The 57,671-nt window shown below is 47.4% G+C and carries 54 protein-coding genes (2 of these 54 cut by a window edge); 19 read left to right on the top strand and 35 right to left on the bottom strand.

The genetic code is table 11. The annotated features are described in order from the left end of the window. The 3 genes from M2387_RS07770 to M2387_RS07760 all read right to left on the bottom strand — a co-directional run. Positions 1 to 356: the 5' portion of an ABC transporter permease gene (locus tag M2387_RS07770; RefSeq protein WP_259048543.1), read on the bottom strand. 604 nt of this gene lie to the left of the window's left edge; 356 of the gene's 960 nt are visible here — the first part of the coding sequence; the start codon lies at positions 354 to 356; its stop codon lies off the left edge, out of view. Positions 357 to 362: 6 nt separating this feature from the next. Then, a complete protein-coding gene (locus M2387_RS07765; protein ID WP_259048541.1) occupies positions 363 to 1,301 on the bottom strand; it encodes a siderophore ABC transporter substrate-binding protein in 939 nt (312 codons plus the stop codon). Between the two features lie 315 nt (positions 1,302 to 1,616). Then, the gene (locus tag M2387_RS07760; RefSeq protein WP_259048539.1) at positions 1,617 to 3,761 is read right to left on the bottom strand and encodes a TonB-dependent receptor domain-containing protein; all 2,145 of its coding nucleotides are present in this window, start codon (positions 3,759 to 3,761) and stop codon (positions 1,617 to 1,619) included. A 405-nt stretch (positions 3,762 to 4,166) separates the two neighbouring features. On the opposite strand from M2387_RS07760, the gene aldA reads away from it, so the two are divergent. Next, positions 4,167 to 5,606, top strand: coding sequence for an aldehyde dehydrogenase (gene aldA, locus M2387_RS07755; protein WP_259048537.1), 1,440 nt, complete (start codon positions 4,167 to 4,169; stop codon positions 5,604 to 5,606). Positions 5,607 to 5,663: 57 nt separating this feature from the next. Here aldA and M2387_RS07750 read toward each other — a convergent pair whose 3' ends face one another. The 9 genes from M2387_RS07750 to rhaB all read right to left on the bottom strand — a co-directional run bounded on the left by M2387_RS07750 (position 5,664) and on the right by rhaB (position 14,795). Beyond that, entirely contained in the window at positions 5,664 to 5,924 is a 261-nt protein-coding gene (locus M2387_RS07750; RefSeq protein WP_259048535.1) for a hypothetical protein, read from the bottom strand. Between the two features lie 250 nt (positions 5,925 to 6,174). Beyond that, on the bottom strand, positions 6,175 to 6,489 hold the full coding sequence (rhaM, locus tag M2387_RS07745; RefSeq protein WP_259048533.1) for an L-rhamnose mutarotase: 315 nt from the start codon (positions 6,487 to 6,489) through the stop codon (positions 6,175 to 6,177). Between the two features lie 65 nt (positions 6,490 to 6,554). Further along, the gene (locus tag M2387_RS07740; protein WP_259048531.1) at positions 6,555 to 7,559 is read right to left on the bottom strand and encodes an ABC transporter permease; all 1,005 of its coding nucleotides are present in this window, start codon (positions 7,557 to 7,559) and stop codon (positions 6,555 to 6,557) included. After that, a complete protein-coding gene (locus M2387_RS07735; protein ID WP_259048529.1) occupies positions 7,556 to 8,560 on the bottom strand; it encodes an ABC transporter permease in 1,005 nt (334 codons plus the stop codon). Before M2387_RS07735 ends, M2387_RS07740 begins: the two co-directional genes overlap by 4 nt. Position 8,561: 1 nt before the next feature. Next, positions 8,562 to 10,073 (bottom strand): sugar ABC transporter ATP-binding protein, encoded by a 1,512-nt coding sequence (locus M2387_RS07730; protein ID WP_259048527.1) that lies wholly within the window; start codon positions 10,071 to 10,073, stop codon positions 8,562 to 8,564. Between the two features lie 47 nt (positions 10,074 to 10,120). Beyond that, positions 10,121 to 11,107: a rhamnose ABC transporter substrate-binding protein gene (gene rhaS, locus M2387_RS07725; RefSeq protein WP_259048525.1), complete on the bottom strand. Its 987-nt coding sequence runs from the start codon at positions 11,105 to 11,107 to the stop codon at positions 10,121 to 10,123. A gap of 81 nt (positions 11,108 to 11,188) precedes the next feature. Beyond that, positions 11,189 to 12,019, bottom strand: coding sequence for a rhamnulose-1-phosphate aldolase (gene rhaD, locus M2387_RS07720; protein WP_259048523.1), 831 nt, complete (start codon positions 12,017 to 12,019; stop codon positions 11,189 to 11,191). 50 nt (positions 12,020 to 12,069) lie between these two features. Then, the gene (locus M2387_RS07715; RefSeq protein ID WP_259048522.1) at positions 12,070 to 13,329 is read right to left on the bottom strand and encodes an L-rhamnose isomerase; all 1,260 of its coding nucleotides are present in this window, start codon (positions 13,327 to 13,329) and stop codon (positions 12,070 to 12,072) included. After that, positions 13,326 to 14,795 carry a rhamnulokinase gene (rhaB, locus tag M2387_RS07710; RefSeq protein WP_259048520.1) on the bottom strand — a complete coding sequence of 490 codons (1,470 nt, stop codon included), beginning with the start codon at positions 14,793 to 14,795 and terminating at the stop codon, positions 13,326 to 13,328. The genes M2387_RS07715 and rhaB overlap by 4 nt, the downstream gene beginning before the upstream one ends. Positions 14,796 to 15,097: 302 nt before the next feature. Between rhaB and rhaS (M2387_RS07705) the strand changes: the two genes are divergently transcribed. The 4 genes from rhaS (M2387_RS07705) (at position 15,098) to M2387_RS07690 (ending at position 18,629) form a co-directional block, all read left to right on the top strand. Beyond that, on the top strand, positions 15,098 to 15,925 hold the full coding sequence (gene rhaS / locus M2387_RS07705) for an HTH-type transcriptional activator RhaS (RefSeq protein WP_259048518.1): 828 nt from the start codon (positions 15,098 to 15,100) through the stop codon (positions 15,923 to 15,925). An 80-nt stretch (positions 15,926 to 16,005) separates the two neighbouring features. After that, entirely contained in the window at positions 16,006 to 16,866 is an 861-nt protein-coding gene (rhaR, locus tag M2387_RS07700; protein ID WP_259048516.1) for an HTH-type transcriptional activator RhaR, read from the top strand. A gap of 196 nt (positions 16,867 to 17,062) precedes the next feature. Beyond that, positions 17,063 to 18,043, top strand: a complete 981-nt coding sequence (locus M2387_RS07695; protein WP_259049020.1) for an Rpn family recombination-promoting nuclease/putative transposase — start codon at positions 17,063 to 17,065, stop codon at positions 18,041 to 18,043. Positions 18,044 to 18,230: 187 nt separating this feature from the next. Continuing rightward, positions 18,231 to 18,629, top strand: a complete 399-nt coding sequence (locus M2387_RS07690; RefSeq protein WP_259048514.1) for a hypothetical protein — start codon at positions 18,231 to 18,233, stop codon at positions 18,627 to 18,629. Position 18,630: 1 nt separating this feature from the next. On the opposite strand, the gene M2387_RS07685 is transcribed toward M2387_RS07690, so the two are convergent. Further along, complete coding sequence (locus M2387_RS07685) at positions 18,631 to 19,059, bottom strand: hypothetical protein (RefSeq protein ID WP_259048512.1); 429 nt, start codon at positions 19,057 to 19,059, stop codon at positions 18,631 to 18,633. Between the two features lie 93 nt (positions 19,060 to 19,152). Further along, the gene (locus tag M2387_RS07680) at positions 19,153 to 19,767 is read right to left on the bottom strand and encodes a LysE family transporter (RefSeq protein WP_259048510.1); all 615 of its coding nucleotides are present in this window, start codon (positions 19,765 to 19,767) and stop codon (positions 19,153 to 19,155) included. Positions 19,768 to 20,523: 756 nt separating this feature from the next. On the opposite strand from M2387_RS07680, the gene M2387_RS07675 reads away from it, so the two are divergent. The 6 genes from M2387_RS07675 (at position 20,524) to M2387_RS07650 (ending at position 27,150) form a co-directional block, all read left to right on the top strand. Beyond that, a complete protein-coding gene (locus tag M2387_RS07675) occupies positions 20,524 to 22,059 on the top strand; it encodes a methyl-accepting chemotaxis protein (protein ID WP_259048508.1) in 1,536 nt (511 codons plus the stop codon). Positions 22,060 to 22,449: 390 nt separating this feature from the next. Next, positions 22,450 to 23,529, top strand: a complete 1,080-nt coding sequence (locus tag M2387_RS07670) for an ABC transporter ATP-binding protein (protein WP_259048506.1) — start codon at positions 22,450 to 22,452, stop codon at positions 23,527 to 23,529. After that, complete coding sequence (locus M2387_RS07665) at positions 23,522 to 24,151, top strand: ABC transporter permease (protein WP_259048503.1); 630 nt, start codon at positions 23,522 to 23,524, stop codon at positions 24,149 to 24,151. Before M2387_RS07670 ends, M2387_RS07665 begins: the two co-directional genes overlap by 8 nt. Next, complete coding sequence (locus M2387_RS07660; protein ID WP_259048501.1) at positions 24,151 to 24,819, top strand: ABC transporter permease; 669 nt, start codon at positions 24,151 to 24,153, stop codon at positions 24,817 to 24,819. The genes M2387_RS07665 and M2387_RS07660 overlap by 1 nt, the downstream gene beginning before the upstream one ends. A 48-nt stretch (positions 24,820 to 24,867) precedes the next feature. Further along, positions 24,868 to 25,767, top strand: coding sequence for an ABC transporter substrate-binding protein (locus tag M2387_RS07655; RefSeq protein WP_409039576.1), 900 nt, complete (start codon positions 24,868 to 24,870; stop codon positions 25,765 to 25,767). 51 nt (positions 25,768 to 25,818) lie between these two features. Further along, positions 25,819 to 27,150, top strand: coding sequence for an LLM class flavin-dependent oxidoreductase (locus M2387_RS07650; protein WP_259048499.1), 1,332 nt, complete (start codon positions 25,819 to 25,821; stop codon positions 27,148 to 27,150). Between the two features lie 23 nt (positions 27,151 to 27,173). Here M2387_RS07650 and M2387_RS07645 read toward each other — a convergent pair whose 3' ends face one another. The 4 genes from M2387_RS07645 to M2387_RS07630 all read right to left on the bottom strand — a co-directional run bounded on the left by M2387_RS07645 (position 27,174) and on the right by M2387_RS07630 (position 30,939). Next, complete coding sequence (locus M2387_RS07645; RefSeq protein WP_259048497.1) at positions 27,174 to 27,971, bottom strand: phosphate/phosphite/phosphonate ABC transporter substrate-binding protein; 798 nt, start codon at positions 27,969 to 27,971, stop codon at positions 27,174 to 27,176. After that, on the bottom strand, positions 27,964 to 28,965 hold the full coding sequence (locus M2387_RS07640; protein WP_259048495.1) for a fatty acid desaturase: 1,002 nt from the start codon (positions 28,963 to 28,965) through the stop codon (positions 27,964 to 27,966). Before M2387_RS07640 ends, M2387_RS07645 begins: the two co-directional genes overlap by 8 nt. Positions 28,966 to 29,098: 133 nt before the next feature. Further along, positions 29,099 to 30,376 carry a beta-ketoacyl-ACP synthase II gene (fabF, locus tag M2387_RS07635; protein ID WP_259049018.1) on the bottom strand — a complete coding sequence of 426 codons (1,278 nt, stop codon included), beginning with the start codon at positions 30,374 to 30,376 and terminating at the stop codon, positions 29,099 to 29,101. Further along, positions 30,376 to 30,939 (bottom strand): winged helix-turn-helix transcriptional regulator, encoded by a 564-nt coding sequence (locus tag M2387_RS07630; protein WP_259049017.1) that lies wholly within the window; start codon positions 30,937 to 30,939, stop codon positions 30,376 to 30,378. The genes fabF and M2387_RS07630 overlap by 1 nt, the downstream gene beginning before the upstream one ends. 262 nt (positions 30,940 to 31,201) lie before the next feature. Between M2387_RS07630 and M2387_RS07625 the strand changes: the two genes are divergently transcribed. Together M2387_RS07625 and M2387_RS07620 are read left to right on the top strand one after the other, a co-directional pair. Beyond that, positions 31,202 to 32,332, top strand: coding sequence for a methyl-accepting chemotaxis protein (locus tag M2387_RS07625; protein WP_259048493.1), 1,131 nt, complete (start codon positions 31,202 to 31,204; stop codon positions 32,330 to 32,332). A gap of 262 nt (positions 32,333 to 32,594) precedes the next feature. Then, complete coding sequence (locus M2387_RS07620) at positions 32,595 to 34,145, top strand: methyl-accepting chemotaxis protein (RefSeq protein ID WP_259048491.1); 1,551 nt, start codon at positions 32,595 to 32,597, stop codon at positions 34,143 to 34,145. A gap of 36 nt (positions 34,146 to 34,181) precedes the next feature. Here M2387_RS07620 and M2387_RS07615 read toward each other — a convergent pair whose 3' ends face one another. Beyond that, positions 34,182 to 35,531, bottom strand: coding sequence for an MFS transporter (locus M2387_RS07615; protein ID WP_259048489.1), 1,350 nt, complete (start codon positions 35,529 to 35,531; stop codon positions 34,182 to 34,184). Between the two features lie 130 nt (positions 35,532 to 35,661). Between M2387_RS07615 and M2387_RS07610 the strand changes: the two genes are divergently transcribed. Then, on the top strand, positions 35,662 to 36,555 hold the full coding sequence (locus M2387_RS07610) for a LysR substrate-binding domain-containing protein (protein ID WP_259048487.1): 894 nt from the start codon (positions 35,662 to 35,664) through the stop codon (positions 36,553 to 36,555). 46 nt (positions 36,556 to 36,601) lie between these two features. Here M2387_RS07610 and M2387_RS07605 read toward each other — a convergent pair whose 3' ends face one another. Beyond that, a complete protein-coding gene (locus M2387_RS07605; protein ID WP_259048485.1) occupies positions 36,602 to 37,054 on the bottom strand; it encodes a DUF1198 domain-containing protein in 453 nt (150 codons plus the stop codon). A 108-nt stretch (positions 37,055 to 37,162) separates the two neighbouring features. Next, positions 37,163 to 38,050: a LysR family transcriptional regulator gene (locus M2387_RS07600; protein WP_259048483.1), complete on the bottom strand. Its 888-nt coding sequence runs from the start codon at positions 38,048 to 38,050 to the stop codon at positions 37,163 to 37,165. Between the two features lie 105 nt (positions 38,051 to 38,155). On the opposite strand from M2387_RS07600, the gene M2387_RS07595 reads away from it, so the two are divergent. Together M2387_RS07595 and M2387_RS07590 are read left to right on the top strand one after the other, a co-directional pair. Next, positions 38,156 to 38,785 (top strand): NADPH-dependent F420 reductase, encoded by a 630-nt coding sequence (locus tag M2387_RS07595; RefSeq protein WP_259048482.1) that lies wholly within the window; start codon positions 38,156 to 38,158, stop codon positions 38,783 to 38,785. A 126-nt stretch (positions 38,786 to 38,911) separates the two neighbouring features. Beyond that, entirely contained in the window at positions 38,912 to 39,244 is a 333-nt protein-coding gene (locus M2387_RS07590) for an EmrE family multidrug efflux SMR transporter (protein ID WP_259048480.1), read from the top strand. Positions 39,245 to 39,336: 92 nt separating this feature from the next. Here the strand turns inward: M2387_RS07590 and M2387_RS07585 are convergent, their stop codons facing one another. The 5 genes from M2387_RS07585 to M2387_RS07565 all read right to left on the bottom strand — a co-directional run bounded on the left by M2387_RS07585 (position 39,337) and on the right by M2387_RS07565 (position 48,342). Further along, the gene (locus M2387_RS07585; RefSeq protein ID WP_259048478.1) at positions 39,337 to 42,132 is read right to left on the bottom strand and encodes a M16 family metallopeptidase; all 2,796 of its coding nucleotides are present in this window, start codon (positions 42,130 to 42,132) and stop codon (positions 39,337 to 39,339) included. Next, positions 42,122 to 43,828 (bottom strand): ABC transporter ATP-binding protein/permease, encoded by a 1,707-nt coding sequence (locus M2387_RS07580; protein WP_259048476.1) that lies wholly within the window; start codon positions 43,826 to 43,828, stop codon positions 42,122 to 42,124. Before M2387_RS07580 ends, M2387_RS07585 begins: the two co-directional genes overlap by 11 nt. A 101-nt stretch (positions 43,829 to 43,929) precedes the next feature. Beyond that, on the bottom strand, positions 43,930 to 46,698 hold the full coding sequence (locus M2387_RS07575) for a TonB-dependent receptor (RefSeq protein WP_259048474.1): 2,769 nt from the start codon (positions 46,696 to 46,698) through the stop codon (positions 43,930 to 43,932). A 121-nt stretch (positions 46,699 to 46,819) separates the two neighbouring features. Next, entirely contained in the window at positions 46,820 to 47,806 is a 987-nt protein-coding gene (locus M2387_RS07570; protein ID WP_259048472.1) for a FecR family protein, read from the bottom strand. After that, a complete protein-coding gene (locus tag M2387_RS07565; protein WP_259048470.1) occupies positions 47,803 to 48,342 on the bottom strand; it encodes an RNA polymerase sigma factor in 540 nt (179 codons plus the stop codon). The genes M2387_RS07570 and M2387_RS07565 overlap by 4 nt, the downstream gene beginning before the upstream one ends. A 240-nt stretch (positions 48,343 to 48,582) precedes the next feature. Between M2387_RS07565 and M2387_RS07560 the strand changes: the two genes are divergently transcribed. Continuing rightward, the gene (locus M2387_RS07560) at positions 48,583 to 49,365 is read left to right on the top strand and encodes an energy transducer TonB (protein WP_259048468.1); all 783 of its coding nucleotides are present in this window, start codon (positions 48,583 to 48,585) and stop codon (positions 49,363 to 49,365) included. 25 nt (positions 49,366 to 49,390) lie between these two features. Here M2387_RS07560 and M2387_RS07555 read toward each other — a convergent pair whose 3' ends face one another. The 8 genes from M2387_RS07555 to M2387_RS07520 form a co-directional block, all read right to left on the bottom strand. Further along, positions 49,391 to 50,074: an HAD family hydrolase gene (locus M2387_RS07555; RefSeq protein ID WP_259048466.1), complete on the bottom strand. Its 684-nt coding sequence runs from the start codon at positions 50,072 to 50,074 to the stop codon at positions 49,391 to 49,393. A gap of 75 nt (positions 50,075 to 50,149) precedes the next feature. Then, positions 50,150 to 51,061 (bottom strand): tagatose-bisphosphate aldolase, encoded by a 912-nt coding sequence (locus M2387_RS07550; RefSeq protein WP_259048464.1) that lies wholly within the window; start codon positions 51,059 to 51,061, stop codon positions 50,150 to 50,152. A 160-nt stretch (positions 51,062 to 51,221) separates the two neighbouring features. Further along, positions 51,222 to 51,761, bottom strand: a complete 540-nt coding sequence (locus tag M2387_RS07545) for a P-loop nucleotide/nucleoside kinase family protein (RefSeq protein WP_259048462.1) — start codon at positions 51,759 to 51,761, stop codon at positions 51,222 to 51,224. After that, positions 51,758 to 52,195: a PTS sugar transporter subunit IIA gene (locus tag M2387_RS07540; protein ID WP_259048461.1), complete on the bottom strand. Its 438-nt coding sequence runs from the start codon at positions 52,193 to 52,195 to the stop codon at positions 51,758 to 51,760. The genes M2387_RS07545 and M2387_RS07540 overlap by 4 nt, the downstream gene beginning before the upstream one ends. A 6-nt stretch (positions 52,196 to 52,201) precedes the next feature. Next, positions 52,202 to 52,474, bottom strand: a complete 273-nt coding sequence (locus tag M2387_RS07535) for a hypothetical protein (protein ID WP_259048459.1) — start codon at positions 52,472 to 52,474, stop codon at positions 52,202 to 52,204. 10 nt (positions 52,475 to 52,484) lie between these two features. Further along, entirely contained in the window at positions 52,485 to 53,822 is a 1,338-nt protein-coding gene (locus M2387_RS07530) for a PTS sugar transporter subunit IIC (RefSeq protein WP_259048457.1), read from the bottom strand. A gap of 15 nt (positions 53,823 to 53,837) precedes the next feature. After that, positions 53,838 to 54,128 carry a PTS sugar transporter subunit IIB gene (locus tag M2387_RS07525; RefSeq protein ID WP_259048455.1) on the bottom strand — a complete coding sequence of 97 codons (291 nt, stop codon included), beginning with the start codon at positions 54,126 to 54,128 and terminating at the stop codon, positions 53,838 to 53,840. A gap of 9 nt (positions 54,129 to 54,137) precedes the next feature. Beyond that, complete coding sequence (locus M2387_RS07520) at positions 54,138 to 55,118, bottom strand: 6-phosphofructokinase (protein ID WP_259048453.1); 981 nt, start codon at positions 55,116 to 55,118, stop codon at positions 54,138 to 54,140. A 431-nt stretch (positions 55,119 to 55,549) separates the two neighbouring features. On the opposite strand from M2387_RS07520, the gene M2387_RS07515 reads away from it, so the two are divergent. Further along, positions 55,550 to 56,083 carry a P-loop nucleotide/nucleoside kinase family protein gene (locus M2387_RS07515; protein ID WP_409039567.1) on the top strand — a complete coding sequence of 178 codons (534 nt, stop codon included), beginning with the start codon at positions 55,550 to 55,552 and terminating at the stop codon, positions 56,081 to 56,083. A gap of 86 nt (positions 56,084 to 56,169) precedes the next feature. Here M2387_RS07515 and fsa read toward each other — a convergent pair whose 3' ends face one another. Next, complete coding sequence (gene fsa, locus M2387_RS07510; protein ID WP_259049015.1) at positions 56,170 to 56,832, bottom strand: fructose-6-phosphate aldolase; 663 nt, start codon at positions 56,830 to 56,832, stop codon at positions 56,170 to 56,172. Between the two features lie 261 nt (positions 56,833 to 57,093). On the opposite strand from fsa, the gene M2387_RS07505 reads away from it, so the two are divergent. Continuing rightward, positions 57,094 to 57,671, top strand: partial view of a Crp/Fnr family transcriptional regulator gene (locus M2387_RS07505; protein ID WP_259048450.1) — the 5' portion only. The gene runs 130 nt beyond the window's last position; 578 of the gene's 708 nt are visible here — the first part of the coding sequence; its start codon is at positions 57,094 to 57,096; its stop codon lies beyond the right edge, outside the window.

Genomic DNA, 57,671 nt, shown 5'->3' with positions numbered 1-57,671 from the left:
GTGCCAAAGAGGGCAAACAGTGAAGCGACCCCCATCTTGACCATAATGGGCGCTGCGGGGCTGATTATCATCACCAGTAATAGCCCAAGACCCGCTGATTGTGTGGTACCTGCCACGGAAGGTTCGACAAATCGGTTCTGGGTTAACATCTGCATGATTTGCCCCGCGACGCTCATCGCACTGCCTGCCAGAATCAGGGCGGCGGTACGTGGGAAGCGGCTGACGAACAAGACTTCACGCATTTCCGGATCGTGCCAGAGCTCGAACAGGGAAATACGACTGACGCCGACAAACAGGCTACAAAAGATAAGGCCCAGTAATAAAACCAGGCCTGCAATATAAGAAGCAGATTTCATTTAAGATTAAGGTTTCGTCTTACTCAGTACTTGATTAACCTGCGTCATCAGGTTGCTATAACTCTGGATACCTCCTGCGATATACAGTGCACCAGAATCAAGGTAGACCACATGCTGGTTTTTCCAGGCATTGGTTCTTTTCACTAATGGGTTATCCAGAACCTGTTGAGCCGAAGCACCTTCTTTTTTACTGCCGATAGCGTTGTCGCGATCCAGCACAAATAACCAGTCAGGATTGGCTTCCATAATAAATTCTGGAGACACGGTATTACCGTGCTGACCGGTTGATGCGAAGACGGTTGCCGGTTTAAATCCAAGAACGTCAAAAATAAAACCAAAGCGAGAGTCAGGAGAGTAAGCGTTAATTTTACCGCCGTTTACCATCAGCATCATTGCTGTTCCTGACTTAGCAGAGGCTTTACGAATTTCTTCAGCCTGAGTATTAAACGCCGCAATAACCTCTTTGGCTTTTTCTTGCTTGCCAAAAATTTCGCCCAGCTGCTCAGTACGCTGAGTCATGCTTGCGAGGAAATCTTTAGGATCGATATCCAGTGACAGAGTAGGGGCTATTTCGCTGAGTTTATCGTAAGCGGTAGCAGCGCGAGCACCGGCAAGGATCAGATCGGGTTTGGCGTTGATGAGCGCTTCATAGTTAGGCTCAAACAGGGTACCCGCATTGAGATAAGCATCGCTGTTATATTTAGCCAGATGAGCAGGATAGTGGGCGCTGGTTTGCGGAACCGCCATTACTTCCACGCCGAGGGCGTCAGCGATGTCCAGGGTTGCAGGGCTCAGAATAACGACGCGCTGTGGATTTTTAGGGACCGATGTGGTGCCCTGGGCATGAACCACTTCTACGGTGGGTACGCTGGCTGCGAAAACGGGATATGAGCAAGTCAGGGCGGCAGCAAACAGGGATGAAACAACTAGCTTGGAAAGGCGCATTTTTCCTCCTGGAAACCTTATTCTTAGGATATCCGTGATACTCCAAATTAGCTGACTATGACTTCTGGCCGTTTCAGCTAGCATCATGAGTAACTTGAATTATTTCGAATATAGTTATAAGAACGATTCGTATTTCATTTTGTCGTTATGATAACGGTAAAATGAAAGCTTGAACAACATTGGCACTAAATATTTACGGTTATATACCCGTCATACCTCAAGTTACCTGGGTGTTGCTGGCGTTCAGCCATAGTGGTAAAAGCTTTTAGAGCGGAACCCGACTCCGAAGAGTCGGGTTCAATGACGGCATTATTCTTAGAATGAAGCGGTCATAGAGGCGTAGTAGGTTTGGCCCGGAACGTAGTAGTTATTACCACTCAGGTTACTGCCTGAAGGCTCTGAAGGCGTTGGGTTTTTATCGAACAGGTTGTCGATTCCAACGTTAAACTTCAGGTTCTTAGTGGCTTTATAGTGTCCAGCAATGCCGTAGATGGTATAGGCATTACGAATACGCGCCGTTGCGGTTGCTCCGCGAGCAGACTGATCTGCTGCGCTATCCAGACCTAACATTTTGCTATAGTACTGGGCGTTAAATTCAACGCTCAGGTCATTCGTTACCTGCCAGTCAAGGGAAGACCAGGTCGTCAGCTTAGGAGTGGTCACCAGCATCACGCCAAGCGCATCTTCTGCTTTGATCATACGGGTGAAGTTGTTGTTGAGAGAAAGCTTCTGCAGCCACTGCCCTTTTGGTTCGCTAATCAGTGGAATATCCAGATTACCTTCAATACCCTGGGTATGTGCGGTATCCAGGTTAACGCGTTCTAACCAGAAACCGTTAGTCGGTCCATAAACGTAACCCACCGGGCTGGTTGCGATTTTATCTTTGAAGCGGCTATCAAAGAAGGTTATTCCGGCATTCCAGCCTGCGTTATCATACAGCGCGCCGAATTCCCAGTTAGTTGATTTCTCAGGCTTCAGGCCGTCATTACCCATGGTGTAACAGCCACCTCCGGTATACTCGGCATAACCATTACAGCCTGCACCACGAGAGGTTTCGATAAAGCCAAGGCTTGCCTGGCGAAGACTTGGTGCTTTAAAGCCTTCAGAGTAGCCGCCTTTGAAGGTCAGCGCGTCGGTTGCGTTCCAGACCAGGTAAGCACGTGGGGTAGTTTTGTTACCGTACTTGGTGTCATCCCGACGCAGGCCCAGAGTCAGGGTCAGGTCATCAATCAAATCTATCTGATCTTCAACAAAAATACCTTTGCTGATAGATGAGGCGTAGCTCTGGCCATAAGTCTGTGGTGAGCTGGCGGTGGTGCCCAGAGAACGTGGGTTATCCAGCTCTTCTTTTTTCCACTGCGCACCGATGGTCAGGTTTTGCGGCAGGATCAGCTCAAACGGCAGGTTAACATCACCTTCAACGATACGTTCCCGGCTCCACAGTTTGGTATCCTGAGTACCGACCGCGACGCCATTGCTGATGACGGGTACATCACTGGCTGCGTTTTTAAATTTATTTTCATAAGCGGTGAGTTTAACTGAACCAAAATCAAACAGACCCTGATAGTCCGCGGTATAGTTTTCACGCTCCAGCGTATCTACGCCACGCAGACCTATCTGATCGCCAGTATTACTGGTACCCGCAATACCTTGCTCTTTCCCTTGCAGGGTTGAGATAGCGACACGCTGGGTTTCATTGATATCCCAGCCCAGTTCAGCCCCATAAGTGTAGGTTTTTTTCCCTTCCAGGCCGCTGCCCCAGCGCAGACTACCTGTATCGCTGACATCTGCATTACGCTTATTTGAAGAGCCGCTCAGGCGTAAATCAAAACCATGTCCTAAAGGACCACCGACCGTGCCGGTCCAGGTATTGGTATCACCCCGGTCAGAATCTTTAGGCTGGCGAGTACCGACAGATAACGCACCGTGCCAGTCTTCTTTATTGTTCTTTTTAGTAATGATATTGACGACACCACCCATGGCGTCAGAACCATACAGGGCAGACATTGGTCCGCGAACAATTTCGATACGTTCAATAGAGTCTACGGGTAACCAGTTGATATCATCGAAATAGTTTTGTTGTGTGGTTTTAACGCCGTTGCTTGAACCCACACGTTTACCATCAATCAATAACAGGGTATAGGCAGCAGGCATACCACGGATTTGAATACCAGAGCTGACATCGGTACCAATCGCTTTGGAGACACCAGCAGCACGACTAAGAATATCTGCGAGGTCGGTCGATGATTTAGATATGTTCTGTTGCAGTTCTTCGGCGGTAATAACCGAGATACTGGCAGGTGCATCCTTGATTCTTTGCTCAATGGCCGACGCTGTAACAACCATCACATCATCACTATTTTCAGTCACGTCATCTGCTGCAAATGCAGGAGAACTTAGCCCAATAATAGGAATCAACAGACCTGTTTTTAGCTTGCTATTCATAGATTTAATACTCACCGTCATCTCCCCCAGAGATATTGATTGTGTGTCCTGGTAAATGCGGGTGGTAATGTAAATCATATTGATAATCATTTCCAATTGTTAAAATGTGATTCATGTCATATCACGCCATGACTTTTGGTAACTGTCTGGCAGGGCTGGAAATTCTTAGCGTGCTAGCTAATGTAAAGAAATGTGAGGTTAATCAGGGGCTGACATTACCCTGCTGATGGGACTGTTGCGAGAGAATAGTCAAAATGCCAGCTGAAATAGTTGTTTCTTGTTATTTTTGCCACTCTCGCTGACTTACTGGCAACCAGGCCAAGGTTATTTTCCGTGAACTGTTGCACCTTCAGTGGCAGGTATATCACTGTCGCATCAACAACAAGCCCTACGATAAAAACATCTCACGGAGAACCTGCAATGAAACCTGTTCAGCACTCAATGTATATAAATGGTCAGTTTGTCGAAAACAGCTCAGACAGCTGGATTGAGGTGATTAATCCGGCGACTGAGGAACTGCTGTCCCGTATCCCCGAAGGGACGGTGGTAGATGCTAAGCGGGCTATTGATGCAGCAGCCGCAGCTCAGCCAGCCTGGGAGGCATTACCTGCCATTGAACGCGGTCGCTGGTTAAAGAAAATTGCCGATGGTATACGGCAGAATGCGGTTGAGTTAACCGCAACTATTGTCGCTGAAGGAGGCAAAACCCAGGAACTGGCAGAAGTGGAGGTGTTTTTTACCGCCGATTATCTCGACTACATGGCCGAGTGGGCCCGTCGCTACGAAGGCGAGATAGTGCAGAGCGATCGCCCCCAGGAGCATATTCTGGTCTTCAAAAAAGCGATTGGCGTGACAACGGGTATTTTACCCTGGAACTTCCCCTTCTTCCTGATTGCGCGTAAAGCGGCTCCGGCTTTGCTGACCGGCAATACCATTGTTATTAAGCCCAGCGAACTGACACCGAATAACGCTATTATTTTTGCCCGTATCGTCAACGATATCGGCCTGCCTGCTGGCGTCTTTAACCTGGTCACCGGTTATGGTCCGGTAGTAGGACAAGAACTGGCAGCAAACCCGAAAGTCGGGCTGGTCAGTCTGACCGGCAGCGTGAATGCCGGGATTGCAACCCTTAAAGCGGCAGCACCGAATGTCACTAAAGCCTCACTGGAACTCGGCGGTAAAGCCCCGGCTATCGTGATGAATGACGCAGACCTTGATTTGGCCGTGAAAGCGATTGTTGCCTCTCGCATGATTAATACCGGACAGGTATGTAACTGCGTGGAGCGTCTCTATGTACAGGATGGAGTCTATGACGAACTGGTGACTCGCCTGACCGCCGCCTTTAAAGAGGTGACTTTTGGCGATCCGGCAACACGCAAAGGCCTGGATATGGGGCCTTTGATCACCGCGGCAGCTCTGCAACGTGTTGAAGAGAAAGTGGCGGATGCGGTTGCGGGTGGCGCGACGATTGTGACCGGGGGCAAACGTTCAGGCGATACCGGTTTCTTCTTTGAACCCACGCTGATTACCAACGTTCACCAGAAAATGCGCATTATGCAGGAAGAGACCTTCGGGCCGGTACTGCCGGTGCTGAAATTCAGCACGCTGGATGAGGCTATTGCTCTGGCCAACGATAGTGAATATGGCCTGACATCTTCCATTTTCACCGCTAATTTAAATACTGCGATGAAAGCGCTGAAACAGCTGAAGTTTGGTGAAACCTATATCAACCGGGAAAACTTCGAAGCGATGCAGGGCTTCCATGCCGGCTGGCGTAAATCAGGCATTGGTGGCGCAGATGGCCGTCACGGGCTGGAAGAATACCTACAAACTCACGTCGCCTATTTGCAGTATCAGTAACCCTCTCTGAATCAGATGTCCATGTTGACGGGCATCTGATTTTTACCCGGGCCAGCCTCAGGCTGGCCGCCCCTGATTAATCCACTGTTCAGTTAAGCGTATCGAGAGCCTATATCTGGCACAGTTATGGGTATTCAGAATACGCAGCTCGTCCCGCAATAATTTTCTGAAGCGCTCGCTATCTTCCGGAGTGACAGCCACTGTCTGTAACGCAAATTCCAGCCCTTCGCCCTCAGCAACGATAGCGCGAATGGCAATATTTAAGTTTTCCCGCTGGTGTAGCCTGAACAGATCAGGAACGACCATGGCTTTATGCATCACGGCATACCAAGCTGTTTCGCCAGAGTACCGGAACTGACAGGAACCTCAGCGCTGGCTATTGAATTGAAGATCGTTTGTTGTAAGTTTAAATGTGTATCTGTGGAGGTCATTGTTATGGCCTAAGTAACCCGATTACGGCCCAAGGTATCATTTTTGTGGCCCAATAGATGAGGGGGCTAGCAGGCGAACAATAATGTCCGCCTTAAGGGTTATCAGAAGAGGTGAATGGGATAACCGAAGAGGGAATTCACTCGAGATAAAAGACTTCGCTGAGTTCGCTACTCACCGGGCTATTGTCCGGATTTGCAGGCATGATATCGCTCATATGTTTCCACCAGCGCTGACAAACTTCAGTATTCGCAATTGCGGCCCAGCGTTCTTCTGACTCAATCTCCACGGTGGCAAATAACAGGTGGCGCTGTTTATCAAGGTAGATGGCGTAGTGATGTGCGCCCTGTTCTTTAAGCAGGGTTTCCAGCTCCGGCCATATTGGATTATGGCGCCGCTGATACTCCTGGTGCGCATCAGGGTTAACCTGCATAACAAAGGCTTTGCGGATCATAATATCTCCGGGGAATTTTAGTTTTCGGACACTGCGCCTGATTAGCGCGCAGTGCCCGTAGAGCATCAGGCTCGGCGTTTTTTCATCACGCGCCTGGCGATAATCGGCAGGGAAATCACCACAATCAACATGGCACCGACGATAATCGACATCACGATACCCGGCACATTCAGCAGGCTCAGACCGAAGGTCACCAGCCCCATTAAGAAGGCGGCGATAATCACTCCGACCATGCTCCCGGAACCGCCAAGAATATTGACGCCGCCAAGTACTACCATGGTGACCACCGCCAGTTCCCAGCCCATCGCGATGGTTGGGCGGGTACTGCCGAGACGGGAGGTGAGCAGGACCGATGCCAGGCCCGCCATCAGTCCTACCAGAGCAAATAAAGCGAGGTTGTGACGTTTAACGTTGATACCCGAGAACCAGGCCGCGGTCGGATTGTTACCAATGGCATAGGTCCGGCGACCAAAGTTGGTTTTGTGTAGGAGGAAAACGAACACCGCGGAGAGCAGAATAAATAAAGCGAACTCAAACGACAGCGCGCCCCAGACGTAACCCTGACCAAACCAGGCGAAACTCTCCGGGTAACTATTCAGTGCCTGGTCGCCCAGCAGAATATAAGCGATTCCGCGATACAAACTCATAGTACCGATGGTGATAACGATAGAGGAGAGATTAAAACGAGTCACCAGAATACCGTTTAACAGCCCGCACAAGAGTCCGACACCGAGACCAATCACGACTAACATCGGCGTATCGACTCCGGCAGCCGCACTCAAGCCCATAATGGTTGAGCTCAGAGCAATAGTTGAGGCCACCGATAAGTCAATTTCCCGGGCAATAATCAACATCGCCATGGGCAGTACGATGATTGCCTTTTCGGTGAAGTTGAACGTCGCATCGGAGAGATTCCAGATATCAAGGAAGTAGGGTGAAGCAAAAGCATTCACCACAAAGACAGCCAAAGTGACTGCCAGCAGGAAACCTTCCCAGCACAGCAGGCGCTGGAAAATACCGTTGGATGCAGCAGGCTGTTTCATAATGTCAGTCGTCATTATTTTGCTCATGATTTAACCGCCAGTTTTTGTCGGGCCAGTGCCGCATCGCGCAGGATCAGGCGACCTTTACGTTTGTTACCCCGTTCATTCAGCAGAACGGCAATCACAATTACCGTGCCGGAAATCGCCATTTGCCAGAAAGGAGAAACGCCAATAACAGGCAGGGCATTATTAATCACCCCGAGGAACAGCGCGCCGAACAGACAGCCGAGCACACGCCCGCTACCGCCCATGGTACTGATACCGCCAATGACACAGGCTGCAACTACTTGTAATTCAAAGCCGTTAGCAACATCGACATAGGCGACGGCAAAACGAGAAATCCACAGATAACCACAGAACCCGGCCAGCATGCCGGACAGGCAGAAGCTGATAAACTGCATTTTCCCGGCATTGATCCCGGTATAATAGGCGGCTGTCGCGTTGCCTCCGGCGGTATAGAATGCACGTCCGGTACGGCTGTAGCAGAGGAAATAACTGACTAATAACAGAACGGCGATAGCGCACCAGCTCAGCACCGGTAAACCGAGGATCAGGGTACGCGGCAGGCCGAGAAAATCAGCGCCCATCTGGTTGGAGTTTACCCAGCCACCGCCAGAAAGCAGGAATATTATTCCACGGTAGATGCTCATGGTGCCAAGAGTAACAACAATCGCCGGGATACCGAGTTTCCATACCAGCAGGCCGTTAATCGCACCCATTATTAGCCCGAGGCCGGTTGCCAGAATCAGCAGTAGCCAGACCGGAACATCGGGATAGTGGAAATTAATCAGGGCGACAATCATGCCGCTGAGAGCCAGGTTGGCTGCCATCGATAAATCAATGCCTTTGGTTAACAGCACCATCATCTGGCCCAGAGCCAGAATAATCAGAATCGATGTATCGTTGAAGATCCCGACAAGGTTATCGGGGGCGATAAACGAGGGGACCCGGCTACCGATAGAGAGAACCATCAGCAAGATGACTAATCCCAGCAAGGCCTCACGGTGTTTAAGCAGTTTTTGCCACATATTATGCCGCCTCATGTTTTGCGCCGCTGGCTGCGCTGACTATCATCTCTGCGGTGGCTTCACCCGCCTGATACTCTGCCACCATCAGTCCTTCATGCATCACGATAATCCTGTCGGACATGCCCATGACTTCAGGTAACTCGGAGGAGACCATAATCACCGCCAGGCCTTGAACCACCAGTTCAGACATAAACTGATGAACGGCCGCTTTTGACCCAATATCGATACCTTTTGTCGGTTCATCGAGGATTATCACGTCAGGTTGTGTTGCCAGCCATTTGCCGATAACCACTTTTTGTTGGTTACCGCCAGACAGGGTTTCGACAGGCTGTTGCCAGCTAAAGGCCTTAACCTGTAAACGCCGGGCGTACTCTTCTGCCAGTTTCCATTCACGGTCAGCATGTAATACACCGTTAGGATTAAGGCGGCTTAGCTGCGGCAGACTGATGTTTTGCACTATCGGTAACTGGATAATCGCCCCTTGTTTTTGCCGCTCTTCCGGTACACAGACGATACCGGCAGTAATCGCATCTGCTGGCTGGCGAAAACGCAGTGATTTACCCTTGAGTACTATTTCGCCTGAGGAAGGACGGGTAACCCCTGAAAGCGCCTGCATGACTTCGGTACGTCCGGCACCCACCAGCCCGTAAAAGCCGAGAATTTCGCCCTTGCGCAGAGAAAATGAAATTTGTGCAAATTCAGTGGGGTGACAGAGATCTTTCACCTCCAGAATGGTTTCGCCTGGCTCACAGTTAATTTTTGGATAGGTCTGCGTTATCGCGCGGCCAACCATCATGGCGACCATCCGCTCTTCACTGATCTCGTTCATCTTACCGGCACCCACAAAAGCACCGTCGCGCAGGATAGTGTAGTGATCCGCCAGTTCAAAAATTTCATCGAATTTATGCGAGATAAACAGGATAGCTTTCCCTTCCTGTTTTAAACGTTCAACTATCTGATAAAACTCCAGAATTTCATGCTGGGAAAGCGCGGCAGTCGGTTCGTCAAGAATAACCACCTGGGCCTCAAAAGATAATGCCCGGGCAATCGCGACCATATGACGCTGCGCAATACTGAGCGTTTTCAGTATCGCATGCGGGTCAATTTGGACTTCCAGGCGCGTCAGAATCGCCTGTGCGCGCCGATGCATTTCCGGCCAGTCGAGCTTTTTAAAAAAGCCTTTATAGAGATACTGACCGACAAAAATATTTTCCGTGACTGAGAGTTCTTCAAATAGCACGGTTTCCTGGTGAATGGCAGTAACGCCGACTTTATGTGCCGATTCCGGCGTGGGTAAATGAATCGGGATCTCTTTATAGAGAATTTCCCCTTCATCGGGCTGATAAATGCCGGTCATCACTTTGACCAGTGTTGATTTACCCGCACCATTTTCACCAATAAGTGCTGTCACTTTTCCGGGGAAGAGTTCAAGTTGCACGTTTTCAAGGGCGCGCACGCCAGGGAAAACCTTGGTTATCCCCTTGAGCTGCAGCAACGGCGTAGATGCTGTCATGATAGTTCTCCGGATAAAGCCCTTTCCACGGGGAAAGGGCGGGAGGATTAAAAGATTTTAGAGAACTGATCAATGTTGCTGGCGTCATAGATAAAGGGTTCGGCCATGGCACCATTCCCCTCTTTATCCAGCTTCAGTTTGCCCATACGCCCCATATCTGCTTCACTTTTTGTCGCAGTTCCTTTCACCAGGTCATTGGCTAAATAGGTCGCGGCATAGCCTAAGTCGATGGGGTTCCAGATGGCGAAGCTCTTGCTGGCACCGGATTTGACTGCACCGGCCATTTCAGATGGCAGACCTAAACCAGTGACGTACACCTTACCAATTTTGCCCTGATCTTTTACCGCCTGAGCCGCAGCAACGATACCCACTGATGAAGGGGAAACAATCACTTTTAAATCCGGATAGGTTTTCAGTAAACCGACGGTTTCACGATAACTTTTATCTGACAGGTCATCGCCATAGGCAACGGTAACGAGATTGATACCCGGATACTTTGGTAACACCTTTTTCATCTCGCCAATCCAGATATTCTGGTTGGTTGAGGTTGGGGTTGCACTCAGAATAGCGACATCACCTTTCTCAGCATTAAGCGCTTTGAGCGCATCGTCAGCCAGCTTGACGTTGATCTCGCCGATCAGCTCATTATTCGATGGAGTAAGGTGGATCTGGCGTCCGGCAGGCGCAACGCCTGAATCCCATGACACCACTTTGATGCCGCGTTGCATGGCTTTTTTGAGCACCGGAACCAGGGCATCAGGGTCGTTAGCGGAGATAGCGATAGCATCCACGCCCTGAGCTATCAGGCCGTTCAGGACTTCTATCTGCGCTTCAGCCGTGGTGGTGGTCGGCCCGGTGTAAATGACTTTGACGTCGCCTAATTCTTTGGCTGCTTCCTGGGCTCCTACGTTAGCGGCCTCAAAGAAGCCATTTCCCAGGGATTTAGCAACCAGAGCTATTTTAACCTCAGCATAAGCAGAGGTTGATAATGCCAGGGTGATAGCGGTGAGGATCAAGCTTAATTTTGTTTTCATTGCTTTTACTCCACATAGTTAAGTGATTTGTAGGGCTTACAGGTAAAATGTTGCCCCGCAGCCAATGCGGGGCGATAAAAATTATTTGTAGAGATCTAACGCTGATTGCAGAGGAGTGACGCCAAAGCGTTTGCCCAAAGCTATTAGCTCTTCCTGGGTAATAGTTTGTTTCATTCCGCCCATCGAATAGACCTTCACCAGCACTTCCGCTGATTTCTCTGCGGTATCGATAAGACCAAAGGTTTCATCCAGAGTCGGTGCACTGCCGAACACACCGTGGAATGGCCATAGCACCAAGGAATGTTTACGCATCTGTTGTGCCGTTGCCTGACCAATTTCATCAGTACCCGGTACCATCCACGGCAGGGTGCCGACGCCGTCCGGGAAGACGACCAGGCATTCGGTACTGCCTTCCCACAGCTTACGCGTCAGAAAATCGCTGTTGTTTTCCAGAACATAGGTCAGAGCAATCAGATTGGTGGCATGGCAGTGCATAATGACACGATCTTTACCGCCAGTGACGCTGATACGTTCGCTGTGGGAAAGGAAATGTGCGGGTAATTCAGAGGTAGGAACCGCATCGTCAGTTAATCCCCAGAGAATATGATATCCCGCGCCATCACTGTCCACCTTCACCACGCCGAGGCTGGCTACCGGGTCAAGCTGCACATTACGGAAAAATTTACCGGATCCGGTGACGATAAACGAATGATTTGCCAGGACAGGCATAGGCTGGCTCAGGGCGATATAGCGTGGTGTCGCATGAAAATCTGCTTCATAGGGTGCAACATCTGCCTCGTCCAGACGCAGAGTCAGGTTACCGCCATTTCGCTCATCCCATCCTTTCAGCCAGGCATCGGAAGTCGCTTTAATCATGCCCTGGACGAACCAGGAATTAATGATAGTTTGCATAGTCTTTGGGTCCCGTTAATTCAGTAAAAGAAAATATTGCTGGCCGGTAATTATCGACGGTGGCGTAACACGTCGTTTTCATAGGTGCGTACTGTGTCTAACCACTGACTGCCTGTTGGGGTGTTATTACGGTGGCAGTACATTTCCCAGACCGCCTGCCATGGCAGGGATTTCTGTTCTTCCATCAACGCTAAGCGCGCGGTGTAATCGCCCACAGCCTCGAGCTGACGGAACTGTTCTGTAGGTTCAAGCAGTGCGCGCAGCAGGGCTTTTTTCATATTGCGGGTACCAATCACCCAAGCCGCGATACGGTTGATAGAGCCATCGAAGAAGTCGAGGCCAATATGGACGCGGTCAAACAGGTTATGACGAATGATTTCGCTGGCGATCGCCTGAGTTTCATCGTCCAGCAACACCACATGATCGCTGTCCCAGCGAACAGGGCGGCTGACGTGTAGCAGTAAACGCGGGACATACAGCATGGCGGCGGAAATCTTGTCAGAAACGATTTCGGTTGGGTGGAAATGACCGGCATCCAGACATAATGCAGTCTGACGGCTGGTGGCGTAACCCATATAAAACTCATTGGAACCCACTGTATAGCTCTCAGCACCAATACCGAATAATTTGCTCTCGACCGCATCAATATGGTGCGCAGGGTTCAGTTTTTCGCCGATCACTTCATCCAGTGCACTCAGTAAACGCTGACGCGGAGCCAGGCGGTCAACGGTAATATCTTTCATCCCATCAGGTATCCAGATATTCATCACTGAGGGGGTATTAAGCTGTTCGCCAAAATATGCCGAAATACGGCGACAGGCCTGGCAATGCTCAATCCAGAACTGGCGGATTTCATCATCGATATGTGAGAGGGTAAAGCCATCAGCGCTCAGAGGGTGTGAGAAACATGATGGATTAAAGTCCAGCCCCAGTTGATTCGCTTTGGCCCATTCCACCCAGTTCTTAAAATGTTCTGGCTTGATTTTGTTACGTGCAACGGGCTCATCAGACTCAAGATAAATCGCATGTAAGTTGAGGCGTTTGGGTCCAGGGATCAGGCTGAGAGCCAGTTCGAGGTCGGAACGCAGTTCAGTGGGGTTACGTGCTTTACCGGGATAATTACCGGTTACCTGAATGCCACCGGTTAACGCCGCATTTTGGTTTTCAAAACCAGCGACATCATCACCCTGCCAGCAGTGCATCGATACTGGAAGTCTGTCCAGTTGCTGGAGAACCTGTTCGATATCTACGCCAACGGCAGCAAAACGTTGTTTAGCCAGTTCAAAGGCTTGTTCTAATTGAGTGGTCATGCGCAAATCTCCTTAAGTCTGCTTGTTCTGTTGAAATCGCGAACATAGCGTGCAATTTCATTATTCGGATCCGGGGTGAAAGTGGTCAGTTTGTTGCTGCTTACGACCTGCTGGCGGAACGCCTTGATGTCAGATAACTCCCCCAAGGCCATCAATTGCATACCGATATTGCCGAGGGTTGAGGCTTCAACAGGTCCGGCAACGACTTTGATGCCACAGGCATCAGCGCAAAGTTGGTTAAGCAGTGGGTTCTGGCAACCGCCACCGACGATATGGAGCTGACTAAAAGGCATGCCGCGGAGTGAGGACAGCTCATTCAGGGCATTGGCGTAGAGCAGGGCGAGGCTATCGAAGATACAGCGGGCCAGTTCAGCCGGGCTTACAGGTATACTTTGTCCTGTTTCACGGCAGGCACTGGCAATCTCATTACTCATACTGAGTGGGTTGATAAAGCGCTCATCATTCGGATTAATCAGGAAGCGGCAGGCAGCCAGTTGTTCTGTCTCGCTAATCAGTGCCGGGAGATCGGTGATGTTTTGTTCTTTCAGTACCCGCTGTAATAGCCATAACCCCATGATATTTTTCAGTACCCGGTAACGACCTTCCGCTCCACCTTCATTAGTGATATTTGCACGCAGAGACTGGTCGCAGGTATAAGGGGTCTGACTTTCAAAGCCTATCAGTGACCAGGTTCCTGATGAGAGATAGGCTGCATTGTTATCGGCCAGAGGTGCGGCAATGACCGCACTGGCGGTATCGTGGCTGGCAACGGCGACCACGGGAATTGACTGGTTAAGGGGGCTATTCCAGTGACCAATGACATTACCGGGCGGAGTGGGTGTTGCCAGCCAGGAGTGAGGAATACCGGCCCAGTCCAGCAGCTTTGTATCCCAGTCATTGGTCTCAATATTGACCATTTGAGTAGTGGTCGCGTTGGTATATTCCCAGTTGAGATTACCGGTCAGGCGGTAACAGAGGTAATCCGGGATCAGCAGCGCATGAGCGACATCGGCGGCAAGGCCTGGCTGCTGTTCAAGCAGAGCCCGGAATTGATAGAGTGTATTAAATGACAGAAACTGGATACCGCTACGCCCATAAATCTCGGTTTTCCCAAGTTGCTTCATGGCCTGGGCCATTATTCCCTGAGTACGACTATCACGATAGGAAACGGGCAAGCCGACACGATGGCCTTCACTATTAAGCAGGACGTAATCAACGCCCCAGGTATCAATCCCGATACTGTCTGGTTGGATACCTTCTTCACAGACTTTATTCAGACCGATACGTATTTCAGCTTCCAGGGTATCGATATCCCAGGTATCAAAGCCATCTTGTTTGACCAGGTTGTTGGCAAAGCGATGAATCTCACGAAGCGAGAGCGTAGCATGCTCGGGCTCAAAGCTGGCGAGCATTGTACGGCCGCTTGATGCGCCTAAATCGACAGCCACACAATGAATAATGGTCATGGACGGGACCCCTGTTAGGTTTGTTGAGCATAAGTCTAAGGAAGGGGGGATACGCATGCCTTTTTGCCACTGACAGGAAAAAAGAGGGACTGGCAAGAAAACAAAGATGAACATGAGAGAGGTCACAATTTCCCATTATTGTCATGATTACAAACGATGTGATGATGACCACAGTTATCAACATTTACCGCCATTTCTTAACAAAAAAACCAATTCAGCATCATTTCAGGACGAAAATTTAAGGTGAGTTTTTGTTATCCCTATTACTATCGTGAGAACAATTCTCATTAGGAGGGGCTGTGATGACCGTATTACATAGCGTGGATTATTTTCCGTCCGGATACTCACCTGTTGCTATCGAGCCTCGACTTCCTCAGGCAGCTTTTCCTGAGCATAGTCATGATTTTAATGAGATAGTTATTGTGGAGCATGGCACAGGAACCCATGTTTTTAATGGCCAGCCTTATACTATCAGCGGTGGAACTGTCTGTTTTATTCGTGAGCATGACCGCCATTTATACGAACATACCGATAATTTGTGTCTGACCAATGTGCTTTATCGTTCTCCTGACCGATTTCGTTTTCTGACGGGATTAAACCAGCTACTGCCCCAGGAACAGGACGGAAACTATCCTTCACACTGGAAGGTTAATAAGTCAACGATGCAGCAAGTTTTGAAGTTAACAGAGCAGATGGAACAGGCAGAAGATGGCCCGGACACCCATACTATTGCCAGTAGAGAGCTGTTATTTATGCAGCTGTTGGTCACATTACGCCAAAGCAGTCTGGTGGAGGGTGCAAGCAATAATACGGCTCGACTGAATCAATTAGTGCTCTGGCTGGAAGAGAATTTTTCCGAAGAGGTTTGCTGGGAAACATTGGCGGATAAATTTTCTCTGTCGTTACGGACCTTGCACCGTCAGCTAAAGCAACATTCCGGACTCACACCACAGCGCTACCTTAATCGTCTGCGTCTGATCAAAGCTCGTCATCTGTTGCGGCATACGGAAGAGACAGTCACTGACATCGCCTATCTTTGTGGGTTTGGCGACAGTAACCACTTTTCAACACTCTTTCGCCGGGAATTTAATTGGTCACCTCGCGATATTCGCCAGTGCAGAGATATCTAGTTCCAGCAACGTGAAGATAATCACCGTTTATGCTATAAAAAAGTTAATAATAACAGATTGTTCGATACTGAGGCTGTACCGTGTCAGGACCCTTGATCCTTCGCAAGAATGCGTTTTTTACCAGTGAAAGTCAGGCGGTTGCTGTACTGGATCGTTATCCGCAGCATGCATTCGCTGAACATACCCATGAATTTTGCGAGCTAGTCCTGGTATGGCGTGGCAATGGTTTGCATATACTTAACGATCGTCCCTATCGTATTACTCGGGGCGATCTATTCTATATTCGTGCCGAAGACAGACACTCCTATGCTTCAGTTAACTCACTGGTATTGCAAAATATTATCTATTGCCCGGAGCGACTGAAACTCAATATTGATTGGGCAACCTATATTCCTGGCTTTAATGACTCTCGTGCGATTCCGCACTGGCGACTGAGTAGTAGTGGCATGACGAGTGCCAGACAAGTTATCACTCAGCTTGAGCATGAGGGATTGAAGGACGATCCCATTAGTAGCCAAATGGCAGAACTGCTTTTCGCTCAATTAGTTATCACTTTTAATCGCTGCCGGTATCTTATAGATAATCCTGATGTTAACGAGCAGGAAGCGTTACTGGATAAACTGATTACTACGCTTGCTGGCAGCCTGGCTACCAGCTTTATGCTTGAGGAGTTTTGCTTACAGCAACAGTGTAGTGAGCGCGTATTGCGCCAGCAGTTTCGCGAACAGACGGGAATGACGATTAACCAGTACTTACGACAGTTGCGTGTTTGTCACGCACAATATCTGTTGCAGCATACCCGACAAATGGTCAGTGATATTGCGATGCAGTGTGGCTTTGAGGACAGCAACTATTTTTCCGTGGTATTTAGCCGTGAAGTGGGTATGACGCCTGTTCAATGGCGGACGCTCAGGAATAATGGGAAAAAGGATGAACGATAAATATTACTGATGTTATTAATTGCCAAATTAATAAGGGTAATTAATAAGGGTAATTAATAAAAAAAGTGTCTGTTTAAAAGAAAAAACATTTTATACTTGGTTTTAATTAGTTAAATATATTTATGAGTAGGGTTTGTTGATATTTTTATTAAGTCACCATCCTATCCTAACTGAATTAATTTCAGGGGTAGGGATGATGCAAGCTAAACAACATATTGCAACACCGCATGATGCGACTTTTCGACAATTTCTTAAATTACCTGAAATTGCCCGTGATTTTATGGAGATCCACCTCCCTACAGAGCTACGTGCTATTTGTGATTTCAATACATTGAAATTAGAAAATGGCTCTTTTGTCGAAGAGAATTTACGGCAATACTTTAGTGATGTGCTCTATAGCTTAAAAACTAATGATGGCGAGGATGGATATATTCAGGTTCTGATTGAACATCAGTCCAGCCCCGACAAACATATGGCATTTCGTATGATCCGTTACGCCGTGGCAGCGATGCAGAGCCACTTGGATGCAGGCCATAAAAAATTGCCATTAGTGATCCCCATTTTGTTCTATACCGGCAAACGTACTCCTTACCCATACTCTACTAACTGGTTTCAGGAATTCACCTGCCCGGAACGGGCAAAAAAACTTTATAGCAATGATTTTCCACTGGTTGATATCACTGTTATTCCTGATGAAGAAATAATGGAACATCGTAGTATGGCTGCTCTGACATTACTGCAAAAACATATTCATCAGCGTAATTTGACAGAATTGATGGATAAACTCGTGACATTATTAATGACCGAATGCTTGGGTTCTTCCCAGGTAGTGACGCTGATTAACTATATTATTCACGCTGGTGACTCGGCTGATGCTGAAGTTTTTGTCCGTGAACTGGCATTGCGAGTACCGCACCATGAGGAGGAGTTGATGACAATTGCACAACAGCTGGAACAGAAAGGGATAATGAAAGGCATGCAACAAGGTATGCAACAAGGTATACAACAAGGCATACAGCTTGGCGAACAGCGTGGCAGAGAGCAGGGAATTCAGTTAGGTGAGCGACGGGGGAAATGTCAGGTTGCTTATTCTATGTTGCAGCATGGTATTGATTACGATGTGGTAATGAAATTAACCGGCCTGAGTGTTGAAGAGCTGGTACAGCTTGGTCAATAACCGTGATCCTGAGTATTAATCTGGATCTGTGTCCGAGTATTGATACGGCCTATTTACTTTTTATCGAAGATGTTTGATCCTGATAGCAGATAATCGCATTCTTGACTGGCTTGGTATCACCGTGAAAAAATTTATCATCGCAGCGTGTGTTTTAGTGCTTTCGGGGTGTGCTACCCAGAAGCAACCTATGCCTTTAGCAAATTACCATGATATCAGTTATCGTGACGCTGCTACTGACCAGTGCGTTACGTTAGGTTTTATGAATTATCAAATGGCCGCCGAAGCTAAGAACTTCAATGTACAAGACTTAAATAGCTGGAGCTATGACCCCGGGCTTTACCAGAATGCTTATGCTGAGTCAGTTAAGCAGATTAAAGCCCAGCCTTTACAGAAGGCTGATTGCGATCGCTTAAATATCGCTATTACACAACGTCAGTTAAATAATCAGCAGGCCTATCAGCAACAGCTGTTAGCGGCGCAGCAGCAGCAAGCTATGAGCCAGTCAATGATGGCTATGGAAAATGCGCGGCCGAAAACCACTTATTGCCGTAAAGTGGGTAATCAAACGGTGTGCAATAGCTACTAAATCAGTCGCGACTGATTTTCTCAATATTCAGGTGATGTGAGAGTTCCCGTATCATCAGCAGATAGCTGATGAAGTTTTTATCATCAGGGAATTCTCCGTCACGCTTCGGACTGCCGGAAACCACGTCTGCGATACGGTTAAAGACCAGCTCAATTTCGGCTTGGCTTATCTCATTACTTACGCCAGCAACCTGCATAATCTGTTTCAGATAATCATCGTGGCAGTTAAACTCCGGGGCAATATGGTGCAGCTGCGGGGTTGCCTGAATATGGTCTTCAAACGTGGCTATAGCCATTTCAACGTCATAAGGTGAAGGAATATCACGGTGAAAAAACTGCTGTGCAATACTCAGATAGCCGACTGGTAACGAGATATCTGGCTCGCTAAACTGCACTTTTTGTTCACCAATAGAAAAAGATACGTTAGTCATTTTTACCTCATTATTGAAATGGTTATTAGCTAGATTACCTATTTTATATCCAAAATAATTCGAGTGTGATATCTCTTAGTATCTATTGTCGGGCTAAAAAAAGGCCAGCTTAATTGCAAACCCTGCCAGAAACAGGCCCGCTACTTTTTCCAGCAGAAACATAAGCGCAGGTCGGGTACGCACGCTATCGGCAATCGACAGGGTAATAATAATCATCAGTACCGCATAGATAACGGTTAACAGGGCTGCAGTTCCTGCCAGGCCGGCAAATGTCAGTACGCCGCGGCTGTATACCGGGTCGATAAATAGCGGTAAAAACATCATATAAAACAGAATCGGTTTTGGGTTGGTCAGCGTAATAGCCATTCCCTGTAAAAAGGGGGTTCTTTTACGGCTTACTGGCGGCGGTGTACTATGGGCCGCGGATTTGAACAGCAATTGCCCGCCAATCCATAGAAGGTAAGCGGCCCCCAGCCATTTCATCGCCTGAAACAGATTGGGCGATGACTCAAGGAGTGTCGCAACTCCGGCAATAGCCAGCCACAGCAAAACCTGATCGCCCACGACGATACCCATCATACAGGCCATCCCGCTGTAAATGCCGCCTTTACTGGTGCTGGTAATCAATATCAAGTTGCCGGGGCCAGGGATCATTAAGAAAATAATAAATGACAGCACAAATGTTTCGTAATTAATGATGCCCAGCATAGTTAACTCTTCCCTTAAATTCATTTTCTGATGTAAAGAGGCCATGTGGTCAGAAAGAATGGCGATCCACCCAAGTAAACTAGCATGAAAATTTCGCTGATAACATCAGCTCAGGAAGGCTCGACGAAGTTATAGCCTGCCGCTAGCGATAAGAAAAAAATGTGGTCCAGTCAGTGGGGTCTTCACAATTGCCTGCCTGTTTTTAACCTGGAATAATTATCAGGCCAGTAAATGGTGTTATTTGATCTGCAATAAATTACGCTTCAATCGCGCCTGGAAAAAATAAAAAAAATAATAATAATTATCAATACGATAACATGGTTTCAATTAATATAACGATAACATTTAACAAGTTGGAATTATTAATTAATCACAACCTTTATATAAATTAAATTTCTGATGAAAATATTCTGTTACAGCCCCATTTCTTTACCATTACCCCTCTGGTTATTCATTGCTAATAAAATGAATCAATTGACAGACAATCATCCTCATCATAAATTTACGCACGCTGAAAATGCGTGCTGTTAATTATGTCATATTTGTTACAGATACACGCAAAATATAGGGTTTATAGTTCACTCATTATAAATAGTTTCTGTCATTATTTTGTATCAGTGAATCAACCACTAAAAAATCAGTATATACACAGCAATATACCTGACAGATTCCTCCGTATCACCAGGCGACGGCAATACTCCGTTTCAGCCTGGTTGAACCCGGAAACTGAGCGGAATACCTACACTGGAGTTTATAATGAGATTAAATACACCTGTCACGCAGCAGGAGTATCTGTTAGACATGGACACCATTCTGATGTCCACAACCAATATTCAAAGCCACATTACTTATGCTAACTCTGCCTTTATTAAGGCCAGCGGTTTTTCAGAAGAGCAACTTATCAGCCAGCCGCACAATATTGTGCGTCATCCGGATATGCCCGTTGAAGCCTATACGGACCTGTGGTTTACGCTAAAACAAGGCGACAGCTGGACTGGGCTGGTTAAAAATCGCCGTAATAACGGTGATTATTATTGGGTACGGGCTAACGTTACGCCGGTTTACCAGCAAGAACAGCTGGCTGGCTATATATCCGTGCGCAACACACCTGGTGCTGACGAAATAAAAGAGGCTGAAGCCTTGTACCTTGCTGTACGGAACAAACAGGTCGGTAGCCGTAAATTCTACAAAGGGCTGGTTGTCCGTACCAGGCTGTTTTCTCCGCTGTCAATTTTACAGAAATTGTCAGTCCGCTGGCGTTTACGTATCGCTGTATTAACCGTGGGTCTTGTGCCTGCACTGCTTGCCTTTAGTGGCATAAATCCACTGGCGTTACTTATACTGGCGCTGTTATCCATCATCATCATGGATCAATTTCTACAGCAGCAAATTGCACGGCCAATCAAGACTATCCTCAAGCAGGCCCAGCATGTGGTATCGGGTCGTAAAGTAAAGCATATCCATCTCAATCGGGTAGACGAAATTGGTCTGCTGCTCCGCTCCGTTAACCAGTTTGGTCTTAATCTGCATTCGCTTGTCGATGATGTCAGTACACAAGTTAACGGTATTACAAGTGTCAGTCGTCAGTTGACGGAAAATAATCTCGACCTGAATGCACGCACGGAAAAAACATCGGCAGATCTGCAGCAAACCGCTGCCGCGATTGAAGAAATAACGGTTGCCGTACAGCAAAGTGCGGAAACGGCAGTCCAGGCGACAACAATGGCAGAAGTAGCCAGCAGTACTGCACTTAAAGGAGGCAATATTATGAAGGAAACCATCGGTATGATGGACTCCATTTCCGACGCCAGCGATAAAATTGTCGATATCATTGGTGTGATAGACAGTATTGCCTTCCAGACCAATATTCTTGCATTGAATGCGGCGGTAGAAGCCGCTCGTGCTGGTGTACAAGGGCGAGGATTTGCGGTGGTGGCTGCTGAGGTTCGCAATTTGGCACAGCATTCAGCCTCTGCGGCGAAAGAGATTAAAACGCTGATCGATGCCAGTGTCATCAGTGTGAAACAGGGCAGTACAATGGTCGAAAATGCAGGTAAACATATTAGTGATATTATTGGGGAAGTTTTGCAGGTTTCCACGATGATCAAAGAAATTAGCCATGCAACGCACGAGCAAACTGCTGCTTTGGGTCTGATCAATAGCTCTATTGCCCGGATCGAACAAATGACCCAGCGCAATACCGATATGGTCACGCACTCAACAGAAACAGCAGAAGGGCTCAATATGCAGGCCAGGAGACTGAATAGCGTGATTAGCGTGTACGGCAGTTAACTGACGTCAGCTCACCTGGAGCAAGAGAGTAAGGAAACGCTCTTGCTCTGATGTAAACATCAGACGGAATGAAATAATAAATAAATACATATATTCTGTCGTTTCATCAATAAGTTGGAATCGTTACTTATGTATTATTTCGATGAGAAAAATAGTTACTTTTTTTGAAAAATAATATTTATTTATATAACTCTTTTTTAGCTTACTTCCTCTATTTTCTTGTTTCATATTAATCGTTACATTTTTCTCTGATATTCAGAATTATCACCCAAGGTGAATAGCGACTTTCCAACTATGCTTATCACTATGATGAATTTGCTGGCGCAATGACCTTTGCCATACTGGCTGGAATAAGTACGGTTGTGCGGCATCAGGAAGTGTAAGCGGATTATGATTAGACTCGAAAACATCAACAAGACATATCCGGGCAATGCACAACATGCCATTAGCTCCCTGAGTATGACTATCAACGATGGTGAGCTTTGTACCTTCGTGGGCCCCAGCGGATGCGGTAAAACCACCACATTACGCATGATTAATCAGTTAGATGTCCCTGATAGTGGAGAGGTTTATATCCAGGGGCAAGCTCTGTCCAGCGCCGATATTATTCATATACGGCGGAAAATTGGCTTTGTAATGCAAAGCCCGGCATTATTCCCGCACCGCACGGTAGCTGAAAATATTGCCACCGTGCCACGTCTTCTTGGCTGGAAAAAACCTGTAATTTCCGAGCGTATTAATGAGCTAGTGGCGTTGATGTCACTGGATCCACTAGTACTGAAACGCTACCCGCATCAGTTATCGGGAGGCCAGCAGAGCCGGGTATCCATCGCCCGGGCACTGGCTGCGGATCCGCCAATTTTGTTGATGGATGAACCCTTTGCGGCTATCGATCCTGTGGTTCGGGATAAACTGCAAGGTGAATTATTAGAGCTTCAGGGCCGATTACATAAAACCATTATTCTGGTCACCCATGATATCAATGAAGCGATTCGCCTCGGTGACCGAATAGCTATTTTCCAGCAAGGTGGCAGGCTGGCACAATTTGATACACCGGATAATATTTTAGCCCATCCGGCCAGTGATTTTGTACGCGACTTTATTGGGCCTGAACCTAATTTGAAACGGCTTGGCATGATGCGGGTCTGTGACTTGCCGCGCCATGATGTATTGTTGCTAAGTCAGGATGCTAAGCCTTTATCCGGGGAATATCCTCTACTTTCAAAATCATACACACTGGTGCTGGACTCAGAAGGGTGTCCGCTGCACTGGCTCGACAAGGGGCATTTAGTACCGGTTCATTTTTCCGAAGAACACCAGTCATTACGCCAGGTTTATAGTGATTTACTGGATGTGCCCTTGGGTGTGATGGTTAGAGTCACATCGCAAGGGCGCTATGCCGGGGCTATCGATAGCCGTCTGTTAAGTGATGCGCTTAACCGTCATCAGGAGTTAATTCGCCATGATTGACTGGGTATGGACTCTCGATAACTCCTCGATGATAGTTGAGCTGACGCTCCAGCATTTGCAACTGGTGGTGCTCTCCCTGGTGCTGGGTACGGTGTTAACCGCACTGATGCTGTTACTGGCGATTATCTGGCCTGCGTTGTCCAGCCCATTAATGACTCTAAGCAGCGTGTTATTCACTATTCCGTCACTGGCGCTGTTTATTTTACTGCTACCCTGGACAGGCTTATCAATGACCACCTCGGTGATTGGCCTGACGCTTTACTCGCTGCTTATTTTACTGCGTAACGTGCTGGCGGGTCTGCAAAAACTGCCGACCGAGGTACTGGAATCAGCGCGTGCGCTGGGTTATACCCGGTTTGGTCGTTTTACCGATATTGAAATTTTTCTGATCCTGCCTGCGCTATTTGCCGGATTACGTATTGCCTCTGTGACGTTAGTCGGGCTGGTGATTGTCACTGCATTAATCGGACAAGGAGGATTAGGCCAACTGATGATCCTCGGATTTAATCAGGACTTCCTGACCCCTATTTTTATTAGCCTGGGATTAAGCCTGTTGCTATCACTGCTGTTTGACCTGGTGATAACCCGAGTCGGTTATCACCTTACAGGGTGGACACGCTGATGGGGATGCTTACTGAAACCTGGTTCTGGTTCCTTGACGGGAGCCACTGGACGGGCGATCTGGGGCTGATAACACGTTTTTTCCAGCATCTCTATTATGTGCTGGTGAGTCTGATTATCGCTTTTCTTATCGCACAGCCTGTCGGTATTTTATTCGGTTACTTAAAGCGCGGAGGTTTTCTCGTTATTAACTTGTTTAATATCGGTCAGGCCTTCCCTGCACTGGGCATTATTTTACTGTGCATCATGTTATTCGGTTTTAACGATGTCCCGGTATTTATTGCGCTGGTCGCACTCTCTATTCCACCCATGCTCACTAATACCTATGTCGGTATTCTTCATGCCGATCAAACCCTATGCGATGCCGCTAAGGCGATGGGCATGACGCCTTTGCAAAGCCTACTGCAAGTCCGTATTCCGCTGGCAATGCCACTGATTTTTGCCGGTGTGCGTACTGCGTTATTACAGCTGATTGCAACAGCGGTTATCGCGGCCTATGCCGGTTTGGATGGGCTTGGACGTTTTCTTATTGATGGACTGGGTCAGCGTGATTATCCCCAAGTCATAGCAGGCTCCATTGTTATCTCACTGCTGGCGATAGGCTGTGAGCTTTTAATGGCTGGGCTTGCGAAACGCTGGCTGGCTATTTCAACCCCGACTGCAGGCTAGTTGCTGCAACCATATAACCTATATCAACAACAAAAAGAGAAGCAGGCGATGACAATAAAAAATGGGTTGTTCACGAAATACCAGGGCCTACGCATGACGTTGCTGGCACTCAGCCTGGCGGGTGCTAGCTTTGCCGCACAGGCTGAAACGGTCACCATTGGCGGAGCTAACTACTCGGAGCAAACGGTGCTGGCCAATATCTATGCCAGCGCGCTGCGCCAGCAGGGAATTGATGTAAAAACACGTCTGAACCTTGGAAACCGCGAAATCATTATTCCTGCGCTGCAGTCTGGTGAACTGGATGTGGTACCCGAGTATATCGGTGCGTTGCTGAACTATTATCATGGTGGCAGTGAGTCAACCACCCAGAAGCAGGTGACTGATGAGCTGGTTGGAGCGTTACCTGAGGATTTAGTGTTACTGGAAACCTCTCCCGGTGGCTCAATAACTGCCTGGGCCGTGCGTGAAGAAACGGCAAAAAAATATAACCTGAAAACCCTGTCTGATCTGGCGAAAGTGGCTCCTGAACTGGTGGTGGGTGGCCCGCCGGAAGTCGCTGTTCGTGCTCTGGGTCTGCCCGGTCTCGAGCGCGTTTATGGCATCAAATTTAAAGCCTTTAAGTCACTGGATATTGGTGGCCCGCTGAGCCGCCTGGCGCTGAATTCTGGCAAAATTGATGTCGCAACGATTGTTTCCACTCAGGGGGATTTAGTTAAAGAGAAGTGGGTCGTTTTGGAAGATGATAAGAATGAGCAACCGGCACAAAATGTGGTGCCACTGATTCACAAGGGTGCGATTTCGCCGAAGTCGGAGCAAATTCTGAACAATATTTCAGCCAAAATCACGACCCAGGACATCATTAACCTGAATAAAGAGGTGGATGTTGATCGTAAAGATCCGGCCAAAGTCGCCGACCAATGGGTGAAAGAGAAGCTGGCAGCAAAATAATCACACTTCATGCCATGGAGGGCAGTTACTAATTATTCTGAGTATTCTGCTATGGCTAAAAATACCGCCATCTTTAATTTATTCTTCTTTAACCCTCAGGGGGATTACCGTTTTTCCTGGCGTCATCCGCAAGCTCCGGGTAAAGAGATTTTCACCCTGAAATACTATGCAGACCTCGCGCGTAAAGCTGAGCTGGCAACACTTGATAATATCTTTATTGCCGACCATGTGGCTATCTGGGATACGGTTCCAAGCGGTATCCCGCATTATGCGAACCCACGCCTTGAGCCTGTCACTTTGCTGGGTGCTCTGGCTGCGGTTACCGATAATATTGGCCTGATGGCAACCGCTTCGACCTCCTATAACGAGCCTTATAATCTGGCGCGCTATTTTGCCTCGCTGGATTTTTTAAGTGGGGGAAGAGCGAGCTGGAACGTGGTGACTTCGTGGCTACCGGAAGAGGCCGCTAACTATGGTCTGGAGCAATTACCTGAACACGGTCAGCGTTATCAGCGTGCAGCGGAATTTATCGACGTGGTTCGCAAACTGTGGGACTCCTGGGAAGACGATGCAATACTGATAGACAAGCAGAGCGGTTATTTTGCCGACTCACAGCGGGTTCATCATCTGAATCACGAGGGTAAGTTCTTTAAGGTTCGCGGCCCTCTTAATGTGCCACGACCGCCACAAGGGCACCCCATTGTGGTACAGGCTGGCTCTTCTGAATCTGGAAAACAGCTGGCAGCCGCCCAGGCAGATATTCATTTTGTGTTTATGAGTAATATTGAAAAGGGGCTGGCTTACCGGGCGGATATGAATCATCGCCTGCGTGAAGTCGGACGCAAACCAGAAGATTTTAAAATTCTCGGCGGCGTATTACCGGTAGTTGTTAACAGCCATGAAGAAAAAGAACAGCGGCAGCAGCTGATCGATTCATTGATGAACGATCGGATGGCGCTGGATCTTCTCGGGACCTATTTGCGGCTGGATCTCAGTGAATACTCCCCGCACCAACCGCTGCCATCACTGCCCGGTGAAGAGGGATTTGACGGCATACGGACTGCGCTACAGATTATCGCCGGTTATGATCCTAACCTGTCTATTTTGCAGTTAGGACGTCTGTTGCTGCAAAGTTCAGATAGCTGGCTGGTTATTGGTAGTGCAGAAGAAGTGGCCGCCACACTGAGTGAAGCTTTTCATGCCGGAGCGGTGGACGGTTACAACTTGATGTTCCCCTTCCTGCCTGTAGACTTCGATAACTTCATCGAGCAGGTGGTTCCCTTGTTAAAAGCTAGTGGGGTGATGAAACAGGCTTATCAGCCGGGGACCTTACGTGAGAAGCTCGGGCTTCCGGTGGTGGTTAATCAGTTTGCAGGAACCTGAATATAGCCCTGCAAAGGGCTCTATTAAAGTTCGGATAACCCACTGATGGCAGCCCTCTCTACGTTATCACTGATCAGCTGATAGTCCTTCCGTTCAGTGACGGTGAAATCCTTAATCAACAAGGCATCACAGACACTACGCCATTCCGGTTCTGTCACCAGACGTTTCAGCACTTTGCGTAGTTTTTCCAGCGTTTGCGGTGAAGTCCGGGCGGAGGTAATCATTGGCAGGCCCGGTATCAGAGGCGTGCTGCCAATAGATACCAGCCCGGCAAGATTCTCGGGCCGATGTCGGGCCAGAAGTGCCCAGGTGACGGCATCGATCGCTGTGATATCCGCCCGATTGGTTTTCAGAATGGCCAGGGAGTTTTGATGGCTGCCACTGAAGAGGATTTGTGAGAAAAAGTGCCCCTGATTATGCAAAGGAGCAACCAGTGTACGCAGACAATGGTACCCGGACTGAGAATCCTCGCTGTTACAGACCACGCGCTTATTGCGAAAATCAGCCAGCGTTTTTCCCTCCTCAGCGGCTCTGACGACCAGATGACTGCTGTAGTGAAAACCCTCACATCCTGCTGCCTGGTAATGAAAAGTACCGACAATTTGAAGTTCGGGTAACAGTGTCACTAGCGGGTAACCACAGGTCTGGCTGAGTAGCAGTTCAGAGGAGTGCCAGTGGGCAAGATAGTCCTCCGGTTGCTGAAATAAGATAGTATCTCCTTCAAGACCCTCTTCAGTCAGTAACTGGCGTAATACTTTCACCAGTACCGCAGTATCCGGATGCCAGACATCGTACATAGGTAAGGATAGCTGCTTAGTCATAAGTTTTTGCCACTGTGGAATGCTCAGCCGCGACTCGAGCTTCAGGGAAATAAGGATTTATCTCTACTTCGATGGGCTTGAGTAAATGCTCACGCATTAACTCCCCATAGCCATTCACCAAAAAGCCCTGATTACGTTCCAGATACTCTTGTTTATAAGTCCGGTAGACTGTCGGTAACCCATACCATGGAATACCCGGTAAATCATGATGGACTGAGTGATAATTAAGATTCAGAAATAGCAAACGCCAGAACATCCCGGCTTCATTTATTACGGTACGTGCCTCAGGGGCTTCGGCTGCACGATGTTCGAAGAAGGAGCGTACCCGGGTCAGCGCCAGCATCGGCCAGGTGACTACTAACAGATAATAGATAATCGAGAAGTCATGCAGTTTTAGCCAGCCAAATACCGGAGCCAGTAACAGAATATGTACAGACCACATCGCGATTGCCGGGCGGTTGCCCTGACGAAATGACTGCCAGATATCGACGGCTACCCAAGGAATGGTCAGCAGTGGAGTCAATAGTAGACGCCCCGGAAAAGTATTGCGTAGGCGTACCAGTAGGCGCTGGATACCGTTAAAATGTTGCCAGCGGCGTTCGGTAAAATAATAACTTTCAGGGTCGGTTTCCGGGACGGTTAAGTCTTCATCGTAATGATGTTTAAGATGGAGGTCACGATAAGTCCCATAGGGATACCAGATTGAAAAAGGGATCAGCCCGAACAGCTGGTTAAGGCGAGGAAAGCGGGTTGGATGCCCGTGCAACAGTTCATGTTGCAACGACATATACCAAGTACTCAGCCAGATCAGTAATAAGGTTGCCGGCAAGAGTCCGATTGATTGCCACCAGGCAACGGTTGCAAACCAACCGCCATAAAGGGTGATGATCAGTAACCAGGTCGGCAGCTCAGTACGCCAGAGCCATGAGCGCTGAAGTTGAGCGATAAACTCACGTTGTTGCTGATGCAAATAAACTGAAGATTTTCTACTCATTGTGGCGACCACTGGCAACGCTTTACCCGTCAATCTTTGAGAGAGTAAATAGTCATGAGCCCGCAGCAAACCAATTAAAAGTACTAACCATAGTTACAGACCGCATCTTGACTTGATACGGTCTGTGAAAGCGTTACTCTTCCCAGCGTTTCAGTAACAGGCTGGCGTTGACGCCACCAAACCCGAAGCCATTCGACAGCGCATAACGCATAGCCAGCGGCTGTGCTTCCAGGGCGATTAAATTCAGCCCTGCCGCATCGGGATCCGGATTATGCAGGTTGAGAGTCGGGGGAACAATCTGGTCACGCAGAGCTTGAACAGTAAAGATAGCTTCTATCCCTCCGGCCGCGCCTAACAAATGTCCGGTTGCTGATTTTGTTGATGAAATAGCTACCGGATGCTGGCCAAAAAGACCTTTAATTGCAGCCAGTTCGCCTTTATCACCTACTTGAGTTGATGTCGCATGAGCATTGATATGCTGGATCTCTGTCACCCGGATCCCTGCCTGACGAATAGCAGTTTCCATTGCTCGTCCGGCACCATTACCGTCTTCCGGACCCGCGGTCAGGTGGTAAGCATCTGCGCTGGTGCCATAGCCGACCAGTTCAGCCAGGGGTGTTGCACCCCGAGCAATGGCATGTTCCAGCGACTCGATTACCAGTAATCCAGCCCCTTCTCCCATAACAAAACCATCCCGGCTGCTATCGAAAGGGCGCGATGCGGTTTCTGGAGTATCATTAAACTCTGAAGAAAGCGCTCTGGCCGCGGCAAAACCTGCCAGGCTGACACGGTGAATAGCGGCTTCTGCTCCCCCGCATACAGCGATATCGGCTTCACCACTGCGAATCATCCGCGCGGCATCACCAATCGCCTGGGCTCCGGCGGCACAAGCGGTAACCGGGGCACCAATCGGGCCACGAAAACCATGGGCAATGGAGACATGTCCGGCGGCTAAGTTGGCGAGGAAAGACGGTATAGTAAAGGGAGATAAACGACGCGGCCCACGCTCATCAGTTACGTGTACCGCATTGGCTATCTCATTAAATCCACCAATACCGGTGGCAATCACGGTTGCGGTTCTGTCTTTTTGTTCCTGAGACTGTGGCTCCCAGCCTGCCTGAGCAAGGGCTTCTTTAGCGGCGACTAAAGCAAACTCGATAAAGCGATCCATCTTTTTACGTTCTTTCGCCGGGATCGTCGCGAGAGGATCAAAGCCATGTTCCGGGTCTTGTTCGATGTCCGGCACTTGTCCGGCGATTTTACAGCCAATACCTTCAACAATCTCATCATCAAGGCGTGAAATACCAGACTTACCCGCCAGCAATGACTGCCAGACGTGCGATACACCGCAGCCTAATGGGCTGACAATGCCCATGCCGGTGATAACAATACGTTTAAGTGAATGATTCATCATTTATTTCCTGATGTTGGTCGTGTTACTGACTCCTGTGAGTCAGGCATAAATTTCTCGTTACTCTCACCATTACGCTTACGCGCTAAGTATTCATGGCGATAGTGAATAACAGGGGCCGCGGCAGGACCGGGGATCAGGCCATATTTTGGGGAGCTAATCGCTTCTCCGGTCTGTTTATCGACCATAACCGCTTCTACCGGACGTAGAGTTGCCATTTCCACTAACTGCATCTGTGGCCCTTCTGGTGAAAAATGTTGATTTCCCCATTGCAGCAACGCCATCAGAACTGGGCGAAAATCTCGCCCCAGCGGGGTGAGGTGATATTCGTAGCGTAGTGGAGTAGTGCTGTAACTCCGTTTCTCTAGCAGCCCGTCGTCCACCAAGTCTTTCAGCCGACGGGAAAGAATATTGGGAGCGATAGTACTGTTCTTCTGGAACTCATCAAAACGGGTAAAACCTGCAAAAGCATCACGCAAAATAATGATGCTCCAGCTATCACCAATACGCCCAAGACTGCGCGCTATAGGGCAAGGTGCATGGTACAAGGGTTCATTTTTCATGGTTATCTGGGCACCGAGAGTGTTCTGAACTGACATTGACATAGTGACTATCGAAATGCAAGTTACAAGAGGGAAGATATTGCTGCAGTGATAAGCGGATGTTGATGGGAGAACAGTTGATTTTTTACGTCATCAAATCGCGCTAAAATTCCATTTAACCTGGTTAGGGCGAAATATAATTTTAATTTTTATTCAATGTTGGATTTTATGTAAAAAAATGACCATAACTATATCAGTGTTAAATAAAGCCCGAGGGTGAGTTATGCTGAAAAATGCCAGTGTCAGAAACGTCATTACTTTATTTATGGTGTGTTCTTTTTTACTCATTGATATATTAGCGTTTCTTCTGGCAGCGAGTGCTTCCGTTTTATTGATGCTTAATATCGCCTGGTGTGTTTTGATTATCTGTCTCTGGACATATATGACCCTGTACCTTGTTAAACCTATTAATGAAGTTAAGCGAAATATTGATGAGATTGGTTCCGGGAATTTATCAGTTCATATTGCTGAATTTGGTAATAACTGTGCGGGACGTCTCATTCCTGGTATCAATAAACTGTCATCTGAAATAACCAGCCTGGTACTGGATATCCGGCAGTCCTCACTCTCAGCAAAGCATCTGTCGAATCATCTGGTAAGTCAAAGTGACAGCCTGTCAGTAAAAACAGAACAGCAGTCAGCAATGCTCATCGAAACAGCCGCCAGTATGGAACAGATATCTGTTGGCACCAAAAACAATGCTGAGAGTACTCGTAAGCTGAGTGAAATCACCATCAGTGCTCATCGTTCAGCAAATCATGGTAGTCATTTAATGCAGAAGTTAACCAGTAATATGGCCTCGATTACCGGGTGCGCTAATAAAATGACGGAAATTATCAGTATTATTGATAACATTGCCTTTCAGACCAATATCCTGGCGCTTAATGCCGCAGTGGAAGCCGCCAGAGCAGGTGAGCATGGTAAAGGTTTTGCGGTTGTTGCTGGTGAAGTTCGTAATCTGGCACATCAAAGCGCGGTATCAGCAAAAAATATCAAATCGTTAATTGAAATGACCAGCCAGAATGTCATGCAGGGGGTCAGCCTGGTGACAGATGCAGAGAAAAACATGCAGGATATTGTTTCAGGATCGACAAATATTGAAGAACTTATGGAACATATTTATATCGCTACCGCAGAACAAGAGAAAGGTATCCATCAAATAACCATTGCTTTATCCGAATTGGAAAAAGTTACCCAAAGCAATATTTTCGTGTCTGAAGAATTAACCAGCTCTGCCGATGTACTGAATAATCAGGTTGCCGGGTTACAAAAAAGAATCAGTAATCTGCGGCTGGAAGGACATGACACGTACAACGTTACTCCGAAAGTGATAAAACCCATGATACCCGTTTAACTTAATCCTTATTTAATATATGGATAGCGCACTAATGATTTAATGGATTGGGTTTTATTTTTGATTTTCCTTACCGATATGTGACATTAATCACGCAGATTTATTTTAAATACGCCTTTCAAAAAAATAAAAAATATTTATTTTTATTTATACCTATAGAAAGTGAACGTATATCCGATACCCGTATAAACAAGTTTATTAAAAATATCATCCATAATACCCGATTTCTCTGGTGCGGTTGATGTCACAATAAGGAAAATGAATGAAATTCAGTGATATGCGGGTAGGCGTACGACTTAATACCGGTTTTTTTCTAATATTAGCTCTGATGGTACTGATGGGGGCAAGTGCCGTTTGGTTTAGCCGGGAAAATGTGAAAGATGTTGATGAATTGCTCGAAAAGCATTTAGTAAAGGAACGCTTAAGTGCACAGTGGCTGGCGCAAATTGATAAAAATAATGGTATTACCATTGCCGCGATGGCCACTGAAGGTGCGCCACTACGCCAGAAACTGATGCTGCAAATCGCAAAAAACAGTATGGATACCAGTAAAATCCAGGAACAAATGGTTGCCCTGGTTGAACAGGATGAAGGTAAGCAATTACTGAGTAATATTGCTTCTATACGTGAAAAGTACCTGATGACGCGCAACGAAGGCATTGTGTTAGCCGGAAGTGGTGAGCATGAAGTTATTGAGGATTTTATTTGGAACAAAATGGTTCCGGTCAGTGATGAGTATCGTCAGGCTTTATACAACCTGTTAGATTTTCAAAAAAACCTGATTAACACCACTCATAGTGAAATTCAGAAAACCTCGCATAACAATGAATTAGTGATGTTATTTCTGATTGCATTAGGCGTCGGTGGTGGACTGCTTATTTCCTGGGCCATTACTCGCAGTATTACACGACCATTGAAAGAAGCGGTCACGGTGGCAAGCCTGGTTGCTCAGGGCGATCTCACCACCGAGGTGACCGTTCATTCCCGTGATGAGTTAGGCCAGCTGATGCACTCTCTGAAAGAGATGGTGGACTCCCTCGCAACGACGGTCAGAAACGTCAGCTCTGGAGCCGAAAATATTGCGATGGCGGCGGATGAAATAGATGCCGGTAACCAGGATTTAGCTGCACGTACCGAAGAACAAGCCGCTAGCGTGGAGCAAACGGCAGCGACCCTGGAACAGCTAACCTCAACGATTCAAAGTACCGCGAGTAATGCTCGCCTGGTCAACGAACTGTTTACTGAGTCAGGCAAAATGGTCAAAGCCAACAGTGAGCGTATGCACAGTGTGGCCTCTGCGATGGGTGAGATCCATAGTGGTGCACAAAAGATGACGGATATTATTGCCGCCATTGAGGGAATTGCTTTCCAGACCAATATACTCGCGCTGAATGCTGCGGTTGAAGCGGCCCGAGCTGGTGAACAGGGCCGTGGTTTTGCGGTTGTTGCCGGAGAGGTCAGAACCCTGGCCCAGAGAAGCTCAGGTGCTGCGAAAGAGATCCGCGATATTATTGGTGCCTCTGTGGGTAAAATTACCCAAGGCCGTGGTCTGGTCAGCCAGGCGGATACCGGTATGCAAGAGATAGTGGTTAATGTTGCTCGTGTACAGGATCTGGTGGATGAAATCGCGCGTGCTAGTAATGAACAGAGTGACGGTATTGCGCAGATTAACGTTGCAATGGGGCAGATTGATACCACGACTCAGCAGAATGCTTCACTGGTTGAGGAGTCATCTGCAGCCAGTGGTTCACTGAAAGAGCAATCCAGCCTGTTGCTGGAAAGTGTGCGGGTATTTACCCTGAATCGCGGCTAATTATTGATAATCGGGGGCATAACAATGCCCCTTAGATTATTTTTTGTCAGCACACAGAGCAACCAGCATACCGATAAATGCCAGAGCGCTTAACAGCGAAAATACGTCGGCCCAGTCAGCGATATCAGGCGCAATTCCGAGAAACAGGGAGATAACTGCCAGGGTCATTGCTCCGGCAATATACTGGCTGGTGATTATCAGAGCACTGGCACGTCCTTGCTGCTGCAAATGCACTTTTTTCAGACCAACAGCAAACATGGCGGGGAAAATAATGCCATGCCCGATACCACTCAGTATTATCCCTGTGATAAAACTCAGAGACAGCGGGGTATATGGCGCAACTGAAAGTAATTTTAGCCCAAGACCCGCCCCCGCAAACCCGGCCATCAGTAACTGACCGCCGGTAAAATACTTACTGAAGTGGGTATAGATAAGATTACCGACCACAATCAGCAGTGCCAGTGGCGTGAACAGCAGGCCGGTGGTAACGGCATCCAGCTGTAAGGTCTGCTGCCAAAGCAGAGTCATGGCATAAAACTGACTTCCGACACTTGCCATATAAAAAGCACTGCTGAGCCAGCCGATTCTTAAGCCGGGTATCTCACGGAGTTCTCGTGACAGGAGTGGTTGAGTCGCAAAACGCTCATGTAAAATAAACAGTACCAGCATCGCCGCTGCAATCTGGTTAGCGAAATAATCCATGGTACCGATTTCGGCATAGCGCATCATTGCCCAGACGAGTGCTCCGGCAGTACCACAACCGACCAGAGCCGCGATACCCACAGGCTGTGAAGCGCTGTCCGGCCGTTTTTGCTGATAATGCTTACGTACGAACCAGAGTGCAATCAGGCCCGGGGGAATATTGATAAAGAAAATTGTGCGCCAGCTGATAGCGGTCAGCACGCCACCGAGCATCACGCCGGATATCAGTCCCAGGGTTCCGATAGCGCTCCAGATTGCCAGTGCACGGTTATGTGACTCACCGTGAAAGCGTTGTGCCAGCAGAGCCATCACCGCAGGTTGTAGCATAGCAGCAGACAGCCCCTGACCTCCTCGGGCGATTAACAATAATGACCCATCAGATGCCAGCCCACCGAGCGCTGATGCCAGTAAAAATCCCAGCATACCGAGACTGAATACGCGTCTGGCTCCGAGTTTGTCACAAAGACTTCCGCCCATCAGCAATAATGCGGCAAAACTCAGCCCATAAAGAGAGACGACCCACTGCATTTCGCTGACTGAAAGCGTCAGTTGATGAGCAAGCGTAGGAAGCGCAACATAAACAATCGCATAATCCAGCGCGATCAACGCCTGGGCAATGCAGGGAGCCAGCAACGCCAGATAACGCACAGAAGAGGCTGACGTTAAGGTATCGGTTTGTGTCATAGAGTACTTCCTGCTAATGATATATGATGAAAATGATTCACCTGATATTGATGATGTGAAACAGGCTACGCCTTATTAATACTGCAAATCAAAGTCATATAATTCAGCAACAGATGAGATTAATTCAGTCATGAAGCAGCAGCGATTACCCCCATTGACGGCTATTCGTGCTTTTGATGCGGTTGCCCGGCACGTCAGTTTCAAACTTGCCGCTGAAGAAATCGGCGTCACGTCGACGGCCATCAGCCATCAAATTCGGGTGCTGGAGGAGTCACTTAATCAGCGATTATTTATTCGTTCAGCGCGCGGAGTCGCGCTGACTGGTGCGGGGGAGATTCTCTTTCGGGCATCGGGCAATATCTTTACCACCTTGCGTGAAGCGATAGACGAGATACAGGCTCCCGGGCAACCCCCGACGCTCACGCTGAGTACTACCTCTAATTTTTTAACTAACTGGCTGGTTCCCCGTTTGCCATTGTTACATCAGCAATATTCCAGTCTGGAACTACGTTTACACAGTAGTACCGATTTAGTCGATGTTCGCGGCAGCGTGGCGGATTGTGCTATCCGCTATGGTATGCAGGCTGATAAAAATCTCGACAGTATCTTGCTGTATCAGGATAGTTTTGTGCTGGTAGCCAGTCCGCAACTCCGTCTGAACACACCAGAGGATCTCGTTGGACTGACCTTGTTCCATATTGAAAATCGTCACATCCCGACACCTGAACCGGACTGGGAACACTGGAAAATGGCCTTTGGTCCGGTAAATCTGGCGGTACATTCAGGTATTCGTTTTGATGATGAGACCCATGCCATACATGCTGCTATAGCCGGGCAAGGGGTGCTGTTAGCCAGTGAGTTGCTGATTCAGCAGGCGCTGAAGCAGGGACTGTTGCGGATTGCGCTTCCGGGGAGTCTGCCCGGTGGAAATTATTATTTTGTCACCAGTCAGCAGAAAGCTGAGCGAGAAGATATTCAGCAAGTTAAATGCTGGTTGCAGCGGGAGTTTCATTTGATTGAGTAGAAGCGGAGGGCGCGCAGCGCCCTTTTTGCAGCGAGACTGCCTGTCTTTAGTGTAGCCAGACCACGCCATCCTCAGGTAAAAACAGGCTATTGTAACGAACCTGAAAGTCACGAAGCTCCTGCATTTCAATTTCCATTTCACGCAGAAAACCGAGCGCCAGACGTAACTGAGCTTCAGTTATCGGTGCCGCCAGACGGTTTTTTTTCAAGATGCGATGCCAGAGTTGCAGGTTTTGCTGGCTGGCATCTATCATCACGCCCTGCCAGATAAGCAAAACTTGTGCGGCATTTTGAATATGAGACTCATCAGGACGATGCAAATACTGCAAAAACTCGTTACCGGGCTGTTTACCCATCTGATCTATCATCGACTCTACGGTAACCAGGTCTACTCCTGAGCGTTCGCTCAGACGGCGAATTGCCCGTCGTGTTCCCGAAGTTAATACTCTGAAACCAACAATAAATACCACAATCAGTGTGGCCAGCATTATCCAAATCATGGGTTCGGGTACCTGTTCCTTAGTCTGCGTTTTTGTTCATTAATGATTATCTTAACCTGTTTAATATTTAACAGCATAAAGGATTAAATAATCATTAATACCCGATAATCAGCCAAATGCCTGTCTCACCGCCTGAATAAAACTACGGATTTTCACCGTTTGCCGTAATCCGGCTGGCGTCAGCAGATGCATCGGTCGTGAAGGCCCCTCGTAGTCAGGTAATACTTGTACCAGACGCCCGGCACCTATCTCTTCACTCAGCACATCTTCCGGGCCAAGTGTGACACCATATCCACTCACGGCAGCATGCAGCAGGGCCCGCCAGTCATTGGAACGCAGGCGACCCTCAGGATGAATTTCCTGTACTTTACCGTCCTGCTGAAATTGCCAGCGACAGGGGGCCTGAGGTGACCAGATACCGTAAACCAGACAGGAATGGGTGGCCAGATCGGCAGGGGTTTTCGGTATTCCATTCTGCGCAAGATAATCCGGTGAAGCGCAGGCAATCAGCCGGTAGGGCCGCAGCGGATAGGCAATCATCTGGCTGTCACTGAGTTCGCCGATACGCAGGATAACTTCATATCCCTCCTCAAGCGGGTCGACTCTCCTGTCGCTCAGCGTAAGCTCAATCTGAGTCTGTGGGAATTCGGCCAGATAATGGGTAATAAAGGGGGCCAGCGATGAACTCCCGAAGGTCACCGGGGCATTCACCCGTAAGGTACCGGAAGGTGAAGCCTTCATTTCCAGCGCAATGGCGTCCGCGGCCTCTGCTTCTGAAAGCACAATTTTACAGCGTTCATAATAACTCCGCCCGATGTCGGTAAGGTGCTGACGACGCGTGGTGCGGTTAATCAGGGGGGTACCCAGCCTTGATTCGAGCCGGGCAATATGTTTTGCCACCATTTGCGGCGAAATTCGCAATGCCTCAGCCGCAGCGGCGAAGGAACCCAGATCGGCGGTTCTGACAAAGACATTCATACTGGTTAAGCGATCCATGATTCCCTCTTATTTGTTGTTTATCTGTGTCTCTTAAGAGAATTTATCAATAATTAGTGTGCAATTATTCTTAACCTTTCAACAGCAAAATGAAAGGTGAGAATCATGAAAATAGGCATTATTGGCGCAGGATTTGTTGGTCGGGCGATAGCTAAACTGGCAATACAAGCCGGGCATCAGGTTATGCTGAGTAATTCGCGTGGGCCGCAAACCTTGTTCAGCCTTAAGCCGATGATTGGCTGTGAAATCGGCACCGCGACTGAGGCGGCTCTTTATGGCGATATTGTGGTAATTGCCGTACCGCTGACGGCTATCGGACAACTACCGGCAGCTGAGCTTGCTGGAAAACCGCTGATAGATGCGGTGAATTATTATCCTGAACGTGACGGGCAGGTGGCTAAGCTGGATAACCAGACCACGACCACCAGTGAGTATCTTGCAAGTTTCCTTCCTGAATCGAAAATAACCAAAGCATTCAATGCGATTCAGATGACAGATCTTGAAAACGACGGCTTGCCAGCAGGAGATCCCCAGCGCCGGGCATTGCCGCTGGCAGGCGATGACCTGGAAATAAAAAATACGGTTCGCAGGTTATACGACGAATTTGGATTTGATGCGGTTGATGCAGGTTCACTTTCAGAAGGCTGGCGCTTCCAGCGAGGAATGCCTTCTTATTGTGTGCGGATGACGGAAGGTGAATTAAGGGCTGCGCTGGAAGGGGCCAATCACGTTTAATTCTTCCGGGCGGACAAGGTGGAACTGGACGAGAGGCAGCTCAGTATCTCTGTCATTTTAATCTGCAAAGAATCGAGTAAAATGCCTTCATCGCCGACAGGTAACGTACTTATCAGAGATAGATTAATGAATCCATACATTTTTTTAGGCATAGCGATTGTCACCGAAGTGATTGCGACTACCTTGCTCAGGTTTTCGGAAGGGTTCACAAAACTTTGGTTTACCCTTGGCTCGTTAGCGCTTTATGGCGTTTCGTTTTACATGCTATCGCAGGTGCTGAGCCATATACCCACCGGCATTGCTTATGCGATTTGGTCTGGCATCGGGATTGTACTGATTAGCCTGGCGGGCTGGCTAATCAGCGGGCAGAAACTTGATCTTCCAGCCATCATTGGTATTACTTTTATCTGTATTGGCGTCCTGATTATCAATTTGTTATCAAAAAGTACCGTTCACTAAAAAAGGCTCCGAAAGGAGCCTTTTTGGTCTTTATTGTCTCTAAAAACCTCTGCGACTGACTAAAAGTTAGTAAGCACTTATTTCTCTGTGACTTAAGGCGTCATGGTAAATACTTTCTGATTCTTACCTAAATACTGTTTAGCCAGAGCGCTAATATCCTGAGTGGTTAGCTGACTGATAATCGTATTTTCTTGATTCAGGCGCTGATACTGACCGTCATCAGAGGCAATTTGTGCCAGGGCTTCAGTCCAGTAACCGGAACCGTCCATTCCCTGAGCATTTTCCGTCTGCCACATATTTTTTGCCTCGGAGAGCTCTTTTTCATTAACGCCCGACTGACTCATTTGCTGCAATGTTTTCTGAGCGATTTGCGTTAACTCTTCGCTACGCTCCGGTGAGGTGGTGAAATTCAGCCGCGCCAGGTAGTAAGGGCTTGGTTTTTTCACCAGCATCTGCGAGAAGCCCAGAGCATAGATCCCGCTGGCTTTTTCACGTAATTCAGAACGTAAGCGCTGACTCACAATGGTATCCAGTAGCTGTAAGGCTAGCTGATCTTTCTGTGACCACTGCGCCGGAGCAGAATATTGCAGGCTGACCATGCTCTTATCACTGCTACTGATCGGGTAGCGATGATTCATCGTCGACATTTTGGGGGTAATCCCTTGGTCACGCCAGGCAAGACCACTATTTTCAGCGGGTAGTGACGCGACCCATTGTTCCAGCAGCGGTTTTAAATCACGACTATTGACCGCACCACTGATCACCAGGGTCATATCCGCGGTAGAGGTCAGTAACTGGCGGTTAGCCTGTTGCAATTGCTGAGCCGTGAAGTTACGCCAGCCGCCCTCGGGGTTAATCACCAGCAGTTCGCCATGGTTATAGCTCTGTTTGTTGATATTATCGAGGAAGGTACGCTCAACCGGAACCTTGGACTGGCTCAGAGCAAAGGCCTCTTTTTGCTGCTCCAGTTTCTCACCGCTAAATTGTGGCGCGGTCAGTTTGAGGTACAGCAGTTGCATTGTTGTCTCGAGATTATCCGCTGGTGTTTTTATCCGGAAACCATGGTTAAGTAATTCACTATAAGGACGCAGAGATATTTGATTTTGCTTCGCCAGCAAAGCCAGCTCACGTGCGCTATATTCACCATAACCGCTACTTTCTGGCAACTTGAGTGCCCAATCGGTCAAGCCCGCTGTTTGCGCAGTTTCTAATGAACGTCCACCCGGCAGTTGTAGTTTAAGCTGAACATCTTCTTTTAAGCTTTTGTCTGCTTTAACAATGACTTTAATACCATTGCTTAATTGCCACTGTTCGGTTTTATCGATCGGAAGCGTGCTTTGAGCGGTGATACTCCCTTTTGCCGGGCGAGGTAACTGCAAACTGATGGTTTGCGAACGACTGGTGAAGGGACCCGGTGAACTTTTACGCGCCTGCTGCCACTGGCTGGTAAAGGCATTACTGTCTGATTTCGCAGCATCGCTATCCGGGCCAATCAGTGCCAGGCGCGGAGAGGCGACATTTAAGAATGTGGCGACATGTTGCTGTAAGTCCTGAGGTTTAACGTTTTTAAGCAACTGCCAGGTGGTATCTAACTGCTGACGTTTATTCCACAGCGGCATATCAAGTTCCAGAGCCGTGGTGAGCTGACCGGCCAGATAGTCATTGCCGTAACGTTGTTCTGTTGCTGCTTGCTGACTCAGTTTTTTCAGCATCGCTTGTCTGACATCGTCCAGTTCCTGCTGGGTAGCGGGTTCTGTCGCCATACGCTGGAGTTCGGTGAACAGAACCTGTGTCGCACCGCGATAATCATCCCCTTTCGGATGGATTATCATTAGCTGTTGCAGGCGACGATCGTCGAGCATCGATCCCTGTTCATTAATACTGATAGCTGGCAGAACACCATTATCCACCAGGACCGAGAAGCGTTGATTTAAAATGGCTAACCACAGGCTATCCATTAAGTCATCATATTGCCCCTGACGGGTATTTAACGGGGCTGAAACATCTTTTTGCAGCGCAAATTGCACAAAGCGCTGTCCTTGCTCTTTATCGAAAACCGGTTGTACTAACAGCTGAGTTGAGTGGTTGAATTTTTTCCACTGGGCATCATCTTGTGCTGGGTTTTTCGCGGGAGCTGAAGCAAACAGGGTGTCGATATCTTTACGTACTGCAGTCGTATTAAAATCACCAATCACCACCAGAGCCATACGCTGTGGCTGATACCAGGTTTGATAGTAGGCGATCGCCTGTTCAATCGGCGCTTCTCGCACAATATCTAAAGAACCGATAGGATTACGCTCGGCATAGCGACTGCCGTGATAGCGTAGTTTTTCCAGACTATCATTAATACGGTAGCCCATCCCCTGGCGTAGACGCCACTCTTCAACAATCACCGGACGCTCTTTCTCAAAAGCCTCTTTATCGAAACTAATATGCGATGCCCAGTCAGACATTACTTGCAGGCCGGTCGCAACTTGCGCAGCGGTGGCTTCAGGTAGCGATAATTGATACAAGGTTGAGTTCAGACTGGTAACCGCATTGACATGACTGCCCAGTTTAAAGCCTTGCTGTTCCAGCTGTCGGAAACCGCTGGTGCCCGGGAAATGTTGTGTCCCTTTAAAGGCCATATGTTCGGTAAAGTGGGCGAGTCCCAACTGCTGTTCATTTTCCTGAACCGAGCCGCTTTTCACCAGCAAACGTAGTTCCACGCCCGGCTGACTACGCTGTAGTAAATAGACTTGTAGCCCGTTATCGAGGGTGAAATGTTGCAGATTGCTGCGTACTGGCAGCAAAGTATTTTTCCCGGCCTCAGAGGACGCGGTGGGATGAGTCGCGCAGCCGACCAGCATAAATCCACTGACAGTAAGGACGATAAGTTTACGAAACATATTCAGGTGTTCCTGAGAGTAAGAGAGGGGAGTCAGGCGTGTCGCCAAGACGTAGCTTGCTTTCGGCTAGTGACGACAGGAAGCTCTGATGGCTGACTAAAACAATCGCGCTATCGCGTAATTCCGTTTTGAGTTTCTGTAAGAGTTCCAGGGCGCTGGTTTCATCCAGGGCCGAGGTAGTCTCATCCAGCAACAGTAATTTAGGGCGGTTAAGCAGCAGACGGGCAAACATCACGCGTTGTTGTTCCCCTCCGGATAAGCGATTGCTCCAGTCAGTTTCCAGGCTGAGCTGATAATAAAGTTTTTCTAATCCCACCTGGCTGAGTGCCCGGTGCAAATCACTCTCACTGAATTGCGAGGCATCGCGCGGATAGGTCAGCAAGTTATCGAGACGGCTAACCGGTAAATAAAGGCGCTGTGGCACCCACATCAGGTCGGCGGTGCGCGTAATATCGCCGCTAAAATAAGGCCAGTGACCGCTGAGGGTACGTAATAATGTTGATTTACCGATACCCGAACGACCTGAAATAAGCAGTAATTCGCCAGCTTCAACTTTCAGGCTGACCTTATCAATCAGGCAGCTATTATCGGCGGATGTCACACTGATTGAGGCACTGAGAGGCGTTTTATTGTCAGTCACTTCTGCTTTAGCCGGGTTATCGTTTTCTAATAACACGACAAAATTATAGAGACGGGATACCGTGGCCTGCCAGGCGGCAATCTCTTTATAGGCGAAAATAAACCAGCCTAATGAGGTTGCGACACTGCTAAAGGCCTGACGAAGCTGCATCAGGCCACCTAACATAATTTCTCCGGTAAGAAATTTGGGCAAAGCTAACAGCACCGGCGCCAGGGCGGTCACTTGCTGATAACCAACGGTATAAAACGACAGGTTGCGCTCATTGCGAATGAGCTGATTCCAGTTTTTGACAATCTCGCTAAAACGCAGCATTAGCTCTCTGGTATCCTGAGATTCACCCCGTTGCCCGGCAATCGCATCTCCATGCTGGCGACAATTAATCAGCTGACTACGGTAGTTGGCTTCACGACGTTGCTTGTCCATATGCAGGCGGCGCAGCGGGTAACCAATCCACTGAGTCAGCGCAATACCGACAAGGGTGTAAATAATACAGGCCCAGAACATATAGCCGGCAATCGTCCAGGTGCTGCCGGCGAACTCAAAGCTCAGGCTGCCGGAAAGGGTCCAGAGAATGGCGGCAAATGAAATTAATGTCAGGACGGAATGCAGGAAGGTCACCAGCAGATTCAGCGTCGACTCAATTAAAAGCCGCACATCTTCGGCAATACGCTGGTCCGGATTATCAGGCTCCTGGGAGGTTAAGCGCAGCATATAATGTTTGCTATGGGGTGAGAGCCAGCGCGTCAGAACTTGCTCGGTCATGCCTTTACGCCAGCGAATGATCAGCATCTGTTTAAGATAGTTGCCCATCACCACGACAAAGATCAGCCCACTGACCAGGACCACAAAATGCTGTAATAAACCGTATAACGCCTGGCCGTCTAATTTTTGCAGTGCGTTATAGAAATCACCGTTCCACATATTCATTTGCACATTGAACCAGACCGATGACAGCGTCAGGGTCAGAGAAGCAATAAGCAAAGCCCAACAGTAAAGGGCAGCACGCTGCCCTAAAAAAGGTTTAACTAAATAGTAAAATTGTTTCAGTGTCTTCATGACATTAATAGTTATCTTATTCTGGTTGCTCACATCAGGGGGAGCCGTCCTGCCCCAAGCGCTGGGGGCACTCGAAACAGGACGACTTTTTAACGCTAAATTTACAGATCGTAATTCACTTGCAGCCAGAACTGACGGCCCGGATCGTAGGATCTGATGATGCGGTCTTCAAACACAAAGCGGTCAGCCACATTCTTATTATTCAGAACGTTATTCACTTCAACAGAGAAGCCGAAGCCATAGGCAAAAGCAGGTTTCCAGCCCAGGCGGGTATCCCAGGTGTAGCGGCTGCCGAAGTGTTGCTTGGTGTATTTACGCATCTGACCATTCTCAGCATCAGAGTAGTAAGAGTTGTCATAACGCACGGCCTGGTTACGCGCCCCAAACCATTGCAGGCGGTTATACCAGGTCAGGTCATAGTTATCCCAGACGCTGGTCAGTTCCAGGTTGAACTTAAATGGTGAGTTAAAGCTGGTGGAGGGCAGCTTAGAGGCATCAATCACCTTACCGTCATACCAGACTTTATTCAGATTAACGCGGTTGGCAGGATCAAAGGAGCTATAGCCCGCATCTTTCGGTGTATTACTTTTTGACTCTTGCCAGGTCAGAGCGGCATTCATCACATGGGAGGCCTGCGCCCATTCCCACGGCTGACTGTTTCTGACAGACAGGGTAACGGTATCGTGTGAACTGCGGCCACCGTTATCAAAGACACGAATACTACGTTTATCGATGTCACGGCTATTATATTTGGTACGATTCCTGACTTCGTCATAGCCTTCACGATGAACGTACTGCAAACGCCAGGTCGTGGAGAGGATCTCTTGCTGCAATGCCGCGGTTAACTCATCGTTATACGGGGTTTTCAGCGAGTCCATTCCCTCGTAATCTTTCTTATTATCCCACTCGTTTTTATTGGGATCTAGAGAGCATGGCGCCTGCTCCCAACCCATACAGTTTTGCATGCCGTCATTCTGGGCACCGTACAGGGCATAGGTCAGCATGGAGCGGCCATAGTAGCGGTTGACCCCGCCGATAATCTGGGTACTGCCATCGCCAAACAGGTCATAAACCCCGGATAAACGCGGTGCGATATTGGTTTGCTTAACAAAATCATCCCTGTCCAGACGAACACCTGGGCGCAGAGTCAGTTTGCCATATTCAATATTATCGTCGAGGAACAGGGCATAGCTGGTGTAATCCGCGGAATAGGAGCCGGACTGGAAACGGGTGATATCATTGAGTGAGCCCTCAAAGATGAGATCGTCATTATCATCTCTTTCGAGCGTCCCTTGATAGGTATAACGGAAGTAATCGTGGTCGCGCTTATAAGTTCCTTTGGTATAGGCCAGCTCGCCGCCCAGGGTTGGGCTATGAATCAGACCTAAACCATCTTCTACGGCATCAAAACGCATCACGGTTTTGAGATTATTATTTTTTTGCTTTGAGGTTAAGTCACCTAAACCACCGCTGTTAGCCTCAACCATCTGCCAGTTACCATCAAAGGCACGTAGCGTCAGATCGTATTTCTGATCATTACTGCGGTCGTCTTTTAAATCCTGGGTATTGGCGGTGACTTCAAGCTGTCCAATATCAAATCTGTGTTTTAGTACCGCGGTAACGCCTAGTCCGTTATGTTTGGAGTCATATCCGGAATTCATTACGTTGGAAGAGAACATATAACTTTTATAGGAAGCGTAATTTGTTGATAAATCAACAGAAGTTCTGTCTGATACATCAAGAGAATATTTCAGGAAGAAGTTATCTGAGGTACGATGCTGTTTTCTAGTACCTGAATCATACTCAATCAGTTCAGGTATATTATTGCTATCGAAAACTGGCCCGGCACCACCCGTCACCGTCATCGGTATCGTTGAATTACGCCGAGAAGCCGAGAATACCAGGCCTGAGTTTTCACTTACGCCCACTTCAAACCAGCCGCCAAAGTCATCTTTGTTATATTTATTCTGGAAGCGAGCCGGATTAGAGGTGTCGTTTTTGCTGCTATCAATACCTTGTGCCGGGTCATTAAACAGCTGATTCCAGCCTGAACGCGTCACGCGGTAATAGGCGTGAGCGCTGTTTTCACCCTGCCAGCGACGGCTGGAAACATCGACGGTTCCGCCAGTAAAGCCACCAAATTCAACCGGAATATTGTTGTCATATACCGACATACTGTCGATAAGGCGGCTATCAATATAAATTCCCTGGTCGCTGGTGCTCAGGCGGGTTGAGGTTTCCCCTAAACCGCTGTCTGCCGGGTCAAAATCGTTGTTAAAACTGACGCCATCCAGACGGTAGGCATTCTGATAGCTGCTGGAACCGTGGATAGAAATACGCGAGGGTTTAATTTCTCCCTGGTTCATGGAGTTGCTGTCGCTGTTAGCAAACTGCACCGCAGGGTTAGTTTTCATCAAGTCGGTGATATTGCCATCGCCGGTATTACGCTGGCGGATCTCTTCGGCGGTCACATATTGCGGGGCAGAGATAACATCGTTACTTGGATTGGCCTGAGTAATGCCTGAGACCTGGGTAGTTGGCAGCACCAAAGTACCCTGATTAATATTTTGTGGGCGAATGACCGATACGCCATTTTCGCTGACCAGCTCCAGTCCACTGCCGATGAGTATTTTTTGTAATGCGGTTTGCGGAGTGTAATTGCCGGCCAGGGCAGGGGCGCGTAACCCATTCAATTGTGCCTTGTTATACAGCAGATTAATTTGTCCCTGACGGCTAATCTGGGCAACTGAATCAGCCAGAGACTGTTCAGGCAAAGAAAAAGTAACATCCTGGGCAAACGCGGAAGTGGTGCTGAGAGCCACTAAAAACGCCAGCGGCTTGAGCCGTTGGTGGGCAAAGTGAATTGACATGATTTTCCTTTCTTCTTAAGCAGAGGCGCAAAATAGTGCTAAAACCAGCCACTAAAAAATAACAACTGCCTAAGAAGACGGTGGAATGAGAATTATCCTCACATGCAAATCAAAATAATTTTCATTTACCTTTTTTGTCATTGATAATTAACAAATTATTTTTGTCTTTATAAATGACCTGAACCGGAAGAAGCTGAGGAAGCGCCTGGAAAAAGCGTTCTGGTTGACGTAAATCGATACGCCCTGAGATTTTTTGTTGAGCCAGTGAAGGCGGGGATAACTCAACCTCGAGCGTGGAGTAAGCTTTGAGCTGCGTGAGGATTTCCGCCAGGGGCTTATCGGTAAAGATTAACTCCCCGAAACGCCAGCTCGCTACGTCCTGTGCATTGATTTTACTCATTATTATTTTGCTGTTTGCTGCACTACTTACCGCACCATCACCCGCCAGTAAGTACTGATTTTTTTGCTGTTCGCCGGTTTTAAAGCTGACTACGCCTTGACTGACCTGGACTGCGACCTGGTGCTGCTGGTTGCTGACTTCAAACTGGGTACCCACGACCTTAATCTCTCGTCCATCAGCCTGAATAATAAACGGACGATAAGGATTCGGCTTCACTTTGAAAAAGACACTGCCCTCGTCCAGATAGATTTGCCGCACGGTTGTTTCATAGGCGACCCGCATCCGGGTTTGGTTATTCAAAAATACCTGACTGCCATCCGGCAAGGTGACTTCTTTAGGATTAGAAGCGGTTACCAGAGTCATGTTATTGAGTAGTAATGCGGGTAACTTACTGTAAGGTAACAATAAAATGGTCGCAATAAACAGGGCGGCAACGCTGTGTCCCAATGGCCGCCAAAGTGGAAAAAAAATCGACTTACGTGCAGGTTGCACCGCCATTGCTGGTCTGGGCATGGCATCAAATTCACGCCAGACGCCGGCAATAGATTCATAGGCTGCAGCATGTTCTGGGGAGGCTTTTAACCATTGTTCAAACTGGAGGGCGTCAGCCTCGCTCATACGCTGGCCGTGTCGGCGGGTAAACCACAAAGAGGCCTGCTCATCAAGGGTGTCAGCAGCCTCGGCGTCTGGAGAATGCGTGTCAGTCATGACGGATTATTACTCGTATTTTCAAGATGATTTTTACAGTGAACTAACGCCGCAGCGATGTGTTTCTCAACCATACTGACAGAAATTTCCATCCTTTCAGCAATCTCACTTTGCGATAAACCATCAAAGCGATACAGCAGAAACGCTTCTCTGCGGCGAGGAGGAAGTAACTCTATCGCTTCACTGAGTTTTTGTATGCGTTGTTGCTGCTCGAGAATTTCACTGGGATCGCTCTGGGCAATACTTGCGTGTGCATCCAGCAAACACTCTTCAACATCGACCTCGGCTGAATTTTTTCGCTGATTACGCCGCCAGTGATCGATCAGCACGTTATTGGCAATTTTAAATAAATAGGCCCGGCTCTCTTTAACCGGAGAGTCAGATTTACGATGCAGCCATTGGGCAAACACGTCCTGTGATAAATCGTCAGCATCATTGCTGTTATCCAGCCGATTGCGGAAAAAACGCACCAACTGGCTATATGTTGACTGATATGCCCCACTTATTTTGTGGGCAAAAGATTTATCAATAGTCATTTTCTGGGTATCGAAACGTTAAAGCGTCTGGAGTGTACGCCGATGAAAATTCTGCTCAAATTACATTGATAATTAAAAGTTTTTTCTCATGTCTCCATACTGCAAATTACCGCTGAATTGCCGCAATCAAAGGTAACGTGAATTATACAGAGTGGATTTAATAATGATTTCTTGGAATATCATTTTTTTTTGTATTATGCCTATAATCCGCAAAAAATAAAGTCATGAGGAAAACAGGGTATGAGTAGTCTCGTGGAAATGCCGGGGAGTTCAGTGTTTCGTCCACTGGGCAGCGTATTTTTAAGTCTCCTGTTCCATGGTTCATTAGTGCTTATTTTTATTGGCTATTTGACGACCTCAGTACCTGTTACCGGTGTATTACCGCCGGCTATTCCTATTCAGATAGGTAATTATCAGCTCGAACAACAAAAAGAAGCTGAAATTAATCATGCCCCCAAACAGCAAATGGCCACCCGAGAAGAAATTCTGCCAGACCCGGTAAAAGAAATTGAAAATTTGCCGAAAACTCGCCTGGTTGAAAACGGTAATCTGGCACATGTGAGCGAGAAAAAGCAGCCGCCGAAGAAAAAAACCGAACCGGTACAAAAAAGAGTGACCGAGGCACCAAAAAGCGTTCAGGAAGAAGCGATTACGGCCGTTCCTGCTTCCGGCACTACCGCGAATAATAGCGCCACTTTCACCAGTAATGCCTCGGTAGCCGTCAGCGGGCAGCAAAGCTGGCACAGTGAAGTTCACCAGCGTTTAGGTAAGGCAAAACGCTATCCGAGAGAAGCATTACGCTATAACTCAACCGGTATTTCTCAAGTCAAAGTGGTGCTCAATGGCCAGGGTGAACTGATAAGTGCCAGTTTACAGACGTCATCCGGAACCAAAATTCTCGATAAAGAAGCCCTGGCAACGATCAATCGCGCAGCGCCTTTCCCGGCACCGCCAGAGACGCTATTAGTTGATGGAAGAGTTGAGTTTATCGCGCCAATAGCTTTTGACGTGGCAGAAATATAATTAATTATATCAATAATATATATTTTTATTTCAGTTGCTGAAAGCGCTCAATTTCCTCAGGAAGGCGATACAGCGAGTCGATAACCACATCTGCCCCGGCAGTCATCAGTCTGCTTTGGTGGTCTGGTGTAGTATGCGCTCCGCCAGTGAATCCCACGACATACATACCTGCGCGTTTGGCGGCCATCACGCCGTGCACTGAGTCCTCAATCACCAGGGTATTAGCCGGTTGTGCGTTAAATTGCTGCGCGCCATGGAGAAAAATATCTGGCTCTGGTTTACCCCGTCCCGGTCCTAAATCCATAGCCGAATAGATATCAGGTGCAAACAGACTCTTTAGCCCGACCAGAGTCAGCATATAATCCAGTTGTTCGCAGCCGGAGTTGGAGCAGATACACTTCGGGGTGGTTATATTGCTGATAACTTCAAGACTACCATCGATTCTTTTAAGACGGGTGGCAAACGCGGCCATCAGCTGAGGATAAAAATGCTGGCCGATTGTGGCGGATAGGGTGATTCCCGTATCGCGGCGAACCTGCTCGATCAGTGCCTCCCAGGCGAGACCACTGTATAAACGGGTAAACTTCCCAACATCAATATCCACCCCCTGTTGATTCAGTAGAGAGACGGTTAATTGAATCCCAATAATTTCGGAATCAACCAGCACACCATCGCAGTCAAATATAATTAAATCGAGCGTATTGCTCATCTGTCACCCTTATTTTTTCGATGTGCGAAGGGCGGCATAATGCCGCCCTATTATTTATCTTTACAGATATTCTGCTCAGGCGACATTGCGCTCTTTTTTATATTTGACCAGTAATTCCTGAATATCACGCAGACGCGATACGGCAATAGACGATAGCTTCTCTTTTGAAATATTACGATCAAGGGAAATGCAGTCTTTCCACAGTGAGCGTCCGGCAATGACGCCTGATGCACCGTTACGCAGCGAAATATCAACCTGGGTCAGGAAGGTGGCATGATCTACGCCTGCAGAGAGTACTGCCCAAGGCACATCGCCGCAGATATCGGTGACCGAAGCACAGGCCTGCTCGGTTCCAGGATACGGGATCTTCAGTACTTTAGATCCGCAGTCAATACAGGCCTGACAACCTTCCTGAATTAGCTGAGGGATCTTGCTCTGGTACTCTTCTTTACTCTCATTTTCCAACTGATAGGTCAGGAACTCGACCACCAGGAACAAGTCTTCGCGAGCAAAATCAGCGATAACATCGCGCAGTGTCTGGAGATTTTCTACGTTAGCTTTCGGAGTATCGCTGCGCAGATAGATCATGATTTTCCCGCCGGTGGCACCTAACTCACGCACTTTACGGGCACTAACACCTTCGACCATTTTTGAAATACGGTAGCCTTCAGGTGAGGTGTCCCACCCGGAAGCATCAAGGCCAATCAAAAGGCCCGTGTTCCGTGGAACGACACCCTCATCAATAATTCCCGGAACCGCACAGATAGGGTCAACCAGAACACAGCCTGCCTGTGAGGCCAGAAAACGGGTAATATCGTATTTGGTTTTACCTAATGTCTCATTAGAGATCTGCGCCTGCTCTTCCGGCGTTGCCGCCAATAAAGTACGCATACCGCCGCGCTGGTCACAGGCAACCACCATCATGGCACCTGTTGCATCACAAATCATTTGATAGCCACGTCGTTCTGCTGTTGTCATTTTGTTCATAAATATATTCCTCATCACGGGAGAGTTGATATATCCGTCATACTTCAAGTTGCTTGGGTGTTGCCAGCGTTCATACCGTCGAATCACATAGTTTATCTATGCTCATCGATGGCATGAACTCGGCGCCTACAAGCAACTCGAATTATTTAGGGTATAGAGATTAATTGTGATTAATATTTTCTTTGACCCAGTTAATAAGTTCGTCATGGCTGACATCACTATTCTGATCAAAGGTGTAAACTTTTCCTAAATTCATGGGTTCAGCGCGTTCCGCCAGTAAAGTCAACTCTGGGATATATTCTTCCCCCGGGTGACCTTTAATCCGACAACCACAACGGTTTTTATAACGCTCTGCAACTAATTCGCCGGAAGCTTTAACCCATATTTCGAGAATCTGTACATCACCTATTTTTTCCAGATAGTCTTTAAGGACCGATTTATCACGAAAACCAAACCAGGCATCCATAATAAATATCACTTCTGGAGGTGAGGACTTAACGATATTAAACATCGCCTCATAGGCTGCATAACCCAGTTTTCTATTTAATGGTCTGTCAATAACATCCGCGAACTGAACCATAAAAGGTTCTTTAATTTCATCGATACTCAGCACAGGAAATGAAAAATAATTAGCAATTATTTTCGTGACTGAACTTTTACCTGATGCCGGAATACCGTTGACGAGAATGAGTGTTTTCATAATAGTCCGATAATTTCATCAATGGTTGTCGCTCGCCTGATATGTAATAAAGTCTCCTCTTGCTCCAGCAATCCCACTATTGATGCAATGCCTTCTGTAATATGAGAGTCGCCGTTGACACCACCGAACATCACTACAATATCAACCGGTGGACTGCCATTTATTGATGTCGGCTTACTCAATGTCACCATGCTGAAACAGTCTTTAATGACGCCACATTCTGGTCTGGCATGTGGAATAGCGATACCTTCATCAAAAACATAATAAGCGCCATATTCCAGAGTGTTATCAATAACGGCCTGCGGATATTTTTCAGTAACAAAACCGCCTTCAATAAGGGGTTTTGCTGCCTGGTGAATAATCTCATTCCAGGAATCAACTTCCATCTGGACCTGAATATATTGGTTCTGTGCAAGAAATGCTTTTATGCTCATATTACCTCATATATTTTTTCGGATAGTATTCCTTAGTTCATCTATTTTAAGAAATATATCGTCTACCCGATCGCGATACATTTTATTAGATGAATAAATCTTTATGGCCTGATTATATTTAACCATCAGATTTTTTTGAGTATCATTATCAGCCGGGTTATCCGCAAGATTCGCTTCAAGCTGAGTTAATTCTTCGGTGATAATCTCTGCTTGTGCATTATTATCGCTATCTGTCATAGGTTGTTCTGAGTTAAAAATGTGCTTTAATTTTGCAAACATATATTTCCTCCTACTTACCCAGTTTTCTGTTAGCAAACCAGACAATAAAGACAACGAAGGCAATAAAACCGATAACAAATGGCCAGTCATTCTGGAAGGCATGACCCAGTACTAAGCCGGTACCTATGACATCTGAATCACTGAAGGTGACGCCTTTAAAGCCGAAGGTTTCAAGTAAGGGTATTAACATTGCCGGTAACAGGGTAATGAACAGACCATGTACCACGCCGCCAATAATTGCCCCTTTACGCCCTCCCATGGCGTTACCAAAGACGCCAGCTGCACCACCTGCGAAGAAGTTGGTAAGCAGACCCGGGAGTATCATCGCCAGACCGAACAGAGGGAAAACAATCATGCCGATAATGGAACCGACAGTCGTTGCAAGGAAGCCAACAATCACCGCATTAGGGGCATAAGGGAACAGAACCGGGCAATCAAGAGCGGGTTTAGCATTCGGCACCAGGCGCATTGCAATACCGCGGAAAGCCGGTACCAGTTCGTTAAGCAGTAAACGTACGCCGCTGTATAAGACAAATACCCCGGCGACAAACTGCATCGATTGCATAAAGGCAAACATGATGTAGTTGGTGCCATTAGAGAACTGGGCGATATATTCAGGACCGGCAAAAATTGCGGGAATGATATACATCGGCACCATAATCACAGCCATCGACAGGTAAGTATCTTGCAGGAATTTGAAATTATCCGGCAGGACTAAATCTTCGGTGGAGCGTGAGTTTTTACCAATGGCTCTGGCAACGGCTGCCTGTACCAGATAGCCGATAGTACAGAAGTGTCCCAGAGCGACATCATCAGAGTCAGTAATTTTACGTACAATAGGCTGGGCGATAGCTGGCATTAGCACGGCCATGATGCCACCGAAAATACCGCCGGTCAGAATCAAGGTTGCCCCTGTCAGCCCGGATTTATACCCAATCACGGTACCGATAGTCGCCATCCACAGTAACGCCTGCCCGGTGAGGAAGATGTATTTGTACGGTGTGATACGAGCAATAATGATGTTAACGGCAAAGATAACTAATAGCGTCAGAGCCACTTCTGAGCCAAGTTCGCGGTTAGCGACACCGGCGATTGCCGCAACATCTGTAATGTAGCCCTGCATGCCGAAGCCGCTGGTAAAAATATCATTGAGGAAGGTCAGGGCGGCAACAATGATATTGATGCCTGCCATCATGATTAAAAAACCCATCAGGGTTTTAAAGGTTCCCTCAACTATTTTACCCACAGATTTTTTTTGTAAGATCAGTCCCAGCATGGCTATTAAGGCAATCAGTATTGAAGCCTGGCCGAGAAAATCTTTTACAATAAAATGAATAATAGCGTCCATTTACCACCTCATCTTTCAGTTCGAGTTTATATATGCGAGGATTTTTTCTTCTATTTCTTTTTTATCGGTAAGCTTATTTAATATAATAACTTTTTTCTTTTGCTCATCGTCAGCATCAGCTGTTAATACATCGGCAAACATCTTTTGAGTAAGAATAAAGTCATATCTAAATGAAGAGGCTTCAGATACTGTCGTGTGATCAATATCAGCTTCAATACCGAGTTTTTGTAAAACAGATTTTGCACTCATTTCAATTGCAAAACTTGAACCCAAACCACAGCCACATACGCAGAGTACTTTAAGCATATTAACACCTCAGATAAGGTTATTTATTTTAGCCAGTTTGTAGAGGTTACTATCTTCATCCACTAAACGTTTATCGGAATCTTCAAGATCAATAGGTATTGCTTTATTATTGTTATTAATAACAATGATTTTATTAGTCAGACCACTCTTAATACATCTCACCATTTCCTGGGCGAGAATAGCTCCTTGAATAATTTCTTCACCAGTGGGTTTCCCATTACGTAAACCGTAGCCAAGAATCGTTTTTCTTATCCTGATACCAACTTTGTGTTCAAGCTTGCCAATCATGGTATCGATAGCCCCCTGGAACCCGGGGGTGTATTCTTTGGTATAACCTTCAGAACAGAGAATGATGACGCTATTCTGGTTATCGATTTTTTGTTTAATAGTGCTGGCCAGAACATCTATATCCCATGGAGCTTCAGGGATCAGAGCAATATCAGCATTACTTTTTAGTGCTGCTTGTAAGGTGAGTTCGCCACAGTACCCGCCCAGCAGTTCAATCATAAAAATGCGGCCAGGTAAACCACGACCGGTATTGCGTAACTTTTCTACTTCACTGATAACTTGCTCACAGGCGGTAGAAAAGCCGATGGTATAACTATTTCCGGTAATATCATTATCGATAGTCATTCCTACGCCATAACAATTCACACCGTAACTGCTGAGGATCTTTAAAAACTGAAAAGAACCATCACCACCCGCCATAATTAAACAATCTATTTTTTTCTGACGAATATTTTTAGCAATACGTTCAAAGTCAGATTTTTTACATTTATCCTCTTTTCGTCCTGAGGCTACAATGGGTACTGAGGAGATAGATAAATCAACCAAGTCACGATGTAATATATTTTTGTAACGATTTTCAATCAGGCCATTAATACCGCCATCGAAAACAACTATTTCTGCTTCCGTCATTCGATCAATCTGGAATAAAAAATTATTCATCCCGCTGACATCACCTCCACTTAATACTAATCCTATTTTCATGGTTGACCTCAGGGATATATCGACTGGATAACGTGAAATGAATGTTAGAGAAGCGTGAATTTAATTTTTTGAACCAAGTCACGTTTTTGAAGTGATTTTTAGAATTCATAACTATTGACACCCTAAAAATTAGACTTAATTTGTGATTGATATCACTATTTTTAATCCGTTTTTATCCAGTAAAGTCATAACTCATTGTTATTATTGTAAAAATATTATGTGATCTGAGCTGTGTTTTTATCTTTTAGCCGTTAAATAAACGATTCGTTATTTTGTGATTGATTTCACATTAATCCGGGTTCTAATATTAGATGTGGATTGTTCATTACCCGATGATGAAAAAAATAAAGGCATAATGAAAAGTCCCTGCTTTTAGTGGAACATTTTTTATTACCTTTCTTTAATAGCGAGCAACAAAAATCAGGAGAAAAATGATGGCTGAATACTCCGGTAGTCCTTCTCAGACTCCCCCCGGAACCTTGCATATCCTGTGTGGAAAAATTGCCTCAGGTAAATCCACGCTTGCCGCGAAACTGGGTAGTCAGCCAGGGGGTATTATCTTAAGCGAGGACAGTTGGTTATCGCTGCTGTTTAAAGAGTCGATGAACAGCGTTGAGGACTATATTCACTATTCCGCACGACTCAAATCAGCCATCAAGCCGCATGTTATTGCTTTGCTACATGCAGGAGTTAATGTCGTGCTGGATTTTCCTGCGAACACGCTGGCCAGTCGGCAATGGATAATGTCGATAATTGAAGAGTCAGGCGCTCATCATCAGCTGCACTACCTGGCGGTGAGCGATGAAGTGTGCAAAGCACGACTGCATCAGCGTAATGCGGCGGGTGAGCATGATTTTGCTGCAACGGATGCGCAATTTGATTTTATTACTGCCTATTTTGTCGAGCCACAGCCTGAGGAAGGGTTTATGATTGTGCGCTATGACAATAACGTTGTGAACGCGTAAGCAAAGTCAGATAAACAGAAGCGTGCAGCGAGTGCACGCGTTTTAACTGTGATTGCTGGCTTTGTATGAGGTTATTTAGCTCGCCGCTACAGTGCGTTCTGACCGAAAGTGCTGTACCAGTCCTGTTCAAACTTTTCTATTGCGGCATTCACGGCAGGTGCTGCCAGAAATTGCTGTGCTATATCTAAAGGCAGGGTAATGGCTTCACAACCTGCTAGCAGACAGTCCAGTGCCTGGCGCGGTGTTTTAAAACTTGCCGCCAATACCTTGCAGCCAGGTACATGTTGTTTGAGTAGACTTTGAAGTTCTTCGACCATCCGAATAGCGTCGCCACCTTGAGCATCAACCCGGTTAACGTAAGGCGCTATATATTCTGCACCCGCCATTGCGGCTAATAGCCCCTGTGCTGCGCTATAAACCGTGGTACCGAGAGTGGGAATACCCATTTTTTTTAGTTGTTTAATGGCAACTAATCCTTCGAAGGTAACGGGGATTTTCACCACAATACCCGGTATATGTGCGACCAGACGCTGGGCTTCTTCCACCATGCCTTGTGCATCTGGCTTCATTACTTGAGCAAACAGTTTTCCCTGTGGCCCGATAGCTTGTGCGAGTTTTGGCAATACGTCCCATATTGACTGGCCGCCTGCAGCAATAATACTCGGATTGGTAGTGACGCCGCTGAGAGGAAAAATTCTTGCCAGGCGTTCGACTTCAGCCACATTAGCGGTATCCAGATACAACTCCATCATTATTCCCCAGGGTTAAAGAGTTTATTAACAACTTATTCTGACCATCAGAATCCGAAGAGGTACTCATTCGAGTTTTTACACCATCAAGTAAGATGGTTCATACAGCAATTAAGACTATATTAATTATGATCATAATGTGAGTGTGAGGACACAGATCCTGTTAAATATGTTGATTTAAGATCCCGCTGGCAGTTTTCAGGTTAAACTTTTGCGATTGCAGGACGGGAGTCCTGTGTTTTTTTAAGGAGAAAAAGTATATTGGATAGTATGAAAAATGACAAAAAACACGGTGAATGGTTAAGCATTATTGAACTGATAACCTGTGATCCTGTGCTTTACGCGGTGCTTAAATATTGTCCGCTTGATATCTTATGTCACTGGCAGTTAAGACATTTATCGCAAGGAACAACCGTTTTTCACCAGGGCGAACCTTGTGAGGAGTTTTACTTAATTGTAAAAGGTGAATTTGATGTATTCATCGCAGCTGAAGACGGGCGTAAATATTCTCAGGCACGTTATCGTAAAGGTGACATGCTGGGAGAGTTAGAGATATTTGAACAGCGTCCCTATATTTGTTCAGTAGAAGCAGTGAGTGATGCCACATTACTGGTGATAACTGCAGAGGATTTCTTTCGCTGGCTGAAATTAGATAACTATTTTAATCAAAAAATATTACAGGCTGTCAGTCGTCAGTATTACCAGCTGTCCAAAAAAGCGGGTGAAGATATTTTGTATTCCTTGCATCAGCGAATTTGTCTGGTGTTATGGCAAAAATATCAGCAGCAAGATAATAAACAATCGGCGCTGATAATTAATAAACAACAGTTAAGTGAACA

Origin of the sequence: Klebsiella sp. BIGb0407 (assembly GCF_024807845.1) — a bacterium.
Taxonomy (GTDB): Bacteria; Pseudomonadota; Gammaproteobacteria; order Enterobacterales; family Enterobacteriaceae; genus JGM124.
The sequence above is the reverse complement of the archived record's forward strand: the minus strand, read 5'-3'. Positions and strand labels throughout refer to the sequence as shown.

Excerpts from the sequence above, each read along its gene's own strand:
- M2387_RS07765 (WP_259048541.1), bottom strand. The coding sequence starts at position 1,301 with ATGCGCCTTTCCAAGCTAGTTGTTTCATCCCTGTTTGCTGCCGCCCTG.
- aldA (WP_259048537.1), top strand. The coding sequence starts at position 4,167 with ATGAAACCTGTTCAGCACTCAATGTATATAAATGGTCAGTTTGTCGAA.
- M2387_RS07750 (WP_259048535.1), bottom strand. The coding sequence starts at position 5,924 with ATGCATAAAGCCATGGTCGTTCCTGATCTGTTCAGGCTACACCAGCGG.
- rhaM (WP_259048533.1), bottom strand. The coding sequence starts at position 6,489 with ATGATCCGCAAAGCCTTTGTTATGCAGGTTAACCCTGATGCGCACCAG.
- M2387_RS07740 (WP_259048531.1), bottom strand. The coding sequence starts at position 7,559 with ATGAGCAAAATAATGACGACTGACATTATGAAACAGCCTGCTGCATCC.
- M2387_RS07735 (WP_259048529.1), bottom strand. The coding sequence starts at position 8,560 with ATGTGGCAAAAACTGCTTAAACACCGTGAGGCCTTGCTGGGATTAGTC.
- M2387_RS07730 (WP_259048527.1), bottom strand. The coding sequence starts at position 10,073 with ATGACAGCATCTACGCCGTTGCTGCAGCTCAAGGGGATAACCAAGGTT.
- rhaS (WP_259048525.1), bottom strand. The coding sequence starts at position 11,107 with ATGAAAACAAAATTAAGCTTGATCCTCACCGCTATCACCCTGGCATTA.
- rhaD (WP_259048523.1), bottom strand. The coding sequence starts at position 12,019 with ATGCAAACTATCATTAATTCCTGGTTCGTCCAGGGCATGATTAAAGCG.
- M2387_RS07715 (WP_259048522.1), bottom strand. The coding sequence starts at position 13,329 with ATGACCACTCAATTAGAACAAGCCTTTGAACTGGCTAAACAACGTTTT.
- rhaB (WP_259048520.1), bottom strand. The coding sequence starts at position 14,795 with ATGACCATTATTCATTGTGTGGCTGTCGATTTAGGCGCATCAAGCGGC.
- rhaS (WP_259048518.1), top strand. The coding sequence starts at position 15,098 with ATGACCGTATTACATAGCGTGGATTATTTTCCGTCCGGATACTCACCT.
- M2387_RS07695 (WP_259049020.1), top strand. The coding sequence starts at position 17,063 with ATGCAAGCTAAACAACATATTGCAACACCGCATGATGCGACTTTTCGA.
- M2387_RS07690 (WP_259048514.1), top strand. The coding sequence starts at position 18,231 with ATGCCTTTAGCAAATTACCATGATATCAGTTATCGTGACGCTGCTACT.
- M2387_RS07685 (WP_259048512.1), bottom strand. The coding sequence starts at position 19,059 with ATGACTAACGTATCTTTTTCTATTGGTGAACAAAAAGTGCAGTTTAGC.
- M2387_RS07680 (WP_259048510.1), bottom strand. The coding sequence starts at position 19,767 with ATGCTGGGCATCATTAATTACGAAACATTTGTGCTGTCATTTATTATT.
- M2387_RS07675 (WP_259048508.1), top strand. The coding sequence starts at position 20,524 with ATGAGATTAAATACACCTGTCACGCAGCAGGAGTATCTGTTAGACATG.
- M2387_RS07670 (WP_259048506.1), top strand. The coding sequence starts at position 22,450 with ATGATTAGACTCGAAAACATCAACAAGACATATCCGGGCAATGCACAA.
- M2387_RS07665 (WP_259048503.1), top strand. The coding sequence starts at position 23,522 with ATGATTGACTGGGTATGGACTCTCGATAACTCCTCGATGATAGTTGAG.
- M2387_RS07660 (WP_259048501.1), top strand. The coding sequence starts at position 24,151 with ATGGGGATGCTTACTGAAACCTGGTTCTGGTTCCTTGACGGGAGCCAC.
- M2387_RS07655 (WP_409039576.1), top strand. The coding sequence starts at position 24,868 with ATGACAATAAAAAATGGGTTGTTCACGAAATACCAGGGCCTACGCATG.
- M2387_RS07650 (WP_259048499.1), top strand. The coding sequence starts at position 25,819 with ATGGCTAAAAATACCGCCATCTTTAATTTATTCTTCTTTAACCCTCAG.
- M2387_RS07645 (WP_259048497.1), bottom strand. The coding sequence starts at position 27,971 with ATGACTAAGCAGCTATCCTTACCTATGTACGATGTCTGGCATCCGGAT.
- M2387_RS07640 (WP_259048495.1), bottom strand. The coding sequence starts at position 28,965 with ATGAGTAGAAAATCTTCAGTTTATTTGCATCAGCAACAACGTGAGTTT.
- fabF (WP_259049018.1), bottom strand. The coding sequence starts at position 30,376 with ATGAATCATTCACTTAAACGTATTGTTATCACCGGCATGGGCATTGTC.
- M2387_RS07630 (WP_259049017.1), bottom strand. The coding sequence starts at position 30,939 with ATGAAAAATGAACCCTTGTACCATGCACCTTGCCCTATAGCGCGCAGT.
- M2387_RS07625 (WP_259048493.1), top strand. The coding sequence starts at position 31,202 with ATGCTGAAAAATGCCAGTGTCAGAAACGTCATTACTTTATTTATGGTG.
- M2387_RS07620 (WP_259048491.1), top strand. The coding sequence starts at position 32,595 with ATGAAATTCAGTGATATGCGGGTAGGCGTACGACTTAATACCGGTTTT.
- M2387_RS07615 (WP_259048489.1), bottom strand. The coding sequence starts at position 35,531 with ATGACACAAACCGATACCTTAACGTCAGCCTCTTCTGTGCGTTATCTG.
- M2387_RS07610 (WP_259048487.1), top strand. The coding sequence starts at position 35,662 with ATGAAGCAGCAGCGATTACCCCCATTGACGGCTATTCGTGCTTTTGAT.
- M2387_RS07605 (WP_259048485.1), bottom strand. The coding sequence starts at position 37,054 with ATGATTTGGATAATGCTGGCCACACTGATTGTGGTATTTATTGTTGGT.
- M2387_RS07600 (WP_259048483.1), bottom strand. The coding sequence starts at position 38,050 with ATGGATCGCTTAACCAGTATGAATGTCTTTGTCAGAACCGCCGATCTG.
- M2387_RS07595 (WP_259048482.1), top strand. The coding sequence starts at position 38,156 with ATGAAAATAGGCATTATTGGCGCAGGATTTGTTGGTCGGGCGATAGCT.
- M2387_RS07590 (WP_259048480.1), top strand. The coding sequence starts at position 38,912 with ATGAATCCATACATTTTTTTAGGCATAGCGATTGTCACCGAAGTGATT.
- M2387_RS07585 (WP_259048478.1), bottom strand. The coding sequence starts at position 42,132 with ATGTTTCGTAAACTTATCGTCCTTACTGTCAGTGGATTTATGCTGGTC.
- M2387_RS07580 (WP_259048476.1), bottom strand. The coding sequence starts at position 43,828 with ATGAAGACACTGAAACAATTTTACTATTTAGTTAAACCTTTTTTAGGG.
- M2387_RS07575 (WP_259048474.1), bottom strand. The coding sequence starts at position 46,698 with ATGTCAATTCACTTTGCCCACCAACGGCTCAAGCCGCTGGCGTTTTTA.
- M2387_RS07570 (WP_259048472.1), bottom strand. The coding sequence starts at position 47,806 with ATGACTGACACGCATTCTCCAGACGCCGAGGCTGCTGACACCCTTGAT.
- M2387_RS07565 (WP_259048470.1), bottom strand. The coding sequence starts at position 48,342 with ATGACTATTGATAAATCTTTTGCCCACAAAATAAGTGGGGCATATCAG.
- M2387_RS07560 (WP_259048468.1), top strand. The coding sequence starts at position 48,583 with ATGAGTAGTCTCGTGGAAATGCCGGGGAGTTCAGTGTTTCGTCCACTG.
- M2387_RS07555 (WP_259048466.1), bottom strand. The coding sequence starts at position 50,074 with ATGAGCAATACGCTCGATTTAATTATATTTGACTGCGATGGTGTGCTG.
- M2387_RS07550 (WP_259048464.1), bottom strand. The coding sequence starts at position 51,061 with ATGAACAAAATGACAACAGCAGAACGACGTGGCTATCAAATGATTTGT.
- M2387_RS07545 (WP_259048462.1), bottom strand. The coding sequence starts at position 51,761 with ATGAAAACACTCATTCTCGTCAACGGTATTCCGGCATCAGGTAAAAGT.
- M2387_RS07540 (WP_259048461.1), bottom strand. The coding sequence starts at position 52,195 with ATGAGCATAAAAGCATTTCTTGCACAGAACCAATATATTCAGGTCCAG.
- M2387_RS07535 (WP_259048459.1), bottom strand. The coding sequence starts at position 52,474 with ATGTTTGCAAAATTAAAGCACATTTTTAACTCAGAACAACCTATGACA.
- M2387_RS07530 (WP_259048457.1), bottom strand. The coding sequence starts at position 53,822 with ATGGACGCTATTATTCATTTTATTGTAAAAGATTTTCTCGGCCAGGCT.
- M2387_RS07525 (WP_259048455.1), bottom strand. The coding sequence starts at position 54,128 with ATGCTTAAAGTACTCTGCGTATGTGGCTGTGGTTTGGGTTCAAGTTTT.
- M2387_RS07520 (WP_259048453.1), bottom strand. The coding sequence starts at position 55,118 with ATGAAAATAGGATTAGTATTAAGTGGAGGTGATGTCAGCGGGATGAAT.
- M2387_RS07515 (WP_409039567.1), top strand. The coding sequence starts at position 55,550 with ATGATGGCTGAATACTCCGGTAGTCCTTCTCAGACTCCCCCCGGAACC.
- fsa (WP_259049015.1), bottom strand. The coding sequence starts at position 56,832 with ATGGAGTTGTATCTGGATACCGCTAATGTGGCTGAAGTCGAACGCCTG.